This window comes from Hymenobacter rubripertinctus, assembly GCF_003583925.1.
Classification (GTDB): domain Bacteria; phylum Bacteroidota; class Bacteroidia; order Cytophagales; family Hymenobacteraceae; genus Hymenobacter; species Hymenobacter rubripertinctus.
In genome coordinates, this window is sequence record NZ_QYCN01000024.1 from 1 (window position 1) to 57,671 (window position 57,671).

Below are 57,671 nucleotides of genomic sequence, written 5' to 3' on the forward strand. Positions count from 1 at the left end.
CCCGCACGGGCCGGCGACCGGTACGCGTGAACTTTTCGAGGGCAGACTGATCAGCAGCCGGCAGGATAAAGGGAGTCAGGGGACGGGCCATATCATCTCAACTCCGACTCCCTTATTTTGTTGGCTAACTTACCTGACTAAGCACTAGTCTGTCGTTCTCATCCGGCCGGCAAGTCGGCCACTTCCATCATTGCGCCATGAAAACCCCTTACCCTGCCCTGCTCTCGTTGCTACTGCTCTTCCGCCTGAGTGCTGCCCGCCCCGCTGCCCCCGGCCCGCCAACCGCCGCAAGTGGCTAAGGCCAGCTCTAAGCGTGTCACGTACCAGATCAAGCCGGCGGCCGTGACGTGGACCGGGTACGCCGAAGTGGGGAGCTACGCGCCCAGCGGAACGGTGCAGCTGCGGCAGGGCCATTTTGCCTACGACGGCCGCAACCCGCGCGCCGGCCGCTTCGAGTTCGATATGCGCACCCTCACCCAGGAGCAGCCCCAACTGGCCGAGCATCTGCGCGGGGAGGACTTCTTCGACGTGGCCAAGTACCCCACGGCCGTGTTCGTGCTCCAGCAAGTGCGGGCCGGCCAGGCCCGCGGCCTGCTCACGCTGCACGGCGTTACGCGGCCCATCCGTTTTCCGCTTACGCTGGAGCCGGACGCGCAGGGGCAGGTGCACGCTACCGGTACCGCCACCATCGACCGCACGCAGTTCGGCATCAACTTCAACTCCAGCAGCTTCTTCCAGAACCTGGGCTCCTACGCCATCCGCAACGAGTTCCGCCTCGCCTTCGACCTGGTGGCGGTGAGCAAGTAAGGGCCTCGTCATCCATCAACAGGCAACACCAGCGGCCCGGGTGGCGTACTCCTGCTAACAACTTACTCCTCTCCTAACCCGCTGCCTCATGGACAACGCTGCCCGCATCGAAGAAACTATTCAGGGTATCTACGACACCTTTGATAACCCCCGCAAGCACCCCGTGGAGGCCGGTCTGGGCTATATTGATGGCTGGATTCAGGCCCTCGACGGCCTCGGCGGATCGGCCCTCACCGGCCTGCAAACCGAGCTGCGCAACCTGCGCGCCCACGTGGAGCGCGACGACCGGCCCGCCATGGCCGCCAGCCTCCAGCTGCTGGGCCAGGAAACCGCGCGCATCGCCCACGACCTGCACAGCTTCACCGACGGCACCGGCGACCAGCTCCGCCACCTCGGCCAGACGCTGGTAACGGCCGCCGGCAACCTCAAAATGTCGTAAACCAACCGGCCAGTCTGGACCTTTACGGTAAACCGCGCCGCTATTTCCTCCGGGAAGTAGCGGCGCGGTTGCTTCTATCAGAGTCGGTGAGTTGTTGGCCAGAGCGGGTGAAGCAGAACGTCAGTCTAAATAGAACGTCATTCCGAGCTTGCCGAGGAATCTCGCGTGCTGACATTGGGAAAGTAACTCAACGTCAGGATTACTGTGGCAACATCAGCACGCGAGATTCCTCGGCTCCGGCTTCGCCTTCGCTCGGAATGACGTTCTTCTACATCTCACTTCTCACTTCTCAGTATCCCGCCGCCGCATCGTCGCCGCGGGGGTCGGCGCCGCCTTCGAGCCGGCCGCCGGGCAGCACCCGGATAAGCTCGACCCGGCCCCAGGGCGCGCGGGGTTTGAGTTGGTAGCCGCGGGCACGGAGGGTGTCCTGAGCGGCGGGCAGCAGGGCCCCGGCTTCCACGTCGAGCTGGTCGGGGAGCCACTGGTGGTGCAGGCGGGGCGCGGCCACGGCCTGCTGGGCGTTCTGGCCATAATCGACCACGCCCAGAATAGCCTGGAGCACGCTGGTGATGATGGTGCTGCCGCCGGGCGTGCCCACCACCAGGGCCAGTTTTTTGTCCCGGGTCAGGATGGCGGGCGTCATAGAGGAGAGCATCCGCTTGCCGGGGGCAATGGCGTTGGCGGCCCCGCCCACCAGTCCGTAGGCGTTGGGCGTGCCGGGCTTGCTGCTGAAATCGTCCATCTCATTATTCAGGATGAACCCGGCCCCGGCTACCACCACCTTGCTGCCGTAGGCCCCGTTGAGGGTAGTGGTGCAGCTCACGGCGTTGCCCTGGGCATCCACGATGTTGTAGTGGGTCGTCTGGTCCGATTCGTAGGCGGGCAGGCCGGGGCCGGCCGCTACCTGGGCGCTGGGCGTGGCCCGGTGGGGCAGGGTGGAGGCCATGCGCCGCTGGTTATAGGTGGGTTCGAGCAGCTGAGCCACCGGCACAAGGCCAAAATCCGGGTCGCCGAGGTAGGTGGCGCGGTCGGCGTACACCCGGCGCTCGGCTTCGGTAATCCAGTGCGTGGCCTGGGGGGAGTGCCAGCCGGCGGCGCGCAGGTTGTAGGGCTCCAGCATCTGGAGCAGTTGCAGCAGGGCCACGCCCCCGGAGCTGGGCGGCGGAAACGTAAGCACGTCGTAGCCCCGGTAGCGGCCGTGCAGGGGCGTGCGCCACCGGGGCCGGTAGCCCGCCAGATCCGCCTGGGTAATCAGGCCCTGGCCGCGCTGCATTTCGGCCACAATGAGCCGGGCAGTGGGGCCGGTGTAGAAGCCGTTGCGGCCCTGGTCGCGGATATATTGTAAGGTGCGAGTAAGATATAAATGCTGGATTACGTCGCCCGCTTGCCAAGGGCGGAAGGTTGGCTGCGGGTCGGTATAGGTGCCTAAGTCGTAGCTACTGGCATCAGGCCTCAGATATGCAGTGCCTCGGGGATTGAGGCGAACAAAGGCCGCCCGGTTGGCATTCAGCCCGGCGGCTTCCTTTTCCGTCAGCTTTACTCCGCCTAACGCCAGTTGCACGGCCGGTTCCACTACGTCTTTCCAGGGCAGTTTACCCCGCTTCTGGTGCAGCTCCCACATGCCGGCCACGGTGCCCGGCACGCCGGCGGCCCGGTGGCCCAGGGTGCTCAGGTCGGGGATTACGTTGCCCTGCGCATCCAGGTACATATCCCGGGACGCGGCGGCGGGGGCGGTTTCGCGGAAGTCCAGGGCGCCTTCCTGGCCGTCGGCCCCGCGGTAGAGCAGGAAGCCCCCGCCCCCGATGTTGCCGGCCGCCGGCAGGGCCACGGCCAGGGCAAACTGCACGGCCACGGCCGCATCGTAGGCGTTGCCGCCCCGTTGCAGAATCTCCACCCCGATGCGCGTAGCCTCCGGGTGGGCCGACGTAACCAGCGCATGGTCGGCCACCACGGGCGTAGCCGCGGGCACCGGCGCGGCCAGGGCGGCAGCGGAGGCGGTTTCGGCCAGAGAAGAGGTAGTGGGCGGGGTAGTGGTGCAGGCCACCAGCGCCGCCAGCAACAGGGGGTACAAAAGGCGTTTCATGCCGGCAAGGTAGTGACTGGGTGGCTGGGTTGGTGGGAGTCCGGGGGGCGTTATAGGTTCTGTTATCCTGAGCGGCGCGAAGGACCTTATCCAGTTGGCGCTGATTGTTGGATGATGATGCTTGCTCTGGAGCACAAGGTCCTCCGCGCCGCTCAGGATAACAGAACCTGTAATGCTCCCCCCATTCCCCCATCAACCCAATTCCCCAGCCCCTCGCTCCCCCAATTGCGTAATCCGCGTAGTTTTGGGCTTCGCCTCCATACTCCACCACCCGCGCCATGACAACGACGACTGATTCCGCCGCAACCGCTACGCCCCAACTGGCCCTGGTTCGCCACGACCCCTGGCTGACGCCCTACGAGCCGGCCCTGCTGAAGCGGCAGGCACGACTGGCGCAGCGGCTGGCCGATATAACAGCCCACTATGGCTCGCTCAGCAAGTTCGCTACGGCCCACCAGCGTCTGGGCCTGCACTACGACGGCCGCCGCCGGGGCTACTGGTTCCGCGAGTGGGCCCCCGCCGCCCAGGCCGTGGCCCTCATCGGCGACTTCAACGGCTGGAACCGGCAGGCCACCCCGCTCACTCGCACCGACGACGGTGTGTGGGAGGTTTTTCTGCCCGATAAGGAGTACCAGGACCGGCTTACCCACCACTCCCTCTACAAGGTGCACGTGGTGTCGGCGCGCGGGGGCCAGGACCGCCTGCCGGCTATGCTGCGCCGGGCCGTGCAGGACGCCGAAACCAAGGACTTCGCCGGGCAGGTCTGGCGGCCGGAGCAGTCGTTTGTCTGGACCGATCAGAAGTTCCGGGTGGCCAACGCGGTGCGGGAGCCGTTCATTTACGAGGCCCACGTGGGCATGGCCCTGGAAGAAGGCAAGGTGGGCTCCTACCTCGAATTCGCCGACCAGATTCTGCCCCGCATTCAGGCCGAGGGCTACAACTGCCTCCAGCTGATGGCCGTGATGGAGCACCCGTACTACGGCTCGTTCGGCTACCACGTGGCCAACTTCTTTGCCGTATCCTCGCGCTTCGGCACGCCCGAGGAGCTCAAGTACCTTATCAACGAAGCCCACCGCCGGGGCCTGGCCGTGCTGCTCGACGTGGTGCATTCGCACGCCGTGAAGAACGAGGCCGAAGGCCTGGCGAACTTCGATGGCTCCGGCCACCAGTACTTCCACGAGGGCGCGCGCGGCAACCACCCGGGCTGGGATTCCAAGCTATTCGACTACGCCAAGCCCGAAGTGCAGCAGTTCCTGCTCAGCAACGTGCGCTACTGGCTGGAGGAATTCCACTTCGACGGCTTCCGCTTCGACGGCATCACCAGCATGCTCTACCATCACCACGGCGAGGGCGTGAGCTTCGGGGGCTACGACTCGTATTTCGGCCCCGAGGTGGACGAGGACGCCATTTTGTACCTGCAACTGGCTACCACGCTCACCCGCGAAATCAAGCGCAGCGCCCTGCTTATTGCCGAGGACATGAGCGGCATGCCCGGCCTGTGCCGGCCCACGGCGGAGGGCGGCATCGGCTTCGATTACCGCCTGGCCATGGGCATCCCCGACTACTGGATCAAGCTGCTCAAGCACACCCGCGACGAAAACTGGAGCCTGCCCGACCTCTGGCACGTGCTCACCAACCGCCGCGCCGGCGAGAAAACGGTGGCCTACGCCGAAAGCCACGACCAGGCCCTGGTAGGCGACAAAACCCTGGCCCACTGGCTCTTTGATCAGGCCATTTACGACCACATGCACAAGGACGACCCCGATGCCGTGGCGGCCCGGGGCATGGCCCTGCACAAACTCATCCGGCTGGCCACGCTCAGCCTGGGCGGCGAGGCCTACCTCAACTTCATCGGCAACGAGTTCGGCCACCCCGAGTGGGTCGATTTCCCCCGCGAAGGCAACGCCTGGAGCCACCACTTCGCCCGCCGCCAGTGGAACCTGGCCGACAACCCCGACCTCAAGTTCCAGTACCTCCAGCAGTTTGACACGGCTATGGTGACGATGGCCAAAAAAACGCGCCTGCTGGCCGCCGGCCCCGCCCACCAGCTCAAGCTCGACCCCGAGAACCAGGTCCTGATTTTTGAGCGCGGCACCCTGCTGTTCGTCTTCAGCTTCCACATCGAGCGCAGCGTGCCCGACTACCGCTTCTTCGTGCCCGCCGCCGGCCGCTACCGCATCCTCCTCAACTCCGACGACGCCCGGTTCGGCGGCTTTAACCGCGTAGACGACGATTACACGTACGAAACCTTCGCGGAAGATGGCGTGAACAAGCTCAGCCTCTACATCACCAGCCGCACCGCCCTGGTACTGGAACGGCAGTAACGGCACCTCACCCCCTGGCCCCCGGTTCGCTTGAGGCGCGAAGCCTGGGGGAGAGGGGGAGCCTGACGCCAGCTAATGAACAATACCAACCAGAAGAGCCCGCCGATTATCGGCGGGCTCTTCTGGTTAATGCCTGACTAAAGTTTTTGCCGATGAAATACCTCACCTGCTTGACGTCAGGCTCGCCCTCTGCCCGAGGCTTCGCGCCTCAAGCGAACCGGGGGCCGGGGGGAGGAGGTGCCGTTACTGCCGCGTTTTGCGGCCGGATTCGGCTTGCTCCAAGGCATCGGTGATGCGCTGGGCACGGGCTTCGGGCTTTTTGGCGCGGGCAATCCACTGGGCCAGCTGCTTGCGCTGGGTGAAGGGCAGGGCATCGAAGCGGGCGCGCAGGGCGGTGCGGTCCAGGGCGCGGGCCAAGTCGTCGGGCAGGTCGAGGCCGGTGGGGTCGGTATCGTGCTGCAGTACGATGTGCACCGTATCGGACCAGGTTTTGCCGATGGCGTTGCGCACTTCTTTGCGCACGCTGAACATATGCCGGAGCTGCTGGTCGCCGCCTTCCAGGGGCATCAGGTTCAGGCGGATGGGAAAGCCATCAATGGTGCCCTGGACGGGCAGTGCGCCCTTGGTGCCGTACTCGTCGGGCACGCTGAAGGGCACGACTACGAATACGCCATTGTCGCCCCCATCCATTTCCAGGGGGGCATCGAATTCGTGTTGGCGGGCAGAGGAGTCGGGGGAAATCATGCGGTTGGCGGGAAAAAGGGGGCCACGGCCTGGCGGCCCGGGATGCTGTGTTCGAGCTGGTGAAGAATGGTATTGATGGCTTCCGTATCGGTGGGGGAAATCATGCGCAGGCGCTCGGGCGGCAGTTGGTACCGCTCGTAGAGGCGGCGAGCCACCTTGTCGGAGGCGGCCAGCACGAGGTCGGCGCGGCGCAGGGCCAGGCGTTCCAGGGCCAGCCCCCAGCCCCGTTCGTCGGAGTTGGGGCGCTCCTCCACCAGCTCGTGCACATGCAGCACCAAAGGGCGGCCCGTTTGGTGGCGGATTTCCAGGGCCGCCAGCCACGTGGGCCAGTCCACGGCGTAAATCACGGCAAATTCTTCCAGTAAGGCGCGGCGGGTAGCAAAGCGCGCGTATTGAATCACCTGAAAGTTGAGGTCGGTGCTGGTGGGCAGGTCCACGCCCAAAGCGGCCAGGGCCTCGGTCAGGGTGGCCTGCACCCGGGCCGGTAAGGGCTCGTGGGCTTCCTTCAACTCATCAGCAGTCAGCTCATCAGCAGGCCGTTCGTCGGCAACCAAGTCGTCGGCGGGCTGGTCGAGGGCATTGGCTTCGGCCACGGCGGGCTCCGCACCGTCACGGGCAAATTCGTCGAGGTTGAGCAGCAGGTCGTGGTCAAGGAGCGTTGCCGGGTTTTCGGCGGTGTCGGCCAGCTTATTTCCAGTACCCGTTCCGGTCCGACTCGTGTCCGCCGGGGTGAGCGTAACGGCCGGCGTGGTACCCGGGGCCGCGCCGGGCGTGGCCCCCAGGTAAGGGGCGGCTGGCGAATTCCAAGCCCCACTGATGCCCCCGGCCGACCCGGTTCCGGCCGAGCCCACGTAGGGAGCCGCCGGGCGTTGCCAGGCACCGGGGCGCTGGTCGGGGCGGGGGCGGGGAGCCAGGGCTTCAGCCAGGCTCAGGTCGGCCAGTCCCGTAACGCGGGCCGTGGCCGGGATACTGAAGGGTGGCTGCGGCAGGTGGGGCAGCATCACCGACAGGGGAGCCAGGGGGGCCAGGTGGTGGACCAGGGGCCGGACGGAGGGCACCGCAAGCTCCCCGGCGCGGGGGGCTTCGTTCCAGCCAAGCAGCAGCACGCGGAAAGGAGCAGGGGTCATAAGCGGATAGCTGAACAGGCGGGAAGCGTTTCCAGGAATACGGCAAGGTAGAGAAAAAAGGTACCCGCAGTGTCGGAAAGGGCATCCGTCGAAAACCCGGTTGTGGGCGGCGGGCTCCGCCGCCTGCCGGTTTATCTGTGGGGCCAGCCGCTAACAGGCCGGCCGCGTTTACGTCCGAAACCGCTGCTCCCCGCTTTCTTTCTCCCGACTTTTTGCTTGCATGGCCTGCACGCGTAGTACAAGAAAGGCGGGGAAACCAGCGTGCTCTACAGCGACGGGGGCGAAGGATATGGCTACGAGCAGGGCCAGCGCACCGTGCGCCGCTTCCGCGTCACGGGCTCCGGAACCGGCCTGCTGCTCCAGCAGCAAACCGAGAGCGACTACCAGCCCAGTTGGCGCACCTCCCGCGTGGTGGTCCACGGCCTGCCCTCCCTGGCCACCACCTTCAGCACCGACGGCCAGCCGGCCCAGGGCTTGGAGGTCACCACCGAAACCGGCCTCACCGGCCCGGCGTGGTGGTAGGGGCCGGTTTCACGGAACTGGTAATTGGGTAGTTCTGGTTGCTGCATGACGACTGCGATTAAGCGATACCATCCTTTTTCTAAAATCCCTTTACTGCTTCGATACTCTTCGGCTTGTAGCTATGGGAGGTATTCTGTCGCCTTCTTAGTTGGCTTCTGCGCCTTGCTAGGAAAAGTATTTGATTACTCGATTAGATAATAGGTTTCTATCCGGTTGAATGCTTTATTTGTCGACTGTTTTAGCTCGTTCATCGTTTTTTTACATATTTTTATAACAGTATGAAACAGACAGTACGACTAAGTATTCTGGCAGCAGTATTGATGGGGGGGGTGAGCTGCAACAAAGAAGCCAGCATCTCCAATCCTGAGCCTGCGCAAAGAGCAGTATCAGAAGGCAAAGCCTGGCAGAATTTTCAGCAGAAGATAGCGGCGGGGGAGGCAAATGACCCTCTACGGCAGTACGTTAGCAAGGGCACCCGTTTAGTATTCGAAGGAAGTGGGCCTCGCCCAAGTCGGCCGAAGTACAACAGTTTTGAGCGGGAAGCTATTGTAGACCACGAGGGAACAGTTGTTAATCCCCAGCCTGGGTTTTTGATTCCTTGTGGTGGAGATAATGGGGAGCCCGATAATCCGGGTACCTGTGTGGGAGGTGGGGGTGCTCCGCCTGTTTTTGTGTCGAGCGAGAATCAGGGAGCATATAGCGCGATAGACAATCCTAATGGATATATCTATGATTTGAAGATCGTCAGCAATAGTTGAGTCAATCCGAATGACCCGCCGGACTACACACGGCTTCCTCTTGATTTAAACGATCAGGCGGGGGGGAGCTTTATATATCTGACGTTTGTCCGTGACCCTAAAAAGGTGCAGAACGGGATAGAATATCATAGAAATTATAGATACTCGAGTGGTCCTGTTACAAATATTGAAATTAAGACTGGTGGAAGTCGTGCTCCTGATCCTAGTATTGATTATTATCATATTTATGAATACAACAGGTACGGCTACTCTAACTTTGGTCCTCAAGATCTTAACAATGGTGCTTACGGTTCTTATATCTGGTCTTATCAGACAAAGCAGCCTGGTAGTCCAATAGAAATTGGATTACTATCTGGTGATAATGACAAAATTAAGCCACCTGTAGGATGGTATAAATATGCTGTCGATTTAAATCAGGGAGCCGGAGGAAAATTTATTTACTTATGTAAAAAGAGTAGATAAAATATTTATATGAAAATAATATTAATTGTTATCATGACCTTGGTGTCAATATGCAGCCGAGCACAAGATTCGGGTGATTCAAAGCTTTTGCATAAATATCATTTGACCGTAAGCAGAGGCTATAGCGTGTATGAAGTTTTTTATGATTCACGCTCTGGTATACAACCTTCTGTAATATCTTTCGGGCCTTGGCAGTTGGGTGTTGGTGTAAATGTTAGCAATAGATTATCTATGGAGACGGGGCTGCTATATAGTAAGCAGCATAGCGAGAGTATAGCACAGGGAACTGGTTTGAATGGCATGCCAATAGCCGAACGATTAAAGAGTAATTCTCAGGCAATTGGAATGCCGATAAAATTCAGGTATGCTATTAGAAGAAATGCTAAAAGTCGATTTCAGGCTGATGTTATAGGTAGCATCAGCTTTGTCAGACAACAAGCAGATTCCGAATTTACGAGAACTGAAGGAGTAGATGTACTAGATTACTATTACAAGCAGGGTGAATCATCCGATTTTTACGTGACAGCAGGTTTGAGCGGGCGATATTTGCTTTGGAAGCATCTGGAAATTGTAGGTGAACTGAGTTTCAATCACATCTTAAAAGATCTCCCCTCCGAAGTGCATACCAACGTCATTGGAAACCCTACTGGCCTGACGGAAAATCATAAAATTGGGTTACGCTACAATTTCAACTTTAAATTACCCAAACGATAAAAGGGAGTGGCGGGCACACCTACCGCGTTATCCTGCACGGCCTGCCCCTCTTGGCCTCCGCCTTCAGCACCGACGGCCAGCCAGCCCAGGGCCTGGAAGTCACCACCGAAACCGGCCTCACTGTCCCGCCGTCCTCATCGGGGCCGCCTTCACGGAACCGGTGATTGGGTAGGCTTTGTTGGTTTTCACTAAAGAAAGAGCGCTCATCCTACCAGAGAAGGCCGCTCTTTGTGTAACCTTCTGTTGAGGCCGGGGTCGACACCTTAAAAAACCAAAAACTACTCCTTCACCCGGTCGCGCAGGTACTGGTACACTTCGGGGTTGCTGAGCAGGGTACCGTGGTGGAGCTGGGGGTAGATGTGGGTGCTGATGAGTAGGTCCTGGGGCGCGGCGGGGTCCTGGAAAACGCGGCCGGCGGCGCTGCCCGCGCCCACGAGCCCGTCGCCGAAGTAGTCGTGCAGGGCGGAGGTGGCCGTTTTCAGCAGCGAGCCCACCAGCACATGGTAGCGCACGCCGGGCAGGGGCGGCACCACGGTGCGGGGCGGAAACAGGTCATCGGCGTGCTCGTTCTGCCAGTCGGCATCCACCAGCCGGGCGTGGCGCAGGTCCTTGATGCCGTTGCTGCGCTGGTCCATCAGGCCGCTGATGGCGCGGGTGGGCCAGAGGTTGATCTTGCGCAGCACGAGGCTGGTGAAGTGGCTGTTCTGCTCCAGAAACGAGCCGTCGTTCGGCACGCCCAGCAAAAACACGTCTTGCAGCCGCCCCAGCCAGGTAGGTTGGTGGTGGGTAGCCGGAGATTGGGGTTCGGTTGACGAGGGGTTCTGGCTATCTGGTGGACCAGATTCCTCACGCGCGCTGTCGTTCTTGGTTTCCTCTTCCTGCCCATAATACCCCGCCGAGCGGATGACCAGCCCGCCCATGCTGTGGCCCACCAGCACCAGCTCACCTACCACGTCGGGGAACGTAACGACCAACTCCGTGAGCAACTGGTGCAGCTGTCGGCCGTTTTCGGAAACGTGCAGGCCGGTGTTGTAGCGCACGTAGAGGCAGCACACGTCGGTATCCCGTTGCAGGAGCGGGCCGAAGCGCAGGTCTTCGGCCCCGTTGCCGGTTTGCCAGATGATTTCGTCGCCCATGAGCCCGTGCAGGAACACCACCGTTTTGCGCGGCCGGCCATCGGCCGCTGGCCCGAGGCGTAGGTCGGCTACCGCAACATCGGCCCCGTGGCGGCGGAAACTGAACGGGATGGCCCGCCGGTCGTGGCGGGCCGCCAGCTGGTCGCCGAAAGCGCCGTTGAGCACGGGCAGCGTGAAGTGCAGGTTGTCCTGGCCCACGCGGTAGAGCAGGCCGGCCCCATCGAAGGGAGCCCGCGCAACCCGGCCCACGACGCGCCCGAAGCGCTGCCAGCGGGAGGGTGGGGGCAAGTTGGCGGCCGACGAATCGGAAGTGGGGTCCTGGGGCTCGTTCACGGGTTAGGGGTGGGGAAACCGGCGGCAGCCGGCAATGAGCAGATGGGTAAAAGGTACGACTTCGACGGCGCGCAAAGAAATCTGCCGCCCCCGACAGCCGCCGCTAGCCGGCCGGTGGTGGGGACGGTGGGGCCGGTGCGGGCAGCACGGCCCCGAGGGCCGCGCCGGTAAGCAACCCGCCCACGTGGGCCGCATTATCGGTGGTGTGGGCCTGGAGCCCGCCCACCAGGCTGCCCACCATCAGGTAGAGCACGAACAGCAGCACGGTATAGCGCTCCGAGCGCGAAAACACGGCCGGCCGTCGTACCAGCGTGGCCAGTAACAGCCCGTAGAGCCCAAAAATGGCCCCCGATGCCCCCACCGAGTTCACGCCCTGGCTATGCCACCACAGGCTGGCTAAGCTGCCTCCCACTCCGCTCACCAGGTACACCCACAACAGCCGCCGCGAACCGGTCAGGCGTTCCGTGAGCAGCCCCAGAAACACCAGGGACGCCATATTCATAACCAAATGGGCCACGCCGCCGTGCAGAAACGTGCTGGTGAGCAGCCGCCAGGGCTGGCCGGGCAGGGTAAGGGGCGAAAAGTTGGACCCCCACCGGATGAGGTCGGCGGCGGCCGGCTGCCAGAGGTTGGCCCCGCCCAGCCCAAGCAGCAGAAACCCGAGTAAGTTCAGCCACAGCAGCGCCGGTATAGCCCGGTATCCGTTCCGAAACCCAAATATGCCCTTCACAGTCCGTCGCAGGCCACTGCCCGCCGAAGGCTCCGGAAGCGAAACCGGCGGACGAACCGGGCCGGCGGGCAGCTCCGACACCTCGGGTACCAAACCGCGTCGCTGCAATTCCCGCACGGCGGCCTGGCCCACGGGCGCGGGGTATTCCGCCGCGTAACGGGCCAGGTAGAGCAGTTCGGCGTCGGTTTTGCCGGCGAACAGGGCGACGGGGTCGGTGGGATGGTCGGAATCGGGGGAAGCAGCCATGAGCGGAGGGGGCGGAGCCGGAGCCGCCCAAGCGGCGCACCGAAACCAGCATGCGCGGCCGGCTTCACAAACCCTGCCAGCCCCCACCGGCTGACAGGATTACCGGTCCGGCTACAAATCCGACATGCGGCCCTGAATGGCCCGGCCCTTGCCATAGTGGCCCAGCACTTCCTGACTGATGCTGAGCGCCTCCTGCTGGTCGTGGCGCAGGCCGTCGTCCACCAGCGGATGCTGGGCTTCGGCGCGGGAGCGGAGCGTCTGGAGCATTGTGCGGCGCAACTCCAGGCCGCGCTGCATCAGGTCCAGGCGGCTTTCCATTTCAGCCGTCAGGTGCTGGTCGTAGGCTTTGGCCCGCATAAACCAGTTCACCCGCTCCAGCCCGATACCCGCCTGATCGGCAAAAACGTCGGTCGTGGAGTCACCCAATGCCTGGGCGATGAGGTGTTGGGCCGCGTTTTCGGCCAGCCAGTAGCGGCGGGCCATGCGGCCGTAGCGGCCGGCGGCGGTGGTATCGGCCCGGTCGGCGGCGGGCAGCAGGCGGTGCGTCTGGCCCATCTGGTTGGCGGCTTCCCGCTCGAAGGAAGGCAACAGGTGGGCCTTAACGGCTTCGAGCACGATAGGCTCTTGGTGGGCCGGCGCAGTGGGGGTGTTGGTGGGCGTGTCGCGCAGGCTCCACCAGCCCAGGCCGGCCAGGACTACCAGCCCGGCCGCCGCCGCTGGCCACCAGCGCCGCCCGCTCGCCGGCTCATCGGCTTGGTAAGCTACGTCGGCGGCGGCATCCGGGGCGGTAGCTGCAGTCGCAACCGAATTGGGCACGAGCGCACCGCGCCGCCGTAATTCGCGGCGGGCTTCGGCCACTACCGTCTGGTGGTATAGATCAGGGTGCTGGGTAAGGTATTGAAGCTGGGCGGTAGTTTTTTCCAGGAATGAATCGGGGCTGGCAGCAGGGCTCAACATAGCATAAGAAGACAGCGGATAGGGCGAAAAGGCCTCCAAATTGAGGAAAATGCCCGAATTTCCAATCGCCTTTTGCCAACGCCAACGCTGTAGGGCGCGTATAACCAAGTAGGAGTGGCGGCTGGCTCGGCCGATAATGACCGGATGGCCACCGTTCTATCACCCCTTTATTTTCCATTGCCGAAGCGCACTTTCGGGTGGCGCTATGGCCAACGGATCATCTTTTTTTCATCTTAACCAATCCTTTTTTATGGCAACTGATAAGAACACCCCTAACGAAAAACTTGAGAACGAACACAACCGCACCCAGCAGCAGGTGGCTAATAGTGGCAACAACGCGCCCCGCCCCGAAAATGTGGGTGGTGTAAGTGTTCAGCAGCAGGGGGGTAGGTCGCTCACCTCCTCGCCCGACAACGACGGCAACAACGGCGGCAACCGGGGTGGTTCGCACGATAGCGGCCCCCAAAATGCCCAAGGCAGTAGCAACCGCGGGGGCCAGCCCGGAGCCGATCAGAAGAATGACGGCGGTGGCGCCGACCAGGAGCAGGCCAACCAGACGAAGAACACCACGGCCTATAATACCGAGTACACTAACGCCCGCTCGGCCTCCAGTTCGGCTAATGACGGCGGCAAAATGGGCGACGCCGATAACCCGGCTTAACCCCTTCCGGCTCTACCCGCTTCCGTATTTTGGACAAAGGATGGGTAGGGCCGGCTTCTTCCCCTCAAATCTCTACCCCATGAAAAACGCTCCCGAAAAAGATAAGAACGCCGACGCGGCCGACCTCATTGCCGATGGCGCGGCCTCGGCCGCCCAGCAGACCGATTCGGCCGAGCAGTCCGGTAGCAACCCTGAAGCAGCAATTCCGGAAAGCACCCAGGAGCACATGGGCGACGGCTCAGGCATCCGGGGTGGCTACGGCGACAGCGACCAGACCAACGGCCTGGAAGGTGGCCCGACGAAGTCCGAATCATCCCGCTCCGACAAAAAGGCCGAATAGCTTTCGCTCTACCCCAAATAAACCGCCCGGCCAACAAGTGGCTGGGCAGTTTGTTATGAGCCTGTTTCAGTAACCATTTCCTCCGTCTTGCGTACGTCCTCGGGTCCGTTGCCGAGCCAATGGTTGAGCTTCCTCATTGATTATGGCCGCCGAACCCTCCACATTTTCCATCACAACTTCTGCCGCCGAATATCGCCGATATTTAGTTGGCAACGCAGAGGGAGAAATGCTCGATGTGGCCAAGCTGATTCCGGGCCTAGTGCTAGATCTACGCTTTGCTACCGCCCAAACGTTGCTGGGCCGCCCCCTTTATGCCCGGGCGCGGGCCCTGTTGCGCCGCCCCGTAGCCGAAGCTTTACAGCGCGTGCAGGCAACGCTCAGCGGCTGGGGTCTCGGGCTGTGCCTGTATGATGCTTACCATCCTTACAGCCTCACCACCGAGCTTATGTGCCCGCCCGAGAAGCTGGTGGATCCGCCTTGGAGCCATTTGCCCCATACGCGGGGTTGCGCCGTGGGCGTAGGCTTGGTCGAACTGGCCAGCCAACGCCCGCTGCCGCTACCCACCGATTTCCAAGAGTATCAGCCCGCTACCCACTCCGGCTATGGCCAGCTCCCCGCTCACGTGCTCTTTAACCGCAGCATGCTGCTGGCCGCTATGAAGCAGCAGGGCTTTGCCAATTATCCTGGCGAGTGGTGGCACTATGCCCATCAGCGCTGGGCCGATTTCGGCCCGCTGGATATTTCGTTTGAGGAGTTGGGATAAGGCGAAATGATGAGCTAACGAGATGGTGGGATTATTTCTCCACCCTTCGATTATAGCATTAGTGCAGTGAGAATAACTGGAGCGTCAACCCATCGTTTCACGTTGTTTCCCGTAAATTCGCGGCAATGCTAAAACTGATTGCCGCCCTCCGCTTTGCTTTTCTAGTGCTCATCACGCTTGTGCTGGCCTCCCCGGCTGGTTGGGCTCAGTCGGGCGAAATACCGCCCAAGCGGGAGCTGCGGGGCGTCTGGATTGCCACGGTGGAGAACATCGACTGGCCCAGCAGCCGCAACCTGAGTTCCGAGCAGCAGCGCCGCGAGTACCGCCGCATGCTCGACGACCACCAGCGTAGCGGCATCAACGCGGTATTCGTGCAGGTGCGGCCCGCTTCCGATGCCTTCTATAAGAGCGAACTGGAGCCCTGGAGCAAGTGGCTGACCGGCACCCAGGGCCAGGCCCCAGCGCCCTACTACGACCCGCTGCCGTTTCTCATTGAGGAGGCCCACAACCGGGGTATGGAGTTCCACGCCTGGTTCAACCCTTACCGGGCCACCATGGACACGCTCAGCCGCCGCCTCGCGGCCGGCCACCCCTACCGCCGCCACCCCGAGTGGTTTATCCGCTTTTCGGGCAAGCTGCTCTACAACCCCGGCCTGCCCGAAGTGCGCCAGTATATCAACCGCGTCATTCTGGACGTGGTGAGCCGTTACGACATCGACGGGGTGCATTTCGACGACTATTTTTACCCCTACCCGGAGGCTAGGCAGGTGATCCATGACGAGGATGCCTACGCCCGCTTCAACCCCGACGGCCTGAAGCTGGCCGACTGGCGGCGGCAGAACGTGAACCTGCTCATCCGCGACCTGCACGAATCCATCAGCCAGACCAAGCGCTGGGTGAAGTTCGGCATCTCGCCCTTCGGCGTGTGGCGCAACCAGAACACCGACCCTAATGGCTCCGATACCCGCGCCTTCGAGGGCTACGACGGCCTGTACGCCGATGCGCTGGAATGGACCCGCCAGGGCTGGGTCGATTACGTGCTGCCCCAGCTCTACTGGAGCACCGGCTTCAAGGTGGCCCGCTATCCGGTGTTGGTGGAGTGGTGGGCCCGCAACGCCAACAACCGCCACGTGTATATCGGGCAGGGGGCTTACCGGATGCTCGAAAACACCCGCGCCGACACCATCTGGCGCAACCCCCGCGAGCTGCCCCGGCAGGTGCGCCTGAACCGCACGTTCCCGGCCGAAATCCAGGGCAGCGTGTTCTTTAGCTCAAAATCGTTGATGGCCAACGCCCTGCACACCACCGATTCGCTGCGCCAGCACGAGTTTCGCTACCCGGCCCTGCCACCCGTAATGCCCTGGCTCGATGCCGTGCCGCCGCTACCACCCCTACAGCTCCTGCTCACGGCCACCCGGTCGGCCAACGTACTTACCTGGCAACCCGCCCCGCCCGCCCCCGACGGCGACCAAGCGGCTTACTACGCCCTCTACCGCTTCACGCCTGAGCAAACGCCCCGCCCCGACGACCCGCGCAACCTGCTGGCCCTGGTGCGCCCCCGCGCCGGCTACGGCCTGGCCTTCACCGATACCACCGCCCGCCCCGGCGAGGCCTACGCCTATTACCTCACCGCCCTCGACCGCCTGCACAACGAAAGCCGCCCGGTGTGGGTGCGCACCACCGGCCGCGCCGCCGAAATCATCGTGGCCCAGGCTCCACCCGAGCCGCAACCGGCACCAACTCCCGCACCTCCGGCCGCGCCGGTGCCGGCCGCTGCTGCCGAGCCAGCTCCGGTAGCGGTGGCCCGGCCCGCTACCCGTCCGGCTGCCACCCGCCCCGGCGCCGCCCAGGCCCCCACCAAGGTCAAGGTGAAAACCAAAACCAAAAAGCGCAGGGGCTTCTTCGAGCGGTTATTCGGGGGCAGATAGATAGGGCAGGGGCGTGTTGCGTGGGCAGCAGTGCAATTTTGATAAGTGCGGGTAAAGAAGCAACTTCCCCGGGTCCGGAAGCAAGTTCCGGGGTTGCTCCTAACCCATCCGCGCCATGCCCACTGCTGCCCCCCGCGTCCCCGTCCGCACCTTCCCCGACTCCGAACTGGCCTCCGCCCAGGTGGCTCGCGAGCTGGCCGACTTCATCCGGGAGCGGGCCGCCGCCGGCCAGACGGCCGTGGTGGGGCTGGCCACCGGCTCGTCGCCGACCCGCGTGTACGAGGAGCTCGTGCGCCTGCACCAGCAGGAGGGGCTCAGCTTTCAGAACGTGGTCAGCTTCAACCTCGACGAGTATTACCCCATGGCCCCCGACTCGTTGCAGAGCTACGTGCGCTTCATGCACGAGTACCTGTTCGACCACGTGGATATCCGCCCCGAAAACATCCACATTCCCGATGGCACGGTGCTGCCTGAACAGGTAGCTGACTACTGTCGCGACTACGAGGCGCAGATTGTGGCTGCCGGGGGCATCGACTGGCAGCTGCTGGGCATCGGGCGCACGGGCCACATCGGCTTCAACGAGCCCGGTTCGGGATCCGGCTCGCGCACCCGCCTCATCACCCTCGACCACATCACGCGCACCGACGCAGCCTCCGATTTTTACGGCGAGGAAAACGTGCCCCGCCGGGCCCTCACGATGGGCGTAGGTACCATTCTGGAAGCCCGCCACGTGGTGCTGCTGGCCTGGGGCGAGGGCAAGGCCGCGGTGGTGAAACGCCTGGTGGAAGGCGAGCCCACCGACACCGTGCCGGCTACCTACCTGCAGCACCACCCGGCCGTGCAAGTGGTGCTCGATGAGGCCGCCGCCGCCGAGCTCAGCCCCCGCAAAACGCCCTGGCTGGCCGGTGAAACCTGCGACTGGCAGCAGCCGGCCCTCGTGCGCAAAGCCGTAACCTGGCTGGCCCGGCTGGTAGAAAAGCCCATCCTCAAGCTGCTCGACGAAGACTACAACGAAAACGGCCTCTCGGAGCTGCTGGCCGAATCGGAAGGGCAGGCCTACGCCATTAATATCCGGGTTTTCAACGAGCTCCAGCACACTATTACCGGCTGGCCCGGCGGCAAGCCCGACGCCGACGATACCCTGCGCCCCGAGCGGGCCGCGCCCTTCCCCAAGCGGGTGCTCATCTTCTCGCCCCACCCCGACGACGACGTGATTTCGATGGGCGGCACGCTGCTGCGCCTCGTCGATCAGGGCCACGAGGTGCACGTGGCCTACCAAACCTCGGGCAACATTGCCGTGTTCGATGAGGAAGTCGTGCGCTTTGCCGAGTTCGTGGCCGATTACGACGAGCTGTTTCGGTTTGATGACCAGCCCGCTGAGAACCTGTACCAGCGGGTGGCCGACTTCCTCAAAACCAAGGAGCCCGGCCAGGTCGATTCGGCCGAAGTCCAGCAGATCAAGGGCCTCATCCGGCGCGGGGAAGCCAAGAGCGCGTTGCGCCACGCCGGCCTCGACCCCGATACCCGCGCCCATTTCCAGGAGCTGCCTTTCTACGAAACCGGCCGGGTGCGCAAAAAGCCCTTGGGCGAGGAGGACATCCGCCTGACCGTGGAGCTGCTGGAAAAGCTGCGGCCCCACCAGATTTTCGCGGCCGGCGACCTGTCCGACCCCCACGGTACCCACCGCGTGTGCCTGGCCGCCATCATGCAGGCCGTGCAGCGGCTGCACGCGCAAGAAACCGACTGGCTCACCGATTGCCGGGTGTGGCTTTACCGCGGGGCCTGGCAGGAGTGGGACGTGGACCAGATTGAAATGGCCGTACCGCTAAGCCCCCAGGAACTCACGCGCAAGCGCCGGGCCATCTTCAAGCACCAGAGCCAGAAAGACCGCCCCCTGTTTCCGGGCGCCGACCAGCGCGAGTTCTGGCAGCGCGCCGAGGCCCGCAACCGCACCACCGCCCGCCTCTACGACCAGCTCGGCCTGCCCGAGTACGAGGGCATCGAGGCGTTTGTGCAGTGGGATTTTCAAGGCGCATCTGAGGCGTAAGCCCGCCGGTTAAGTGCTGCCCTGATGGGGGCAGGGAACGGTTGGGGGGAGGTGGCGCCGAAAAATCAGGTAAAACTATATATTACAGAAGGTTTACCGCCGGTTTGCCGGGCGGAAGACCTGCGTTCTTTTCCGCTCCAAATCCTACTCCTATGCTCCACCACTACTTTACGCCCGGGCGGCTGTTGCTGCTGGGCGGGCTGGCCGTGCTGCCGCTGGCGGCGGCCCGCGCCCAAACCAGCCAGCCCTACACGTTGCAGGGCCGCATAACCGATGAGCGGGGCCAGGGCCTGCCGGGCGTGACGGTGCTGCTGGCCGGCACCACCCTGGGCACCGCCACCGACGCCGAGGGCAACTACCAGCTCACCCTCAATCAGGCCCCCGGCCCGTACCGGCTCACGCTCTCAGCCATCGGCTTCAAAACTGAAACCCGGGCCATCACGCTCGGCACCAGCACCGCAGTAGTCACCAACGTCACGCTCAACTCGGCCAGCCAGGCCCTCGACAACGTGGTAGTTATCGGCTCGACGGTGAGCGTGAACCGCCGCGAGCTGGGCAACGCTATTACGGTAGTGGACGGGGCGCAGCTGCAAAAAACGGGCACCGGGCAGCTGCTCAACGCCTTGCAGGGCAAGGTGGCCGGAGCCCAGATAACCCAGAACTCGGGCGACCCCTCCGGCTCCATGTCCATCAAGTTGCGCGGCATTACCTCGCTTTCGGGCTCCTCCGACCCGCTGTACGTGATTGACGGCGTCATCGTGAGCAACCAGAGCACCAACGTGTCGCAGCGGGTCCTGAGCAACGACATCGGGGTGGCCAACCCCGGCCAGAACCGCCTGGCCGACATCAACCCCAACGACATCGAGAGCCTGAACGTGCTGAACGGGGCCGCCGCCGCCGCCATCTACGGCTCGCGGGCTTCCAATGGCGTCGTTATCATTACCACCAAGCGCGGCAAGTCGGGCGCCCCGCGGGTGTCGGCCTACACCAGCTTCCAGCTGAACGAGCTGCGCAAATCGGTGCCCGTGAATACCTACGGTAAGCAGTTCGGCTTCCAGGGGCTGCGGCTGTACACGATTGGGGGCATTTCGCCGGCCCAGATAGCGGCCAACCCCGGCACGACCACCACCCCGGTAACCCGCGCCAACGCCACCACCCAACTGGCCAGCAACCTCGTGGATGTGCCGCGCTACGACTATTTCAAGGAGATATTCCGCACCGCCTCCGGCACCGACAACGGGGTGTCGATTTCGGGCGGCTCCGAGCGCACCCAGTACTTCGTGTCGGCGGGCTACCTGAAAAACCAGGGCATCATCAAGGACACCGACTTCACGCGCTACAACCTGCGCGCCCGCGTCGATCAGCGCCTGACCAGCTGGGCCAAGGTGTCGGCCGGGGTGAGCTACATCAACAGCTCAGCCAGCGAGAAGGCCAACGGCAACGTGTTCTACAGCCCCATCAACGCCATCAACATCACCAACAACATCTACGACATCACCCGGCGCGACAGCAACGGCAACCTGCTGGCCGTCGAGCCCACCCGCGTCAACCCGCTCTCGACGATCGAGGACATGAAGTTCACGCAGGCCACCAACCGCACCATCAGTGACCTGCAAGTGAACCTGACGCCGTTCAAGGGCTTCAGCTTCGACTACATTCTGGGCGTTGATGCCTACTCGCAGGTCGGGCAGGGCTACATCCGGCCCTATCCGTACCAGGCCACGGCGGGCCTGCCGGCGGCCCGCTACCCCGATGGGTTTGCCTCCGACGCCAACAACACCGAAATCAACCTCAACTCCGACGTCAACCTGGGCTACGAGTACAATTTCTCGGAGGATTTCAAGCTCAACCTGCGGGCCGGCTACAACTACCAGTACCTGCGCAACTCGCTGGCCACCCAGCAGGGCCAGTTCCTGACTCCCTTCATCACCACCGTGCGGGGGGCCTCCTCGGCCAGCGTGCAGGCCGATTACTCGCTGGCCCAGTCGGACTTAAACGGGTTCTACGGCCAGGCCACCGTGGGCTACCGCAACCTGGCCTTCCTGACCGGGGCATTGCGCCGCGACGGCTCGTCGCGCTTTTCCAGCTCCGAAACCAACCAGTACTACCCTAAAGTCAGCGGCTCGCTGGTGCTCTCCGATTTGGGGGCGTGGCAGAACGCGGCCTTCGCCCAAACCTTTAACACGCTCAAGCTGCGGGCCAGCTACGGCGACGCGGGCAACCTGAACGGCATCGGCCCCTACGACCGCCTCTACCAGTTCAATGCCGTGCCCTTCCCGCGCAATGCCCTGGTGCCGGGGGCGCAGCTGGCCAACAACCGCGTCCGCCCCGAGCGCCTCAACGAGCTGGAGGGTGGGGTGGACCTGGGCTTTTTCGGCGACCGGCTGGGTCTGAGCGTGACGGTATACCGCCAGAAGATTACCGACCTGGTGGTGGCCCGCAACCTGGCCCCCACCACCGGCGGCTCGTCCATCATCGACAACGTGGGCACCATGGAAAACAAGGGCCTGGAGGTGCTGCTCAACGGTACGGCCATCCGCACCACCGATTTCTCGTGGGACATGACGGCCGTGTTCAGCCGCAACCGCAACAAAGTGCTGAGCCTGCCCGGCTCGAACGGCAACGTGCAGGCAATAGCCATTTCCAACTCGGCCGGCGCGCCGGTGTACCTGCTCCAGGGGCAGCCGGCGGGCGTGTTCTACGGCTCGACCTACGCCCGCAACCCCGACGGCTCGCTGCTGCTCACTTCCCAGGGCTTCCCGCAGGATGAGCGCACCAGCGGCCAGGCCCCGGGCTCGGTGAGCTACGTGCCCTCGCGCGGGGCCGACGGCCAGCCCAGCTACGCGCCCGGTACCACCGTGGCCCAGGCCATCATCGGCAACCCCAACCCCGACTGGACCGGCTCGTTCTCCACCAACTTTACCTACAAAAAGCTGGGCCTGCGGGTGCTGCTTGATGCGGTGCAGGGCGTGGACGTGTTCAATGCCGACAAGCGCACCCGTCAGGGTGTGGGCCTGGGCGATTTGGCTGAGAAAGAGCTGCGCGGCGAACTGCCCCGGGGCTACATTTTCGCCATCTACAACACCCAGCAGTTCCGCGTCGATGATGGCTCGTACGTGAAGCTGCGCGAAGTGGCCCTGAGCTACGGGCTGCCTACGTTCAGCAAGTACATCAGCGCCCTCGACCTCTCGCTGATCGGGCGCAACCTCTATTCCTGGGACAACTACAACGGCTTCGACCCCGAAACCAGCGCCGGCGGCTCGTCGGATTTGCTGCGGGCCATTGACTTCGGCAACGTGCCCATCCCGCGCTCCTACCAAATCCGCCTGGCGGCCACCTTCTAGCCTTCTTTCGTCATGAAAAAGATACTGCTGTTTTTCGTCGCCGGCACGCTTGTGCTGGGCGGCTGCAACAAGGAATATTTCAATCCCAGCACCGTGAGCCAGGACCAGGCCGTGAGTTCGGCCGAGGGCCTGACACTGCTCTGCAACGGCTTGCAGGCCCGCTACAGCACGGGCGGGCTGGTGAGCGTGCTCTACAACAAAGTGGCCCTGAGCGGCCTGAGCACCCGCGAAATGATGATTCTCAATCAGGGCAACGTGGATGAGAACAACATTGCCACGGGCGGGGCCAGCGTGGTGAACGACAACGCCGTGGTGCGCAACTTCTGGACCACGGCCCAGCTGGTGCGGGCCAACGCCGATTTGGTGCTGGCCAACGTGAACAACGCCAACGACCCCGGCACCCGCAGCGGCCTGGTGGCCTACGCCAGTATTTTCCGGGCCCTGACGCTGGGCGACATGGCCCAGTTCTTTGAGCAGACGTCGCTTTCGACGGGCGAAAACGCCCCGTTCGTGCCCCGCCAGGAGGCGTTGCGCAGCGCCGTGGCCCAGCTCGAAACGGCCGCCGCCCAGCTGGCGGCCACGCCGGTATCGGGGGAGTTCACGAGCCGCATCGTGCCCGGCATCGACCTGGCCAACACCTTGCAAGCCCTGATTGCTCGCTACAGCCTCGTGCTCGGCGACTACGACAAGGCCCTGGCCGCCGCCGGCCGTGTGAACCTGAGCAGCCGCTCGGTGTTCAACTTCAACGTTAATGCCCGCAACCCGCTCTTCGACGTGGTGTTCGGCAACCGCAACATCTTCGAGCCTACCAATGTGAATTTGGGCCTGACCGGGCCATTGGCTCCCAGCCCCGACGATAAGCGCATTCCGTTTCTGGTGCGGGCCGCGCCGCTGCCCACCCAGAACCGCGGGTTGGGTTTCTACACCGCCAACGACGCACCAATTCCGGTGTACGTGCCGGGCGAAATGCTGCTGATCCGGGCCGAGGCCTACGCCCGCAAAAGCGACCTGGCCAACGCCGTGACTGAGCTCAACAAGGTGCTCACCAAGCAGCCGGCCCAAGACGCGTTCGGCCTCGGGGCCGGCCTGCCCGCTTATTCGGGTCCGCTCACGGCCGATGCCGTGCTGCTCGAAATCCTGCGCAACCGTTCCATTGAACTGGCTTTCCAGGGTTTCCGGCTCGGCGACAGCCGCCGCTTTGGGCGGCCGGGGCCGGGGCAGCCGGGGGCCGAGCGCAACCGCAATTTCTACCCCTACCCGCGCATCGAGCGCGAAAACAACGGCAACACGCCCCCTGACCCAGCCAATTAATGGGGAGCGGTTAGCTCAAGGGACGGCCCTTCAGCTAACCGCTTCAGCCTACTAATATGACCACCGTCACCACCCAGACCGCCCTTGAAACCACCGGCGCACTGCCGCTGGCCGAAGCCTCCCAGCCGGGCCGCCTCCTCTCACTCGACGTGTTCCGGGGCCTCACGGTGGCGGCCATGATTCTGGTGAACAACCCCGGCGACTGGGGCCACATTTACGCGCCCCTGGAGCACGCCGAGTGGCACGGCTGCACGCCCACCGACCTGATTTTCCCGTTTTTCCTGTTCATCGTGGGCGTGAGCATCACGTATGCGCTGGGCTCGGCGAAACGGGCGACGGCCCGGCACGCGGCCCTGCTGGGACGGGTGGCGCGGCGGGCGGCGGTGCTGTTCGGGTTGGGCCTGTTGATGGCCTTGCAGCCGAAGTTCGACTTTGCCCACGTGCGCATTATGGGCGTGCTGCCGCGGATTGCGCTGGTGTTTCTGGTCTGCGGAACGGTGTTCGTGAAAACGGGCTGGCGCACGCAGCTGGGGCTATTGGCGACGCTGCTCATCGGCTACAACGTGCTGCTGCAACTGGTGCCCGTACCCGGTTTCGGCCTGCCCAACCTGGAGCCCGCCACCAACCTCGGGGCCTGGCTGGATAGAACGGTGCTGGGCGAAAACCACCTCTGGGTGCAAAGCAAAACCTGGGACCCGGAGGGTCTGCTCAGCACCCTGCCCGCCATCGGGACCGGATTGCTGGGGCTGCTGGCAGGCCAGTGGCTGCGCCGCCCGCAGCCCGAAACGGCCAGCCGGGTGGTGTGGCTGCTGCTGGCCAGCGGCGCGGCCAGCATGCTCGGGCTCGTCTGGAACCTGTGGCTGCCCATCAATAAAAGCCTTTGGACGAGCTCCTACGTGCTCTATACCGGCGGGCTGGCCGGCGCGGCGCTGGCGGCCCTGTACTGGCTCTGCGACGTGCAGGGCTGGCGCGGCTGGCTCACCCGCTTCGGCCGCGTGTACGGCGTGAATGCCATCACCGTGTTCTTTCTCTCGGGCGTTATCGCGCGCTGGCTGAACATGCTGCAAGTGCCCACTGAATCGGGTGAAGTCCCGGCCAAAACCTGGCTTTACGAGCGGTTTTTTACACCTTTTTTTAGTCCCGTCAACGCCTCGCTGGCCGGGGCGCTGGCCTGCGTGCTCATCTGGTACGCGGTGCTCTGGCTCATGCACCGGCGCAACATCATCGTCAAAGTCTGACCACGGATTGGCGCGGGTTTTAACGGATTTAGCTTTGCTGTTCTTCGGTTCACGGATTTTGCAGACGGGGTGAGGGGCTCCACGCGGGTGGGAGTGGGGTGCGAAACGGCAATATTTCGTACCTCTGTGGCATGAAAAGAACCTTCCTGCTGCTGGCGGCCACTACGGTGCTGGCTTTGCCGGCCGCCCTGGCCCAGACGACCCCGCCGCCGGCCACTGCTGCCACTGCTGCCACTGCTGCGCCGCTTTCGGCCAGCCACCGCAAAGCCGCCGAAAGCCTGCTGGCCGCCACCAACTCCGAGCAGAACCTAACCCTGACCATCGACCGGATGCTGGCGGGCCAGATCGAGCAAAACCCCGGCATGAAGGCCGTGGAGCCCGAAATGCGCGCCTACCTCACCAAGTACATGAGCTGGGCTTCGCTTAAGGATGAAATGGTGCAACTCTACGCCGGTGCTTTCACCGAGAAGGAGCTCAAAGAACTGACCAAATTCTACCTGACGCCCATCGGCCGCAAAACCACTGAGAAGCTACCCCAGCTGACTGCGGCCGGCATGGAGCTGGGCCAGCGCCGGATGCAGGAACACCTGCCCGAGCTTCAGCAGGCTATTGCCGAAAAAATGAACAAGCAGCCGCCCGGCGCGGCTGAGTAGGCGCTTCGCTGACGCGGCGACTACGCCCCCGGCAAAGTCCTGCGCGCAACAAGGGGCCGGGTAAGCCGCATGCCCCTGATGACGTGCCAAGCTCGTAGCTTGGCCTGGGGCGTATCCTGACTATGTTTGATTGCGTGCCAGTCAGCTGCGGCCGGCTCCGGCCCGGGTAGTATAATCCACCGGGTTTCTCTTTCATCCAATCCTTTATCCGCTGCCCCCGATGACCCAAAACGTAACGCAGGCGGCCTTGGGAACCACCGGGGCCAGACCGCTGGCAGAAGCCTCGGGGCGGCTGATGTCGCTGGATGTGTTTCGGGGCATGGCCGTGCTGCTGATGCTGCTGGTGAATTTCCCCGGCGACTGGCACTACTACTACGCGCCCATTTCGCACGCCGGGTGGCACGGCTTTCACCTGGCCGACCTCGTGTTCCCGGCTTTTCTCTACATCGTGGGCGTGTCGTTGGTATATGCGCTGGCCTCGGTGCGGGCTCAGCCCGGGCACCACACCCGCGCCCTGGTCCGGGTGGGCCGCCGCGCCCTGGTAATGGTGCTGCTGGGCATCCTGATTATGTTGCTGCCGTATTTTTATTTCACGTCGGTGCGCATTCCGGGGGTGTTGCAGCGCATTGGGGTGGTGTTTCTGCTGGGCAGTGTGCTCTACCTCAAAACCAGCTGGCGCACCCAGGCCCTGCTGCTGGTGCTGCTGCTGGCCGGCTACGCGGCCCTGCTGCAACTGGTGCCCGTGCCCGGCATCGGCCCCGCCAACTTGGAGCCGGCCACCAACCTCGGGGCCTGGCTGGATAGAACGGTGCTGGGCAATGGCCACCTCCACGACGACCAGCTGGGCTGGGACCCCGAAAGTCTGCTGGGAACCCTGCCCGCGCTGGGCACCACCCTGCTTGGGATGCTGAGCGCCCAGTGGCTGCGAGGCCCCCGGCCCGCCGCCTGCCGAGTGCGGTGGCTGCTGTGGGCCGGGGTGGCCGCGCTCGGGCTCGGGCTGCTCTGGCACCCGTGGTTTCCCATCAACAAAAGCCTCTGGACCAGCTCCTTCGTGCTGTATTCCGGGGGGTGGTGCATTCTGCTGCTGGCCACGCTCTACTGGGTCTGCGACGTGCGGGGGCGGCGCGGGGCCTGGACTACGCTGTTTCTGGTGTATGGCGTGAATGCGTTCAGCGTGTTTTTCCTTTCCGAAGCCGTGGAGCGAGTGCTCACGCGTCTGCACCGCAAAACCCCCACCGGGGAGAAGCTTTACCTGCGCGACTGGCTTTACCAGACGCATTTTGTCCCGCATTTTGTCAACCCCTACCACGCTTCCCTGGTCTGGGACCTGGTATACCTGCTGTTCTGGACGCTGCTGTTGTACCTGCTCTACCGCAAGCGCATCATCATCAAAGTGTGAATCGGTGACTGAGTGGCCTGTCATTCCGACGGAGGAGGAATCTGGGTAAAGTCGCCAGAATGAGGTTGTGCAACGGCTTGCCCCAGATTCCTCCTGCGTCGGAATGACAGGCCACTCAGTCACCGAGTCACCACTGATATCCCGCAAACGTCTGGCGGATTTTGGTTTTGAGCAGTTTGCCGGTGGCCGTGTGGGGCAGCTCGTCCACGAATTCGACGGCTTCGGGCGTCCACCACTTGGCTATTTTGCCTTCGTAGAAAGCCAGTAACTCTTCGGCGCTGACCGTGTGACCGGCCTGGCGCACCACCACCAGCAGGGGCCGCTCACTCCATTTGGGATGGGGCAGCCCGATGACGGCGGCTTCGGCCACGGCCGGATGGCCCACGGCCAGGTTTTCCAGCGCGATGCTCGAAATCCACTCTCCGCCCGATTTAATCACGTCCTTGCTGCGGTCGGTTATCTGCATGAAGCCGGCCGCATCAATGGTGGCCACGTCGCCGGTGCGGAACCAGCCGTCGGTGGTCAGCTCGCCCATGGGGCCGGCCCCGAAATAGTCGGCTACCACCCAGGGGCCGCGCACGAGCAGGTCGCCGAAGGCCACGCCGTCGTGGGGCAGCGAGTGGCCCTCGTCGTCCACAATCTTCATATCGACCCCAAAAATAACCCGGCCCTGCTTGGTGCGCAGGGCAAACTGCTCCTCGTCGCTCAAGCTCAGTTGCTGGGGCTTGAGCACGCTCACCGTGCCCAGGGGCGATGTTTCGGTCATGCCCCAGGCGTGGCGGATGGTAACGCCTAACTCGTCGGCGAAGGCCCGGAACAAGGCCGGCGGGCAGGCCGCGCCGCCCACCACCGTTTGGTGCAGGGTGCTGAAACGCAGGTTTTTTTCGCGCATGAACGTGAGCAGCCCCAGCCAGATGGTGGGCACGCCGGCCGAGAACGTGACGCCTTCAGTTTCGAACAGCTCGTAGAGGCTGGCTGCATCCAGGCCCGGGCCGGGCAGCACCAGCTTGCAGCCCAGCATGGGGGCCAGGTACGGAATGCCCCAGGCATTGACGTGGAACATGGGCACCACGGGCAGAATCACATCCTGGGCCGAGCAGTTGAAGCAGTCGGGCAAGGCGGCAGCGAAACTGTGCAGCAGCGTGGAGCGATGGGAGTAGAGCACGCCCTTGGGCTCGGCGGTGGTGCCGGAGGTGTAGCAGAGCGAAGAGGCCGTGTTCTCATCGAACACCGGCCACTGGTACTGGTCGGTTTCAGCGGCCAGCAAGTCCTCGTAGCAGCGCAAATCGGGCAGGGCGGGACTTTCGGACAGGTGCGCCCGGTCGCTCATCAGCACCCAGGCTTCCACGCCGGGGCAGTGGGCCGCCAGCTTTTCTACCAGGGGCAGGAAGGTCAGGTCGAAGAACACCACCCGGTCCTGGGCGTGGCCGATGATGTAGGCAATCTGCTCGGGAAACAGGCGCGGGTTAATGGTGTGGCACACCGCCCCCGAGCCCGACACGGCGTAGTAGAGCTCCAGGTGGCGGTGGGTGTTCCAGGCCAGCGTGCCCACCCGGTCGCCGCTGCCAATACCGAGGCGGGCCAGGGCGTTGGCCAGTTGCCGGCTGCGGCGGCCCAGCTCGGCGTAGGTAGAGCGGTGAATGAGGCCTTCGGGCAGGCGGCTCACGATTTCGGTATCGGCGTGCCACTTCTCGGCGTGTTCCAGCAGCCCCGCGATGCGCAGGGGCTCATGCATCATCAATCCTAGCATAGTATCGTTCGGGTTTATTTCACGCAGTGTCTCGGGGTGGATGACGCAGGGTACCGCAGTGCTGTTCTTATAGGCCGTTGACTAAGCGGTGCATGCGCTCTTTGAAGTGGGCTATATTGAAGTTGATGAGTTGGCCGAGTTTGAGGCCCGAGAGCTTAAGGTACGTTAGTAGTTGCTTGAAATGAACTTCCTGCAGGGTTTCCACCGATTTAATTTCCACAATAACTTTACCCTGCACCACCATGCCCAGCCGGAATCCGGCTTCCATCTGCACGCCGGCATACACCATCGGTAACGCCAGCTGCGTCTGTACCGTCAGTCCTGCCTGCCGCAACCCGTGCGCCAGGGCCACCTCCTGTACCGACTTCAGCAACCCCGGTCCCAAAGCCGAATGTACCTTGAAAGCCGCCTTTCTCACCTCAAACGAAATATCATTCTCCGGCATCCAAATAGCTGATTTACGTGCTGTCGGCTGCGCTATTTTCTACTTCACGCAGTAGATTGGGGTGGCTGTTTATTGCGAAACACTGCGTGACGTGAGGCGGATGAGACTTGTGCCCAAATCCTAAAGTAGCTGTAAGAACGACACTGCGCTACCCTGCCCCATCCACCCCGAGACACTGCGTGAAATACCTGAAGAACTATTCCTCCACCGACGTTTCCACCTCCAGCTGCCGCCGCTGCCGGATACTTTCCAGGGCCACCTGTAATACGTCGGTGCGCACGTTCATCGAGGAAATCTTATTGTTGCGGCGGGTCGGGTTCACGCGGTTGGTGAGCACGATGCAGATAAGCTCTTCCCTGGGCTCGACCCAGAACAGGGTGCCGGTGAAACCGGTGTGACCGTAGCTGGCCGGCGAGGCGCTTTTGGCCGAGTTCAGGGCCGGGTTGGCGGCGGGCCGGTCGAAGCCCAGGGCGCGGCGGTTATCGGGGCAGAACTGGCAGCGGGTGTACTCGGCCAGGGTTTCGGCTTTGATAAGCTGCTGCCCGCCGTACTGCCCTTCCCAGGCGTAGAGTTGTACGAGCTTGGCCAGATCGTTGGCCGAGCCAAACAGGCCCGCGTGGCCCGACACGCCCCCGAGCAGGGCCGCGCCCTCATCGTGGACCGTGCCGTGGAGCTGGCCGTGGCGGAACAGCGAGTCGTATTCGGTAGGCGCGATGCGGCTGAGCGGGAAGCGGCGGGTGGGATTGTAGCCGAGCGTGGTAGCGCCCAGGGGCCGGTACAGCTGCTGGGTCATGAACTGATCCAGTGGCCGGCCGGTGGCCGCCTGCACGAAGCGCGGATAGAGAATAAACGAGAGGTCAGAGTACACGTAGCCGGGCTTCTCGTTGAGCGGCGACTCGGCAATGGCTTTGAAAATGAGGTCGGGGAAATCCTGGCGGGCCCACAGGCCGGTAGCGGCCCGTAGCGGGAACCGGGCCGACGAATCGGGCCGGAAGTAGCGGCGGCTGAGCTCGGCGGGCTGGGTGGCCGATACCGCGCTGGCGGGCGGGCTCTTGCCGAAAACCGATTGGAAGAAGCCCTGGGGCTTGGTGTAGTTCTTCCAGAACGGAATCCAGGCCTTGAGGCGGGCCTGGTGGGTGAGCACGTCGCGCAGCTTCAGGTCCTGCTTGTTGGTGCCGCGTAGTGCCGGCAGCAGCTGACCCAGCGTCATATCGGGGGAGAATTTACCCTGGTCCTGGAGCGTCATCAGGGCGGGCAGGGCGGCGGTTACTTTGGTCAGCGAAGCCAGGTCGTAGAGGTCGTCGGGGCGCACCGGGCGGGCCGCCGGGCCGTAGGTCTGGCGGCCATAGCTCTTGCGCAGCACCACCGTGCCTTTGCGGGCAATCAGCACCTGGCCACCCGGGAAGGCCCCGGCGGCCAGGGCCGCGTTCATCACCGAATCGACCCGGCTTTCGAGGTTGTTGTTCATGCCCACGGCCTCGGGGAAGCTGTAGCGCAGCCGAATGCCGCCCTTGGTGGGCAGCCCCGCTCCGTAGCCGTAGCGCCCCGACGCGGCCACCGGCAGGTGCCCGCTGGCCGAAACGCCCCCGAAAATTACCTCGGCGGCCACTTCCTGGGCGTTCTGGCTTTCCTGGTAGGCCAGCACCACGGCCTCGGCCCGGCTCAAATCACGCAGCCGGTCCAGGGCGTAGGCCGTCCCAAATACCGTTACCACCAGCTTCTGGCCCTTGCCGCCCAGCTCGCGCAGCAGCACGTTCATTTCGGGGGTTACGCCGAAGCTGGTGGCGGGCTGGCGGCCCAGGTTGTTCACGCCCACCAGCACCATATTATAGGGCCGGAGCGTCTCGCGCATCCGCGTCAGCTCGTCGAGCGAAGGCGTAGCGGGCAGCCAGAAGTGGCGGGCGGGCGCATAGTCGGCCACCATGCGCTGGAAATAGGTGGTGTCGGTGGTGCCGAGCGTGAGCGTGGCCAGCCGCAGCGTGTCGAGGCGCAGCAACGGCAGCAGGTTCTGCTGGTTGCGCAGCACCGTGAGGCTCTGCTCCGTGAGCTGGCGGCTCAGGAACTGGGCGTGGGGCGTGTTCAGGTCGGCCGTAATGTTCTTCAGCTCGATGGGCCGGTAGCGGTTCAGGCCCGACCACTGCTTCAGGGCCAGCACCTTGCGGCAGCGGCGGTCAATTTCGGCCTGCGAAATGCGGCCCTCGTTGATGGCTTCCCGGATCAGGCGCAAAGCCAGCGGAATGTTCTTGCTGAACTCCAGCACGTCGTTGCCGGCCAGCACGGCCCGCAAGTCGGCCTCGCCGGGCGGATACTTGCTGATGACGCCCTTCATGTTCATGGCATCGGTGAAGATGATACCCTCGAAACCCAGCTTCTGGCGCAGCAGCCCCTCAATAATGGGTTTGGAAAGCGTGGAGGGCACGCCCGTGGTATCGAGGGCCGGAATGTTGAGGTGGGCCACCATCATGCCGCCCAGCCCGCGCCGGATCAGGCTTTTAAACGGGAACAGCTCCAGCGTATCGAGCCGCTGCCGGTCGATGCGCAGCAGGGGCAGGGCCAGGTGGGAGTCTACGTCGGTGTCGCCGTGGCCGGGGAAGTGCTTGGCCACGGCCAGCACGCCCGCGTCCTGCATGCCACGCATGTACTGGTAGCTTTTTTCGGTGACGTTCTCGCGGTTTTCGCCCCAGCTGCGGAAGCCGATGACCGGGTTCTGGGCGTTGTTGTTCACGTCGGCCACCGGGGCAAAGTTGACGTGCATACCCAGCCGCTTGAACTGGGCGGCCACCTCCTGGCCCATCTGGTAGATAAGTGCATTGTCCTTGAGTCCGCCCAAACTCATCTGGAACGGAAAGCGCGCTACGCTATCCAGGCGCATGCCCACGCCCCATTCGCCGTCCATGGCCACCAGCAGCGGCACCTTGCTCTGGCTCTGGTAGCGGTTGAGCAGGCGGCTCTGGCGCACCGGCCCGCCTTGGAAAAAGATTAGTCCCCCAATCCCGTACTGCTGAATCAGGGCCGAAACCGAGTCCTCATCGAGGCGGCGGCGGTTGGAGTAGGCGGCCACCATGAACAGTTGGGCCACCCGTTGGTCGGGCGTGAGCGAGGCCATCACCGAATCAACCCACCGCGAGCTGGCCAGCTGCCCGGCAAACGGTACCGGCTGGTTGCCCCGGCTGGCCGAGGCGGGGGCAGGGGCTGGCCGGACTGCCAGGGGCCGGATCCGGGCGGGCGCGGGCTTGTGGGTTCCGGCCTCTGGGCGGGTGGGCGGGGGAGTACGACGGCTGGCGGCGCGGCGCTGGGCGGCGGCATCGGGGCCGCTGAGCAGCAGCGCCAGCAGCCAGAGAAACGGAAGAAAACGGGAGGATGGCAAGGTGGGCGGGGCAAGGCGTGAGGCAGCTAATGTAGCGGAATACTGCCAGCGACCGAATGGCCGGCCGTGCCCGGGGCGCTCATTCCGCCCGCCAACGGATGGTGGCAACCCACCTGCGGCGGCGACTGAAAAAGCAAGTCCGCACGGGCACGCCACCGGGCTAGCGGAAACGTTTGCGTATATATGCTGCTGACAAGTAATGAGTTAAATTAGCTATAGCCTTATCTTGGCCGGGAGCTGGAACCAGCCGCCACATCGGGCAGACCAGCAAGCGGTAGAATGGGGATGCTGTTCCCGCTGCTCAGTACCTATACCAACCGTTCTGCGGGTGCTTCGGACCAGGTAGTTGATCCTTCCAGGGGGTGAAAACGCTGGCAAAGGCACGGGCGGATGCGCGACTCTCCGCTGTGGTAGCTTCCCGGCGCTGTCCCCGCCTTTGCCTCCTGTCCCGCGCCTGCTTCCGCGCTTTTGTCATCAACACCGTCCCTTTACTGTATCGGTTCCTCAGAATAGTATCCTGCTCCGCGCCGCTTTCCTCTGTCTTGTCACCGTCCATTTCCTTCCCACAACCATGAAACAAACGCACATTCCCCAACATCCCGCCCGCCCGCTCCGGTACGCCGGTTTGCTCGTGGCAACTGGCCTGCTAACCGGCCTGCTCGGCCCCAGCGCCGCTGCCCAGACGCCCGTGCAACAGTACGGCCAGCTGAAAGTGAGCGGCGGCAGCATCCTCGACAAAAACAACCAGCCCATGAGCCTGGCCGGCAACAGCCTGTTCTGGAGCAACGACGGCTGGGGCGGCGAAAAGTACTACACCGCCAACACCGTGAGTTGGCTCAAAAACAGTTGGAACGCCAAGCTCGTGCGCGTGGCGATGGGCGTGGAAGACAGCGGGGGCTACATCAGCAACCCCGCTGGCAACCGCCGGAGGGTTAAAACCGTGGTGGATGCCGCCCTGGCCCAGGGCCTGTACGTCATAATCGACTGGCACTCCCACCATGCCGAAAACTACCAGTCCCAGGCCATCAGCTTCTTCCAGGACATGGCCCGCACCTACGGTAACACGCCCAACGTAATGTACGAGGTGTACAACGAGCCTTTGCAGGTGTCGTGGAGTAGTACTATTAAACCCTACGCCGAGGCCGTGGCCGGGGCCATCCGGGCCATCGACCCCGACAACCTGATTATTGTGGGTACGCCCACCTGGTCGCAGGATGTGGACGTGGCTGCCAGCAACCCCATCACGCGCTACCCCAACATCGCCTATACCCTGCACTTCTATGCCGCCACCCACAAGCAGAGCCTGCGCGACAAGGCCCAGACGGCCCTAAACCGGGGTGTGGCCCTGTTCGTGACGGAGTACGGTACTACTGAGGCCTCGGGCAACGGCTACGTGGATGCCGCTTCGACCCAGGAGTGGATGACTTTCTTGAGGCAGAACAACATCAGCCATGCCAACTGGGCCCTCAACGACAAGGCCGAATCGGCTTCGGCCCTCAAGCCGGGCACCAGCTCCACGGCCGCCTGGTCGGATAACTTCCTGACTACTTCCGGCTCCCTGGTGAAAAGCTACATCCAGAGCTGGAACGGTACCGTCACGAGCGGTGGCGGGGGCACGCCGCCGCCAACTACGGGCAGCACTACGAAAGTAGAGGCCGAAAGCTACCACGCCATGAGTGGCGTGCAGACGCAAGCCACCACCGATACCGGCGGGGGGCTGAACGTGGGCTGGCTCGACCCCGGCGACTGGCTGGCCTATACTGTGGATATTCCGGCGGCCGGCACCTACCTCATACAGTACCGGGTAGCCAGCCTCAACGGGGGCGGCCGCATCAGCCTGGAGCAGAACGCCGGTGTCACGCTCCGCGGGACTATCAACGTGCCTAAAACCGGCGGCTGGCAGGTCTGGACCACTATTTCGCACACCGTTACGCTGCCCGCCGGCCGCCAGGATATTGCCATCGGCGTACCCGCCGGGGGCTACAATATCAACTGGTGGAGCTTCAGCAAGGTATCTGCCGCTGCCCGCACGGTCCTGCCCACTACGGTTGCGGTAGCAGGAGACGCGGCGCTTGCAGTGTACCCGAATCCGGCGCAAAACCAACTGACGGTAACCGTGCCCGCCACTGCGGGCGAGGTGCACCTCACGGTATTCGATGGGTTGGGCCGCGCCGTCATCCGGCGGGCCGTGGCCGGCCAGGCGGCAGATCAGCAGGTAGAGCTGGCGACCGAGGCACTGGTGGCCGGCTCCTACCTGGTGCGTCTGGCCGGCCCCGGCCTCGTGCAGACGCAGCGCTTCGTGAAGCAATAAGCAGCTGAGCCGGGCGGATACCCCGTTCCGTAAGGAAAGTACCTCTTCTCGCCTGCCGTTTGGCAAAAGAGAAGGGGGGTATAGCACCAAAAGGCTGTGGCAGCTACTGAAGCAGTATGGTTTCCTCATAGAAAACCCGGCCCTCGTCGCCGCGCAGCGAAGCGTCCACCGTCAGCTGGCCCTGCTGCTCCCGGAACCGGAACAGGGCATAGTGCTTCTGATTCACGAGGGGGCTGATGCGCAGCTGGTTGGGCTCCCCGGTATTCTGGGTGGCGGGGTGGGTGAGGCCGCTCGACGTCACCTCCACCACCGGCCCGGCCAGCCCCGGCACCACCAGCCGCGACACTTCCCCGATGTGCCGGTCGCCGCTGATGAGCAGGATGCCTTTGGGGTGGGTTTCGGTGAGCAGGCTGAGAAAGCGCTGGCGGGCGGCCGGGAAGTTGGCCCACTTCTCGAACCGGTGCTCGGTGGGCAGAAACTGGATGCCCGAGCCGATAATGTGAGCGTCGGCGTCGGAGTTTTGCAGCTGCCCGCGCAGCCACTGCCACTGGGGCTCGCCCAACACGTCTCCGGTGGGGTTGGGCTGGTACACCTGCCGGGCGTCGCGGTAGAGCGGGTCCTGAAAATACCGGTCATCGAGCAGGATAACCTTCACCTTTTTGGTTCCTACCCGGTACTCGTAGGCATCGTAAATACCCTCCTGGCGGCGGCGCGGGCTGTCGGCGGGCTCCTCCAGAAAGTCGAGGGCCAGCTGCTGGTTCTGCGCTTTGAAGGGGTAGTTCCGGTCGCCATCGTTGCGGCCGTAGTCGTGGTCGTCCCAAGTCCCGATCACACGGGTGCCCTGCTCGCGCAGGTGGCGGTAGCCGGGCTGGTTGAACTCGGCCGCGTACTTGGCCCGCAGCACGGCCGGGTCGTCGGAATCGCCGTAGATATTGTCGCCCAACCAGATCCACACGTCGGGCTGGTCGCGGGCAATGTCATCCCAGAGGGGCTGGGGCAGGTCGTGGCGGTTGCACGACCCGAAGGCCAGGCGCAGCTCGCCAGCGGTGCGGGCCGGTCTGGTAGCCGTTTCGGAGGACTGGGCAGGTTGGCCGGAGGGCGAGCAGGCCGCCAGCAGAGCGACCAGTAACACGCAGAGGGAAGTTGCTTTCATGCCCTAAATAGGCTACTGCCAGCTTACGATCAGGGTATCTTTTTTGGTCTTCCCCGGTTACATCCGCATGTCCCACACTCCCAAGCCCCACCCACCCCACATTACCCCTGCCGACGTTCGCCTGCTCAAGGGCATTGGTATAGGCCTGGGCTGCGCCTTCCTGGCCGGGCTCGGGCTACTGGCCGTGGTGGTGTGGTTGAGTTAGCACGCGTTATTCCTGGGCTGCGCTCGGAATAACGGTCAATTTTCATCCGGTCCGCGCCCCCTTCTCATGCCATTACTTCTTTTTCACCATCGAGCCGAAGGCGCCTTTCTTCTCGAAGGCAGCCACTACCTCATCCTCGGCGGGCGTACGCTTGATTACCGGGTTATTGGCCCAGAACTCGGGGTCGTAAGGCAGGGCCCGGATGGCTTGCAGGTCGCGGTCGGAGAGGCTGGCGGCGGCGTAGGGCAGGCGCTGGGGCGTGCTGCTTTGGTCGTAGAAGTACGTAAACGACGACACCTTGATGGCCAGTGGTTTCTTGCCGGGCTCCGCCAAGTCGGTGGTCAAGTCCATCTTCATCAGCTCTAGTGGGGCCACGCCGGCCGGGCCGCCGGGCTTAAACGACATTTCGATGGCCAGCCGGGCATTTGTGAACTTCTGCTTGGGATTGTTGGTGCTCCCCGTAAAGCTGGGCTGCACCACGCGGTAGCGCACAATCTGGTTGGTTTCAATATCAATCCAGACGCTACCCTCGGACCGGTAGCTGAGTTCGGGGCGGGTTTCGAAGGTGATTTCCGCCACCCCGCCCGTCGAATCCTCGCCCACAATGCCCTTGAGCTCCAGCAGGTAGTTCTTCTCCACGTTGGGGCTCATCAGGGATAGGGAGGTGGTGCTGTCCTGGCGCGGGTCGAAGAGGCCATACTTGCGGGTGTACACCGAAAAGTTATTCAGGTTGATGGGGGCCTGCACGGCCGCGTAGCGGCCTTGAGCCAGGGTGGTGCCCAGAATGCGCGCCGGGTTCGACTTCACGTTCCACACCACTTCCTGCAACTCGGTGGGCTGGTCGTCGATGCGCGTAATCTGGCGGTAGAAGGCCCGGCCGTAGTAGGTGCGGCGGTAGTTGCGCTGGAGGTTGCGGAAGGCCCGGTCCACCATCTGGTAGGGGAAGCTGGCCACCTTCACCTCGGGCAGCACCACCGTGGCCGAGGCCAGCGCAATGGCGAGCGGGGCGGTGGTTGTCACGCGCACGGTATCTTTCACGTGGCCCAGCTCCGAAATCTGGAGCGTCACGGGCAGCTTTTTCACCACGAGGCTGAACTCGCCTTCCAGGTTGGTGGTAGTGCCGTTGGAAGTACCGGGCACGGCCACGCTGGCGAAAGGCAGCACCTCCTGGGTATCCTTGTCGCGCACCACGCCGCGCAACTGCACCTGGGCCTGGCTGAAGTGGGCCACGGCCAGTAGCAAGAGCAGCAGCGTGAAAAAACGGGCCGGGAGAGCCGGCCGGGAAATCAAACGGAAAACGGACATAAGTCGGGCAGCAGAAAAAGGAGCTGGGATGAATGAGCTAACGTAATGCGGGGCCGTTCTAAAACCGTGCCCTTCCGCACAAAAGTACACCCGAAATGCAACAGACCATCCCCAATCCGGGTAAGTAGTGATACCTTGGCCGCCAGGCCCCGGCCGTTGCCGGGGCTCACCGTCCTTCCACTTTCCTTTCCTTCCTACAATCATGCTGAAGCGCGATTTCCTGAAAAATAGCCTGCTCACGGTGGTGGGGGCGTTGGTGAGCCCTGCCGTACTGGCTGCCGCCCACGAAGAAAAACTGCTCCGCGACGCCCGGGCCACCCCCATGGCCGATGGCCCGTTCACGCTCCCCGACCTGCCCTACCCCTTCACTGCCCTGGAGCCGCACATCGACGCGCGCACCATGGAAATCCACCACGATGCCCACCACAAGGGCTACGTGAGCAAGCTCAACGCCGCCGTAATGGGCACGCCCGCCGAGAAAATGAGCCTGGCCCAGCTGCTGGCCTCCATGCACAAGCAGCCCGAAGCCATTCGCAACAACGCGGGCGGGCACTGGAACCACTCGTTTTTCTGGCAGATTATGGCCCCCAAAGGCGGCGGCCAGCCCACCGGCAACCTCGCCACGGCCATCACCAAGGACTTTGGCTCTTTCGATAAGTTCAGCGAGGAGTTTACCAAAGCCGCCGGCACCCGCTTCGGCTCCGGCTGGGCCTGGCTGATCGTGGACAAAAAAACCGGCAAGCTGATGGTGACCTCCACTCCTAACCAGGACAACCCCCTGATGGACCTGCCCGGTATGCAGCGCGGCATCCCCGTTCTCGGCCTCGACGTGTGGGAGCATGCTTACTACCTCAAGCACCAGAACAAGCGCCCCGACTACATCAAGGAATTCTGGAACGTAGTCAACTGGTCGGAAGCCGGCAGCCGCTACGACGAAGCCCGCAAAGGGTAGTTTTTTGGCTGACGGCTGACGGCTGACGGCCAAAAAGGTCCGTCATTCTGAGCAAAGCGAAGGATCCTGTTGGGTGAGAACAAGTCGTTTTCACGTAACAGGATCCTTCGCTTTGCTCAGAATGACGGACCTAATCCCTAATCCCTCACATGTCCCCCACCACATTGAGGGCGCTCAGCAAGTGCTTGTCGATTCTGGCGAATAAGGCTTGCAGGGCGGCCGGGCCATTTTCTTCCACCGTAACCTGCTTGCTGAAGCCCTCGGCAGTGGTAATGACGAGTACGGTGGAAGGCATATCCGATGCATCGCTGGGGTAAGTATCCGGCAGCTGACGAAACCCGATCTGCTCGGCTTCCCGCAACAACTTCTGCACGGTGGCCGGGTTCAGCGTTAACTGGCGCTTGCCTTCCACCGGCGCGTAGCGAAACCCTTCGTACTCCACCCGCCCATCGGTATAGATGCGGGCCGTGTAGCTGGGGCACTTGCCCAGGCAGGGCGTGCGGCTGAAGAGCAGCGCTTGCCGGGCCAACTGGCCTGCCGGAGCCGGATTGTCGGGCACGTCTGAGGTTTCTACGGGTGCGGGCAGCCGAACTGGGGGCGTTTCCGGAGCAGGTTGCGGCATTGGTGCTGGTGCAGGAGCGGGAAGCAGTACCGGCCCCTGCGGATTTTCCGGAGCCGGCTCCGGCAATGGTTGCGGTACAGGCGTCGGCAGCGGCTGCGGAGTCGGATCAGGCACTGGAGCGGGAGCAGGGATGGGCGTTGGAGCAGGAGTAGGCATCGGCGCCGGAACCGGAGGCTGTTTGGTTGGCCCTGGAGTAGGTGCCGGAGCCGGAACTCGGGTCGGCGAAGGCGTGTGCCGGGTAGGGGGTACCGGCGCCGGAATCGGGGGCTGCCTAGTAGGGCCTGGGGTGGGCGCCGGGGTGGGCGCCGGGGTGGGCGCCGGGGCGGGCGCAGAGGGCTGTCGGCCCGGTCCGGGAGCCGGGATGGGCGGTTGCTTAGTGGGGCCGGGGACTGGGGCTGGTGTGTGGCGGCCCGGCCCGGGTGTGGCAGGCGGCGGGGACTGTGGGTACTGCGGAGCCGGCGCGGCGGGCGGATACTGGCCCGGATAATAGGTAACCGGACCAGCGGCCGGCTGCCAGCGGCCCCGCTGTGGGCGGCGCGGCGGTTCGGTCCGAGCCACACCTGAATCGGTAGGCACGTAGTAGTTTACCGTGCAGGCGGGTAGCGCGCCCAGGCCCAGCAAAAGCAGGATCGACGGAAGTAGAGGAGCACGCATAACGAGTAACAAAAAGAGTGGAAGAAAGAAACAGGCCGGCTATATAGCGCATAGCCTGCTTGCCAAACTTGGTGCCAGATCCAACAAAAAGCCCCGCTGCCGGAGGGGCAGCGGGGCAAAAAGTTCCCGGACAGGGATAAAAATTATGAGCGGCGCGTTTTGCGGGGTTTCTTCGGCGACACGTCGTCGGCCCCAGTGCCGGGCTCGGCGTCAGCGGCGTCCGAATCCTGGCGGGCTATGCGGCCGCCTGCTTTGGTCTGGGCTTCGCGCTCCTGGGCCGCTTTCATGGCGTCGGCCAGGCGGGCCGAGAAGCCGCTGGGCTTCTTGTCCTTGTTCTTCACCTTGTTGGCCTCAAGCTTGGCCCGCACCTTGTCATCGTCCACGAAACGGCGCGTGATAGCCTGCTGGGCCATCGTCACCAGGTTCGATACCAGGTAGTACCAGGTCAGGCCGGCGGCGAAGCTGTTGAGCACGAAGAAGAACACCAGCGGCATCAGGTAACTGTAGAACTTCATCGGACCCTGCATGGCCGAGGGGTTATTCTGGTTGCTCTGGTAGGTCATGGCCAGCGTCGAGAGCGTCATGAGCACGGTGAACATACTGATGTGGGAGCCCAGAAACGGCAGCTCGAAGGGCAGCTTGAGAAACTCGTCGTAGGTGCTCAGGTCCTTGGCCCACAGAAAAGGTTCCTGGCGCAGCTCAATGGCGTTGGGGAAGAACTGGAACATAGCAAACAGAATCGGCAGCGTGAGCAAGGTGGGTACGCAACCGCTGAGCGGGTTCACGCCCATGCTCGAATTGAGCTTCATCGTTTCCTGCTGCTGCTTGGTCTGGTCGTCGGGGTACTTGGCCTTGATGGCATCAATTTCGGGCTTAAGCACCTTCATCTTGGCCTGGCTCTCATACGTTTTGTAGGTCAGGGGCCAGGTCACGAGCTTGATGAGCACGACCAGCAGCACGATAATCAGGCCGTAGGAGGCGATGTACTGCTGCAAAAAGTGGAACACCGGCAGCACCACGAAGCGGTTTACCCAGCGGAACAGGCCCCAGCCCAGGGACACGTTGCGGTCGAATTCGGGCGCCACTGTTTTGAGCAAATCCAACGAGTTCGGTCCAAAGAAAAAGCGGTAGTTGGCCTTGCCCTGCTGCACATCCGTCACCGGAATCTTGAGCGTGCTGCTCAGCGTCTTGAGGTAGGTCGAGTCGTTGAGGTCAACCGTCGAGTTGAGTTGGCCCGAGCTGAACGCGTTATCGGCAATGATGCCGGCAATGAAAAAGTTGTGCTTGTGGGCGGCCCACTTCAGCGGCTCTTCCACCTTAATTTCCTCCGGGTTCTCGCTGGCCTCGAATAGGACCGTGTGGTCGCCCGATACGAGGTAGCGGTTAATGGCGGTGTGGTTGCGGTTCTGCTTGCGGTCCTGCTCAGTCTGGCGCACGTTATCCACGAACGTGAACGTGAGCGCTTCCTGGGCCAGCGTCTGGTTCAGGCCATTAAAGCGCAGCTGGTAGCCCACCTCATATGACTCGGGCGCCAGCGTGTAGGTCTGCTCAATCTGCCCGCCGGCCACCTCGGCCACAAAGCGCAGGCCGGTGCTGCCCTGGGGCTCAGCCCGGAAGTAGAGGTCGGAAAGCTTTATCTGCCGGCCATCGGCGGTGCGGAAGCGCAGATCCATTTTGGCGCTCTGAGCATCAAAAACATCGAGCGGCTGACCGTCGAACGTTTTGTACTTGTGCAGGCGCGCGGCCTGGGGCTGGCCACCCTTCGAGGAGAAGGTGACGGTAAGCAGCTTATTGCTGAGCTCGGTGGTCTGGGCCGTGCCCTGGGCGGCGGCGGCAAACGAACCAAGCTGCTTTGCCAGCTGCACCGAATCGGGTGCTACCGGAGCCGTGGCAGACGTGCGGGCCGAGTCGCCGCCCGCAGTGACCGATTTGGTGGTTTTGGCCAGCTCGACGGCGGCGGGCTCGGGTTTAGGCGCGAACTGAAGATAAATCAGAAGCAAGGCCGCCATCAAAAACAGGCCGATTGCTGAATTTCTGTCCATTTAGTAAGTAGAGTGTGCCCGCACCACAACGGCCCGGACGGGAAATACAAAACGGGCCGCCGGCCGAAACCCGGCTACCCAACCGCAAAGGTCGGGTTTGTGAGCCGAATATTTTTTGGATGGGCGCATTTTTGGTGGGAAGGGGCCGGGAAGAGCCAAATGCACCGGGAAAAGAACGGTCATCCTGAGCTTGCGAAGGATCTTATTCCATTGAAACAGCATCGTGCCAACGACTCGTTTCGACTTGATAAGATCCTTCGCAAGCTCAGGATGACCGTTCTTTTCCTAATCCTCAACCCTTCCGGTACTGAATAGCGGCGCGCACGAAGCGCACAAACAGTGGGTGGGGATTCTGGACGGTGCTTTTCAGTTCGGGGTGGAACTGGCCGGCCACGAACCAGGGGTGGTTGGGTAGCTCCACCACTTCCACGAGGCCGGTTTCGGGGTTGCGGCCCGAGGCCACCATACCAGCCGCCTCGTAACGCTCCAGGTAATCGTTGTTGAACTCGTAGCGGTGGCGGTGCCGCTCACTGATCTGGTTGCGGCCGTAGGCTTTGGCCGCCTTCGAGCCCCGGCGCAGCTCACAGTCGTAGGCTCCCAGGCGCATAGTGCCGCCCTTTTGGGTGATGTCCTTCTGGTCTTCCATCATGGCAATGACGGGCTCACTCGTATTCGGGTCCATTTCGGTGGAGGAAGCCTGCGCCAGGCCCAACACGTTGCGGCCGAACTCGACCACCGCCACCTGCATGCCGAGGCAGATACCGAAGAAGGGGATCTTGTTTTCGCGCACGTACTGCACGGCGGCAATTTTGCCCTCAAAGCCCCGCTCGCCAAAGCCCGGTGCTACCAGCACGCCGTGCACGCCGTGCAGCTGCTGGGCCACATTCTCGGCCGTCAGGTTGTCGCTCTGAATGCTGCGCACCGTGACCTTGCACTCGTTCTGGGCCCCGGCATGAATGAACGACTCGATGATGGACTTGTAAGCGTCGGGCAGCTCCACGTACTTGCCCACCAGCGCAATCGTCACCTCCTCGGTCGGGTTTTTCAGGCGGCCCAGAAAGTCTTTCCAGGCCTCCAGATCGGGCTGGGCCGCGCCGCCCTTGAGGTTGAGCTTCTTAATGACGCGCTCATCGAGGTGCTCCTTGAGCATGAGCAGCGGCACCGAGTAAATGCTGTCGGCGTCGAGGCTCTCGATAACGGAGTTGATGTGGACGTTGCAGAAGAGCGCGATTTTGCGGCGCATCTCGGGCGGAATCGAATACTCGGAGCGGCAGACCAGGATATCGGGTTGGAGGCCGGCGCTGCGCAAGTCGCGCACCGAGTGCTGGGTAGGCTTGGTTTTGAGCTCCCCGGCCGCTTTCAAATAAGGCAGCAGCGTGAGGTGGATAACCAGCGTGCTGCTCTCGGGCAAATCCCAGCGCAGCTGCCGCACCGACTCCACGAAGGGCAGGCTCTCGATGTCGCCAATGGAGCCCCCGATTTCGGTAATCACCACATCGAACTGCCCCGTCTGGCCCAGCAGCAGCATGCGCCGCTTGATTTCGTCGGTGATGTGGGGCACGACCTGCACCGTTTTGCCCAGGTAGGCGCCTTCGCGCTCCTTGGTAATCACGTGGTCGTAGATGCGGCCGGTGGTCACGTTGTTGGCCTGCGAGGTCGGCACGTTCAGGAACCGCTCGTAGTGGCCCAGGTCGAGGTCGGTTTCGGCCCCGTCGTCGGTCACGTAACATTCGCCGTGCTCGTAGGGGTTGAGCGTACCCGGGTCGATGTTGATGTAGGGGTCGAACTTCTGGATGGTGACCCGGAAGCCGCGCGCTTGCAGCAATTTGGCCAGGGAGGCCGAAATGATGCCTTTGCCCAGTGAGGAAGTAACGCCGCCCGTTACAAAAATGTACTTGGCCGTTGCAGCCGCGGAAGTGGAATTTCGGTCTGGCATAACGGGAAACAAAGTTAGGCGTTATCTCCGGGCCGCTACGATTGCAAAGGATTTTTTTCGGTGTATGAGATGGGAAGAGAATCAGCCAGATAGGCAAGAAAAAGCCTCTCATGCTGATCAGTGCGCAGGATGAGAGGCCGTTTAGGAGGTTGCCGGTTAGCGGCCCAGCGAAACCCCGATTACCTCCTCCAGCGGACCAGCAGTCAGCAATTGCTGGCGCAGTGTATCGGTGGCGGCCGCCAGCTGGGGCCGGATCTGGTCGAGGGCCAGGCGCAGGCCCTGGATATCGGCCAGGCGGGCGGCTTTGCCCTGGCCGTAGCCGTGATACATGGCCACCCGCACCTTGCTGCGGCCCTCGCCCACGTAAGTGCCGATAACTTCGCCCCGGGCATCAATAATCTGCATTTCGGCTTTCACGCGGGTGCGGTACCACTCCAGGGGCACGGCCAGCAGGCTGGGCGTCATCAGCGTGAGCATCTGCAAGGCCTGGAAAAAATGCCCGGTCCGTTGTTGCTGGACCTGCGTGACCATCAGCTTGGCATAGCCGTAGCGCACGGAATCAACGCGGGGCTCGGCCAGGTGGTAGGAGAGTTCCTGCCGATAGGCTTTTACCGCGTCGTCAGGATAACCATCTTCCGAAGAAACCGTCAGCGGGCCGGCTTCCAGTACGGGCTCCAGGTTGGGCAGCCGCCCCAGCGCCACCGAGCTATTGGAGCGGATGGTCCGAAAAACAGCCTTCTCCGTCGATTTACAGGCCCCCAACGAAAGAGTGGCCGCTAAAAACAGGAGGGCAAAGGAGTAGGTTTTCGGCATACGGGAAGTGGTCAGAGAGCTGGTAAACAGGCAGAAACCGGGGCAATTCACCATCCTTCAAAAATACGAGGTGACGGACAGAAAAGTGTTGTAGAAAGGAGGGAATAAGTGTAATATAAAGGCATTTATTGGATTGTATATAGAGCAATTACAACAGCTATTGCGCTAACAGCTGCCACGAAAAAAGATTCCCGCGCCACTCAACTGAGTAGCGCGGGAACGGTAAACGGGAGGAAAAAGGCGGTAGGCTAGTGCACCGGCTGGGCCAGGGCGCTGTCAGTTTCAGCCAGGTCGATGACGGGGTCGGGGGCCACGTAGTTGTCGATGAACTCGCCTTCCCAGCGGGCCACCACGGCCGAGGCCAGGCAGTTGCCGGCCACGTTCACGGCCGTGCGGGCCATGTCCATCAGCGCATCAATACCCAGAATGATGAATACGGGCCAGGCCGGCAGGTTAAATGAGGCCACCGTAGCCAGCAGAATCACGAGCGAGGCGCGGGGCACCCCGGCCACGCCCTTGCTGGTGAGCATGAGCGTGAACACCATCACGAGTTGCTGGCCGAACGTCAGATCCACGCCTGCTGCCTGGGCCACGAACACAGCCGCCAGCGAGAGGTAAAGCGTGGTGCCATCCAGGTTGAAGGAGTAGCCCGTGGGCATCACGAAGGCCACGATGCGCCGTGGCACGCCCACGCTTTCCATGGCCTCCATGGCCCGGGGCAGGGCCGCTTCTGAGGAGGTAGTGGCGAAGGCAATACTCACCGGCTCGGCAATGGCCAAAACGATGCGCTTAATGGGCAGGCGGGCAATGAGAGCCACCGGCAGCAGCACCAGCAATACGAAGACAATGAGGGCCGCATAGAGCGTGAGCAGCAGCTGAAACGCGTTGAGCAGCGGCCCGAAGCCCATTTTGCCCACCGTGTAGGCAATGGCTCCGCCCACCCCGATGGGGGCAAAGTACATCACCACGTTGGTGAACTTGAACATCACTTCCGAGAGGCTTTCGGTTACGCTCAGCAGGGGCTGACGGTGCTTCTGGTGCACCATAGCCAGGCCGATAGCGAAGATGATGGCGAACACTACCACTTGCAGCACCTCGCCATTGGCCACCGATTTGGCAATGTTTTCGGGGAAGATGTGCAGGATAATGTCGCTCGTGCTCTGCTCCACGGTCTGGAGTTGCTCCATATCGGCGGCAATGCCGCTGCGGTTGATGCCCATGCCGGCCTTGGATAAGTTGATGGCCGCCAGTCCGATGAAGAGGGCAAAGGTGGTCACGACTTCAAAATACACCAGGGCCTTGATGCCCATGCGGCCCACCTGCTTGAGGTCGGCGTGGCCGGCAATGCCCACCACCAGGGTGGCAAAAACCAGCGGCGCGATGATGGTTTTCACCAGGCGCAGGAAAATGTCGCTGAGCACCTTCAGGTTCACGGCCAGGGCCGGGTAATCGTTACCTATTTCGGCCCCCACGAACATGCTCACCACAATCCAGAAAGTGAGGGAGCGGCGCTGGACGGCCATCCAGGCCAGGGCCGCCAGGAACAGCCAGCGCAATGTAAGCGCCACCGTCGGGTCGAGCAGGGGCGGGGTCCGGGCGGCCAGTACCGTAGTTGCGGCGGCCAGCACGAACAACAAAAGGACCAGTAGGGAGAGTCGCGAAAACTTCATGCGCGGCAGAACAAAAGGCGAGAGAAAAGGAGTGGGGTCGGGACAAATATAGCCTGCTTGGGGCGGAGAAACGCGGCCGAACTGCTAGCTTCGGCCACCCTGCGCTCCTAACTCCCACTTTTGTATCCGTACTGCCCCATGCTTACCTGGACGCTTAAGCCCCTGTTGCTGCCGTTGCGCTTCACCTGGAAAATCGCGCGCAATGCCTCGGCCAGCAAAACCAACCTGCTGGTGGAAGTAGCCGGCGGGGGCTACCGGGGCCGGGGCGAGGCGGCTCCCAATATCCGTTACCAGGAAACCCCGGAAGGTCTGCAAAGTGAGTTTGCCGCGCTGTTGGCGGCCGGGCTGGGCTCCTGTGAAACCCTAGAGGAGCTGGCGGAATTTCTAACCCTCCATCAGCCCGCCCACGCCTTGCGGTTTGCGCTGGAATCGGCCTTCGTGCACCGGGAGGCGGTGCGGGCCGGCCAGAGCGTGGCGGGTTGGCTGGGCGTAACTCCGCCTGCCGGGCCGGTGCCCACGGCCGCTTCGTTGCCCATCATGGAGCCCGGGGAAGTGGCCGGATTCGTGCGCCAACAGGGCCTCGACCGGTTTCCGCTGCTCAAAATTAAAGTCAACCGCGAAGGCGCGCTGGACTTGCTGGGCGAGGTAACCCGCCTGCTCCCCGGCCGGCCGCTCATCATCGACGGTAACGAAGCCTGGCCCGACGCTGACAGCCTGCGCCAAAGCTGGGAAGCCATTGCGCGCCTGCCGGGCCTGCGGGTGCGCCTGCTGGAGCAACCCCTGCCCGCCACCCGCACCACCGATTACCGCGCCCTCAAAGGCCAACTGGGCTGCCCTGTTTTCGCCGACGAATCGGTAACCGACGAGGCCGATTTTGCCGACATTGCCCGGCAGTTCGACGGCGTGAACATGAAGCTGATGAAGGCCGGCGGCTACTTCAACGGTCTTCGTATTCTGCGTGAAACCCGCGCCCACGGCCTGCAAACCATGCTCGGCTGCATGGTCGAAACCTCCCTCGGCATCTGGTCGGCTCTGCAAATAAGCGCCCTGGCCGACGTCTGCGACCTCGACGGCTTCCTCATCGTCCGCGACGAGCCCTTCGGACTGGTGCAGGAAGCGGGTGGTTTGCTGACGGCGAGTGAGGCGCAAAAAGCCCGGTCATCCTGAGCAAAGCGAAGGATGACCGGGCTTTTGGGGAACTGGATATGCGTTACTTCAGCTTCGCATCAATGGCCTGAAGCTGGCGGTCCAGCGCGGAGGTATCCACTTTCGGCTGGCCGCTGGTGCCGAGCAAGCTGATTTTCTGATTCAGGAGCTGGATCTTTTCCGCCATCAGGCTGATTTTTGAGTTCATCTCCGTCAGCCGAATTTCCATGGCGGCGGGCGTGGCCGGGGCCGGACGTGGGTCTACGTAGCTGTTGAACTGCGCTGCGGCCGGCACCGTATTGTCGCCGCGGGCCTGGGCCGCGCTGGCGGGCGTGGCAAACACAATGTCGCCGTTGGGCCGCACGTAGTCGCCTTCCTTAAGGGTGGTCATTTTACCGCCGGGCAACTCCACAATGCCGCTTTTGGAGTTGATTTTGGTGCCGTTGGAAAGCAGGATGTTTTTGGTGAGCGGGGTGAGGTTTTTGCCCTTCAGCAGCATTACTTCGCCATTCCGGAGCACGAACCGGTCGGAAGGGGACGTTTCTACGGGGCCGGCCACATTGCCCGACGACTGCGCCAGCAGGGCCGGGGCAGCACCCAGACTCAGCAGCAGAAAAAGGATGGTTGTCTTCATGGTAAGGAGAAGTTGGGGGAGGTAATGCCCTGCTTACGGCAGATGGCGCGCCGCGTTCGGAAGAGCAGTCGGATGGGCAACTCCCACGCCGTGAGCAGACTTATTCTAGCTTTACAAAATAGAGCGGAACTGTGTTGCGACATTAAATGTATGTACATATATTTGCAGCGCGTTCCGGTTAACTAGGTAGCCCATGAGAATTGAAGACGAAATCAAGCAACCGGTTTTCAAGGATGATTTCCAGAAGGCCTACATCAACCTGATTTTCACCGCCGGCTGGCTTGAGCAGCAGCAGAGGGCCTTTTTCAAGGACTATGACCTCACGCTTCCGCAGTTCAACGTGCTGCGCATCTTGCGGGGCCAGCACCCCAAACCGGCGACCGTAAATCTGCTCATCGAGCGGATGCTCGACAAAACCAGCAACGCCTCGCGTATCGTCGACAAGCTCGAAGCCAAGCAATTGGTAACCCGTACCGTGTGCCCTAGCAACCGCCGCGCCGTAGACATTCGCATCACCGAAACCGGGCTCCAGCTACTGCTCCGCCTGGATGCCCTGCTGGCAACCCAGCAAATCGGCCTGCAACACCTGACGCCCGAGGAAGCTGCCCAACTCAGCAACCTGCTCGACAAAATCCGCGACTGACGGCTTACTCAGTCATTGTTTCTGCTTTTCACCCTTGTTTTTTTGTCATGAAAAAGTTCTTCCTGCCCGCCTTGCTGGCCGCCGCCCTGCTGGCTGCTGCCCCCGCCTCGGCCCAGAAAAAAGTAACGCCCGGCTCATCGAAGGCCGCCACCACCAGCTATGCGCTTCAGCCCCAGCTCAGCACCCTGGGTTGGCTGGGTAAAAAAGTAACCGGCGAGCACAACGGCACCATGCAGTTCCGGGAGGGCGACGTGCTCGTGCGCGGCAGCCAGATCGTGGGCGGCACTTTTGCGGTGGATATGAACTCGCTGAAAGTGGAGGACCTCAAGGAGCAGGAGTACAACGCCAAACTGGTGGGCCACCTGCGGTCGGAGGACTTCTTCAGCATTGATAAAAACCCCACCTCGACGTTCAAAATTACGAGCGTAACGCCGCTCAAAGGCGACGCCAAAGGCAATAACGCCACCATCAACGGCGACCTGACCATCAAGGGCATCACCCAGAAAATCAGCTTTCCGGCTAAGGCAGGCGTGAAGGGCGGCGTGGCCTCGGCCACTGGCGTAGCCACCATCGACCGCACCAAGTTCGACATCAAGTACGGCTCCAAGTCGTTCTTCGAGAGCATCGGCGACAAAGCCATCATGGACGACTTCACGCTCAGCTTCAACGTGATTGCCAAGAAGTAGCCTGGGTGCTTTAGCCCCGCCCAAAACCCAAAGAGCCCCCGCAACAACCGTTGCGGGGGCTCTTTGGGTTTTGGGCGGGGCTTGCTTTGGGCGGCTCTGGCAAAGGGGTGCATCGTTGCGCTGGCCCGCAGCGTCTTATTCCGGCAACTCCAGCTCCCGGGGCAGCTCGAACTTGAGGGTGCGGCTTTTGGCCCGGGCGTGGAGTTGGGTCAGGAAGTCATCGAGGTCGGCCTTGTATTCCAGCCGCAAGTCCTCGTGCAGATTCTTGAGCACCAGCTGCGCCGTGCGGGCCGCCAGCCGGGCCGTGGCGGTATAAAAGCCCGCGTACACGCTCTCGAACTGCCCGGTATAGTTCTCAAAAATGTGCCGCAGCGCGTACAGGTTCAGGTCGATTTCCAGGCGCTTGTCTTTGGTGATGCGGCGGGCGCGGGCCACTTCCTTGGTGGATTTGCTCAGGGCTTTGGTGAGGCTGCGGTTGAGCAGCCGGCCCGTAGCCCCCACGGCAAACAGTTCGTGAATCTGGTCGGAGGCCTGCTCAAACACCGTTTCGGAAGTCACGTCGGGCAGTAGCTCGTAGCAGAGCGTGTCGTAGAGCTCGGCGTCGCGGCGGGCGGCCCGCAGCAGCAGGGTTTCCTTGTCCTTGTCGGAAAGCTTCTTGAGGGCGCGTTTAAATTCAGCGGACGGGACGGGCATGGGAGCGGAATGGTTGGATAGCTGAACGGGTGGATGGTTGGCCGGTTGGATGGTTGAACAGCAACTCCTCCATCCAGCTACAGCTTATCGTCAAAATAGTCAGTGATTTTCTGGTAGAGATGGACGCGGTCTTTGCCGCCCACGTTGTGGGGGTGGCCGGGGTAGACGAAGTAGTCGAGCTGGATGCCTTTATCGACGGCGGTTTTGAGGTAGTTGAGGCTGTGCTGCCACACTACTACGTCATCAATGGTGCCGTGGATGAGCAGGAGCTTGCCCCGAAGCTGGTCGACGTAGTTGAGCAGGTTGGCCATTTTATAGCCCTCGGGGTTTTCCTGGGGCGAGTCCATGTAGCGCTCCGTGTACATGATTTCATACATCCGCCAGTCGATAACCGGGCCGCCGCCCACGCCCACCTTGAACGTGCCGGGGCTGCGGGTCATGAGCGTGGTCGTCAGGAAGCCGCCGAAGCTCCAGCCGTGCACGCCCAGGCGGTTCTGATCTACGTAGGGCAGGCTTTTGAGGTAGTCCACGCCCTTCAGCTGGTCCTGCATTTCCACCGTGCCGAGCTGGCGGAACGTGGCCCGCTCGAACGCCGAACCCCGGTTGCCCGACCCTCGCGAATCGATGGTGAACAGCACGTAGCCTTTCTGGGCCATGAGCTGCATCCAGAGGTTGGAGCCGCTCAGCCAGGAATCCGTGACGAGCTGCACGTGGGGGCCGCCGTAGAGGTAGACCACCGTGGGGTATTTCTTGCTGGGGTCGAAGCCCGGCGGGGTGATGAGGCGGCCGTAGAGGTCGGTGGTGCCGTCGGCGGCCTTAATGGTCACCAGTTTGGTGTCGCCGAGCGGGTAGCCGGCCAGCGGGTTGGGGGCCGTGAGCAGTGTTTGGCGTACCGCGCTTTTGACCACGTCCGTCACCTGAATCAGGCGGGGCGTGGTGGCGTTGCTGAACACGTCGAGCAGCTGGCGGCCCGAGGGGCTGAGCGTGGCCGTGTGGGTGCCAGCCGTGGGCGTGAGGTCGCGCACGTTACCGCCGTTGAGCTTCACGGCGTAGATGCGCCGCTGCAAGGGGCTGGCCGCCGTGCTCTGGAAAACCACTTCCCGGTCGTTGTTGGCAAAGCCCAGCACGTCGGTTACCTGCCAGGCGCCTTTCGTGAGCTGGCGCAGCAGCCGGCCGCTGGTGTTGTAGAGGTAGATATGCTCGTACCCGTCGCGCTGACTGCGCCAGAGGAACTGGTCGGGGTGGCCGGGTACGAACCGGGCCGCGTGCAAGGGCTCCACAAAATCCGTGGACGACTTCTCCTCGAACAGCGTCTTAATGAAGGCGCCGCTCACGGCGTCGTACTCGTTGAAGCGCAGGTGGTTCTGGCCCCGGTTGAGCACGGCCAGGTAGATGCGCTTTTCGTCGGGGCTCCAGCTCAGGTTGGTCAGGTACTGCTCCCGGGGCTCGCCAGTTTGCAGAAACACAGTTTTGCGGCTGTTCAGGTCGTACACGCCCACCGTTACCTGGTGGCTGGTGTCGCCGGCCATCGGGTACTTGAAGGTTTTCTCCCGGGCCGGCGTTTCGGTCAGGTCCACCAGCGGGTAGTCGGTTACCATCGTCTGGTCCATGCGGTAGAAGGCCAGCCGGTTGCCCGTGGGGCTCCAGAACGTGCCCTTCGTGATGCCGAACTCCGAGCGGTGGGCCGCCTGCCCGTTCACAATGCCTGGGTTGGTTTCGGTGGTCACGGCCTCATTCTCGCGCCCCGCCAGGGAAACATACAGGTTCTGGGCTTTGGTGTAGGCCACGCGGGTATGCGTCGGGTCCATTTCCACGTTCTCGGCGGCCGGGTCGTAGCTAAACGCTACGCTGGCCTGCCTGGTGGCGGTGTTCACGCGGTACACCTTGCTCAGGCGCGTCACCAGTGCCGTCTGCACATCGGCCCAGGTGAGGGTGGGAAAGCCGGTGGCTTTCACGGTGGGCGAGCCGGCGGCCTGCAAGGCCTGGTTTAGCTCGCCGAGGGTGAATACGGCCGCAAGCGGGCCGCCCGTGGTGCCGCGCACCACTTCGTCCTGGCCGCCGGTAGTGCGCAGGTAGCTGTATTCGTCTTTGGAGCCCGGAATCCAGGTGAGCTGGCGCAGGTTTTCGGGCTGGAGGCTGCGGTTGAGGAAGGCGTCGGCCATTGTGAGCTGCCGGGGCTGCTGGGCCAGGGCAGGCCGGGAAGCCAGCAGCAGGAGCAGGGCCAGCCAGGGCAGGCGGCAGCGGTGCGTAAGGTGGGGCATATGGTAAGAAGAAACAGGAAAGTCGAAAGGCGGAAATTACGGCGGATTTCGACAACAAACCCGGCTCGCACTGGTCCTGAGAGCCCGTAGCGCATTCTTTTCGGGAGCCGGAAACGATTCAGGGGAAGTGGCTGTTATCCTGTGCTGCTTAGGCGCTGCAAATCCGCTTTCTGCCCGTTTTTTCGTAATTTTGCCCCCATGAACAGCAACCCGCAAATCGACTACGACGAGGACGTTCTGCTCCTGGAGGAAACCACGGACCTGCGCGACTTAATCGTGTACAACGACGACCACAATACGTTCGACCACGTCATCAAAACCCTGGTTGACGTATGCGGCCACCAGCCCGAGCAGGCCGAGCAGTGCACCCTCCTGATTCACTACAAAGGCCAGTGCACCGTTAAGCACGGCAGTTACGACGAGCTAGCCGGCATGTGCACTGCCATCCACGACCGCGGCATCTCGGCCGACGTTTTATAATCTAAGCTGTTAGCTGACAGCCGTTAGCTGATAGCTTTTCCGGTGTGAAAGGTCAAGCTAACAGCTGGCAGCTCTCAGCTAATAGCTAACGAAATGGAATTTCCTTCCAAGTTGATTGAAAACGCCGTTGGCGAATTGTCGAAGCTGCCGGGGGTAGGCAAGAAGACCGCGCTGCGGCTGGCGCTGCACCTGCTCAAGGCTGAAACCGATACCACCGCCTCGCTGGCGGAGGCGCTGGCCAAGATGCGCTTCGAAATCCGCTACTGCGACACCTGCCACAATATTTCCGATACGCCGGAGTGCGCCATCTGTGCCAACCACCTGCGCGACCAGAGCACGGTCTGCGTCGTGTCGGATATCCGCGACGTAATTGCCATCGAGAATACGGCCCAGTACCAGGGCATGTACCATGTGCTGGGGGGCGTGATTTCGCCCATCGAGGGCATCGGTCCCAGTGACCTGACCATTGACTCGCTGGTGGAGCGCGTAACGCGGGAGTCGTCCGAAATCCGGGAAGTCATCCTCGCCATCAGTCCCACGATGGAGGGTGACACCACTGCTTTCTACCTCTCGCGCAAGCTCCGCGACCTGCCCGAGCTGCATGTGAGCACCATTGCCCGGGGCATCCCGATGGGTGGCGAGCTGGAATATGCCGACGAAATTACCCTGGGCCGCAGCATCGTAGACCGTTTGCGCCAGGCGCGGTAAGACACCTTACCCCCGGCTCTTCCCCTCCGGGAGAGGGGTGCCAGACGCGGGAACAGTTAGAACTCACCTCTCTCCCGGAGGGGAGGGGGGTGGGGTAGCGGGAAAACTGACGAAGCTCCGTAACTTTCGCGGCCTTACCTGCTCCGCCTCGTGCCGCCCGAAGTCGTCCTCTCCGTCGTTATCGTCAATTACAACGTCTGCTACTTTTTGGAGCAGGCGCTGCTGTCGGTGCGGCGGGCAGTGGAGAAGATGGGCCGGCCGGTGGAGGTGTTCGTGGTCGATAACAACTCCGTGGACGGCTCGGTGGCGATGGTGCGGGCGCGGTTTCCGGAGGTGCTGCTCATTGCCAACGAGGACAACCCCGGCTTCTCGAAGGCTAACAACCAGGCTTTGCGCGTGGCCCGGGGCCGGTACGTGCTGCTGCTCAACCCCGATACGGTGGTGGAGGAAGACACCTTCCGGCTCTGCTGCGAGTTTATGGACGAGCACCCTCGCGGCGGCGGCCTGGGCGTGAAAATGCTCGACGGTCAGGGCCGGTTCCTGCCCGAAAGCAAGCGCGGGTTGCCCACGCCCTGGGTGGCCTTCTACAAGATATTCGGGCTGGCCCGGCTGTTTCCGAAGTCGCGCCGGTTCGGACGCTACCACCTGGGCTTCCTCAGCCCCGACGAAACCCACGAAATTGAGGTGCTCAGCGGGGCTTTCATGCTCATGCGCCAGGCCGCGCTGGCCGAAGTGGGCCTGCTTGATGAGGACTACTTCATGTACGGCGAGGACATCGACCTCTCGTACCGGCTCACCCAGGGCGGCTGGCAGAACTACTATTTCCCCGGCACCCGCATCATTCATTACAAGGGCGAAAGCACCAAGCGCACGAGCGTGAACTACGTGTTCGTGTTCTACCGGGCCATGGTGATTTTCGCCCGCAAGCACTTCGCCCCGGAGCGGGCGGGCATGTTCTCGTTGCTGATTAACGGGGCCATCTGGCTGCGGGCGGGGGCGGCGGTGGCCCAGCGGGTGCTGGTGCGGGCGGCTCCGGTGCTGCTCGACGCCGGCCTGATGTACGCCGGCCTGTACTTCCTCAAAAACTACTGGGAGCTCAACCACAAGTATGTGCCCACGGCCTACCCGCCCCAGTTTATGCTGGTGGCCGTGCCCGTCTACATTGTCGTGTGGCTGACTGCGGCCTTCTTCAGCGGGGCCTACGATGCGCCGGTGCGCGCCGGCCGCATCGTGCGCGGCATCTTTTTCGGCACCCTGCTGATTTCGGCCTTCAGCAATTTCCTTGATGCCTGGCGCTTCTCCAAGGCCCTCATTGTACTGGGTGGAGTGTGGGCCGTGGCGGCGCTGGTACTGCGCCGGGTGGCGGGCAATTTCCTGCGCCACCGCCGTTTCAGCCTCGCCGACCGCCCCCAGAAGAACGTGGGCATTGTGGGTTCCTGGGAGGAAAGCCGCCGGGTGCGTCACCTGCTGGAGCAGGCCGCCGTGCCGGCCCGCGTCATCGGCTACGTGGCCCCCGGCCCGGCACTAGCCGGGGCCACCGACGACCTGCTGGGCGAAGTGCGCCAGCTCGACGATATTATCCGCATCTATGGCCTGAGTGAGCTGGTGTTCTGCGGCCGCGACCTGCCCGCCAGCCAGATCATCGGCCTCATGGTGGGGCTACCCCAGCACCCGCCGGTGGCTTTCAAAATTCTGCCCCAGGACAGCGAGTACATCATCGGCAGTTCCGGCAAAGATGAGCCCGGCGACTACTATGCCCTCGACATTACGCTCAACCTGTTCCGGCCCGCCCAGGTGCGCAATAAGCGCCTGCTCGATATACTCACCAGCAGTCTGCTGCTGCTGCTGGCCCCCGTGCTGGTGTGGGCGCAGCGCTACAAACTGGGCTACCTGCGCAACTGCCTGCGGGTATTGAGCGGTTCCCGCACCTGGGTAGGTCTGCGCTACGCCACCGCCCCGAGCCGGGCGGCTCAGGCCGTGCTCTCGCCCACCGATGCCGTGCGGGCCGCCGCGCCGCTGGCCGAGGCCACCCGCCGCCGCCTGGAGCTGCTCTACGCCAAAGACTACGAACCCGCCACCGACTTGCGCGTGCTGGGGCAGTGCTTCCGGCGCCTGGGCCGCGAAGACTAGGGCCGGGGGGCTGTCTGTCGTCGGCGTTCTTGCAAAAGCTGATCTTGCAAAAGAAAATGTAAGAACACCAGCGGTTGGGGAGCGAAGACGCCCGACCAGGTGCGGGATAAGCCGTCGTAAAACCTGGCGTTATGGGTATGGCTATACGGAGTACGCTCCGTACATTCCGCGTACTTTTGGACCCCATCTTCCCCTCAACCATTTTGCCTTATGTCCACTGCTGAAGCTACTACCCGCGTGCCCCTGATATTATCTGACCGCATCAACGCCATGCAGGAGTCGCAGACCATTGCCATGGCCAAAAAGGCCCGGGCAATGGCTGCCGAAGGAGTGGATGTAATTAGCCTGAGCTTCGGGGAGCCCGATTTCCAGACGCCCCAGTACATCAAGGACGCCGCCAAGCAGGCCCTGGACGAGGGCTACACTTTCTACACGCCCGTGCCCGGCTACCTGGAGCTGCGCCAGGCCATCTGCGACAAATTTCGCCGCGACAACCAGCTCGACTACCAGCCCGCCAACATCGTGGTGAGCACCGGGGCCAAGCAGGCGCTTGCCAACGTGGTGCTGAGTTTGGTGAACCCCGGCGACGAAGTGGTGGTATTTTCGCCCTACTGGGTGAGCTACGAGGAGATGGTGCGCCTGGCTGAGGGCGTAGCCGTGCCGCTGGTGGGCACGCTGGAAAACGAGTTTAAGGTGACGGCCGCGCAGCTGGAGGCGGCCATTACGCCCCGCACCCGGCTCATCATGTACTCCTCGCCCTGCAACCCCACCGGGGCCGTGTTCAGCCGCCAGGAGCTGGCCGCCATTGCCGAGGTGGTAGGCCGCCACCCCCATGTGCACGTACTGGCCGACGAGATTTACGAGTACATCAACTTCGTGGGCGAGCACGTGAGCCTGGCCCAGTTTGAGGAGGTGAAGGAGCGCGTGATTACCGTGAACGGCTTCTCGAAGGGCTATGCCATGACGGGCTGGCGGGTGGGCTACCTGGCCGCCCGCCCCGAAATTGCGGCCGCCTGCGAGAAAATCCAGAGCCAGATTACGTCCGGCACCTGCTCCATTGCCCAGCGCGCTGCCCTGGCCGCCTTGCAGGGCGGGCGCGGCTCGGCCGACGAAATGGTGGCCGCCTACCGCCGTCGCCGTGATATGGTGCTGGACCTGGTGCAGGACATTCCCGGTTTCCGTACCAACGTGCCCAGCGGGGCTTTCTACATCTTCCCCGACGTGAGCGGCTACTTCGGCCGCGCCACGCCCGCCGGCCCCGTCATCCAAACCGCCGCCGACCTGGCCCTGTACCTGCTCCACGACGCCCACGTGGCCGCCGTGGACGGCTCCGCCTTCGGGGCGCCCAACTGCATCCGCTTCAGCACCGCCGCCGCCGATGAGAAGCTGCGCGAGGCGTTTATCCGGATTAAGGATTCCTTAGCGAAGCTAGGGTAGGAGTGATGGGTAAACGGTAAAAAACGAGAAGTGAAGAAAGGAACGTCATTTTTCATCTGGCGTCCGCGAAGGCGCAGCCGAAGAATGACGTTCTCACTCTTTATGCTGCCTGCTTCTCACTTCTCAATCCTAAACTACCTTTGCGGCTTCGTACCTGAAACCGTTGCAATGCCCGCTACCGTCCCGCCCGCCACGCTGCCCGAACTTTTTGCCGCTTTCAATGGCCTCACTGTGCTCATTGTGGGCGACGTGATGCTGGACGCTTACGTGTGGGGCAAAGCGGCCCGCCTCTCGCCCGAGGCCCCCGTGCCGGTCGTGAACGTGAGCCGCACCGAGCAGCGCCTGGGTGGGGCCGCCAACGTGGCCCTCAACGTGCAGGCCCTGGGCGCCACCCCGCTGCTGTGCGCCGTAATCGGCCAGGATCAGGGCGGCGACCAACTGCTGGGGCTACTTGAAACCAGCGGCCTTTCCGCCGACGGCATTGTACGCTCCGGGGCCCGACCCACCACCGTGAAGCAGCGCGTGCTGGCCCACGGCCAGCAGTTGCTGCGCATCGACTCGG

At 62.9% G+C, this 57,671-nt stretch carries 46 protein-coding genes and 1 pseudogene (1 of these 47 running past the window's edge); 28 read left to right on the plus strand and 19 right to left on the minus strand.

The genetic code is table 11. From position 1 onward, the window contains the following. Nucleotides 1-291 precede the first annotated feature (291 nt). Together D0T11_RS14835 and D0T11_RS14840 are read left to right on the plus strand one after the other, a co-directional pair. Entirely contained in the window at nt 292-807 is a 516-nt protein-coding gene (locus D0T11_RS14835) for a YceI family protein (RefSeq protein ID WP_182888427.1), read from the plus strand. A gap of 88 nt (nt 808-895) precedes the next feature. Beyond that, the gene (locus D0T11_RS14840; RefSeq protein ID WP_119656585.1) at nt 896-1,246 is read left to right on the plus strand and encodes a hypothetical protein; all 351 of its coding nucleotides are present in this window, start codon (nt 896-898) and stop codon (nt 1,244-1,246) included. Between the two features lie 289 nt (nt 1,247-1,535). On the opposite strand, the gene ggt is transcribed toward D0T11_RS14840, so the two are convergent. Then, a complete protein-coding gene (ggt, locus tag D0T11_RS14845; protein WP_119656586.1) occupies nt 1,536-3,329 on the minus strand; it encodes a gamma-glutamyltransferase in 1,794 nt (597 codons plus the stop codon). Between the two features lie 278 nt (nt 3,330-3,607). Here ggt and D0T11_RS14850 point away from each other — a divergent pair, with 278 nt between their 5' ends. Then, on the plus strand, nt 3,608-5,653 hold the full coding sequence (locus tag D0T11_RS14850; protein ID WP_119656587.1) for an alpha amylase C-terminal domain-containing protein: 2,046 nt from the start codon (nt 3,608-3,610) through the stop codon (nt 5,651-5,653). A gap of 243 nt (nt 5,654-5,896) precedes the next feature. On the opposite strand, the gene D0T11_RS14855 is transcribed toward D0T11_RS14850, so the two are convergent. Beyond that, entirely contained in the window at nt 5,897-6,397 is a 501-nt protein-coding gene (locus D0T11_RS14855) for a YdeI/OmpD-associated family protein (protein WP_119656588.1), read from the minus strand. After that, nucleotides 6,394-7,524, minus strand: coding sequence for a glycosyltransferase family 4 protein (locus tag D0T11_RS14860; RefSeq protein WP_119656589.1), 1,131 nt, complete (start codon nt 7,522-7,524; stop codon nt 6,394-6,396). Before D0T11_RS14860 ends, D0T11_RS14855 begins: the two co-directional genes overlap by 4 nt. Before the next feature lie 258 nt (nt 7,525-7,782). Between D0T11_RS14860 and D0T11_RS14865 the strand changes: the two are divergent. The 4 genes and pseudogenes from D0T11_RS14865 to D0T11_RS14875 all read left to right on the plus strand — a co-directional run. Beyond that, nucleotides 7,783-8,046 (plus strand): annotated as a pseudogene (locus tag D0T11_RS14865) (DUF5110 domain-containing protein); the annotation flags it as partial. A 278-nt stretch (nt 8,047-8,324) separates the two neighbouring features. Then, nucleotides 8,325-8,804: a hypothetical protein gene (locus D0T11_RS22160; RefSeq protein ID WP_147374673.1), complete on the plus strand. Its 480-nt coding sequence runs from the start codon at nt 8,325-8,327 to the stop codon at nt 8,802-8,804. Nucleotides 8,805-8,909: 105 nt separating this feature from the next. Further along, nucleotides 8,910-9,266 (plus strand): hypothetical protein, encoded by a 357-nt coding sequence (locus tag D0T11_RS22165; RefSeq protein ID WP_147374674.1) that lies wholly within the window; start codon nt 8,910-8,912, stop codon nt 9,264-9,266. Between the two features lie 9 nt (nt 9,267-9,275). Then, nucleotides 9,276-9,980 (plus strand): outer membrane beta-barrel protein, encoded by a 705-nt coding sequence (locus tag D0T11_RS14875; RefSeq protein WP_119656592.1) that lies wholly within the window; start codon nt 9,276-9,278, stop codon nt 9,978-9,980. 278 nt (nt 9,981-10,258) lie between these two features. On the opposite strand, the gene D0T11_RS14880 is transcribed toward D0T11_RS14875, so the two are convergent. The 3 genes from D0T11_RS14880 to D0T11_RS14890 all read right to left on the minus strand — a co-directional run bounded on the left by D0T11_RS14880 (nt 10,259) and on the right by D0T11_RS14890 (nt 13,382). Continuing rightward, nucleotides 10,259-11,449, minus strand: coding sequence for an esterase/lipase family protein (locus D0T11_RS14880; RefSeq protein WP_119656593.1), 1,191 nt, complete (start codon nt 11,447-11,449; stop codon nt 10,259-10,261). A gap of 103 nt (nt 11,450-11,552) precedes the next feature. Next, complete coding sequence (locus D0T11_RS14885; RefSeq protein WP_119656594.1) at nt 11,553-12,425, minus strand: rhomboid family intramembrane serine protease; 873 nt, start codon at nt 12,423-12,425, stop codon at nt 11,553-11,555. 111 nt (nt 12,426-12,536) lie between these two features. Then, entirely contained in the window at nt 12,537-13,382 is an 846-nt protein-coding gene (locus D0T11_RS14890; RefSeq protein ID WP_119656595.1) for a hypothetical protein, read from the minus strand. Nucleotides 13,383-13,632: 250 nt separating this feature from the next. On the opposite strand from D0T11_RS14890, the gene D0T11_RS14895 reads away from it, so the two are divergent. The 10 genes from D0T11_RS14895 (at nt 13,633) to D0T11_RS14940 (ending at nt 27,066) form a co-directional block, all read left to right on the plus strand. Beyond that, nucleotides 13,633-14,043, plus strand: coding sequence for a hypothetical protein (locus D0T11_RS14895; RefSeq protein ID WP_119656596.1), 411 nt, complete (start codon nt 13,633-13,635; stop codon nt 14,041-14,043). 79 nt (nt 14,044-14,122) lie between these two features. Next, nucleotides 14,123-14,383 carry a hypothetical protein gene (locus D0T11_RS14900; protein ID WP_119656597.1) on the plus strand — a complete coding sequence of 87 codons (261 nt, stop codon included), beginning with the start codon at nt 14,123-14,125 and terminating at the stop codon, nt 14,381-14,383. Nucleotides 14,384-14,609: 226 nt separating this feature from the next. Next, complete coding sequence (locus tag D0T11_RS14905; RefSeq protein WP_262681984.1) at nt 14,610-15,146, plus strand: M15 family metallopeptidase; 537 nt, start codon at nt 14,610-14,612, stop codon at nt 15,144-15,146. Nucleotides 15,147-15,271: 125 nt separating this feature from the next. Beyond that, entirely contained in the window at nt 15,272-17,074 is a 1,803-nt protein-coding gene (locus D0T11_RS14910) for a glycoside hydrolase family 10 protein (protein WP_119656599.1), read from the plus strand. A gap of 115 nt (nt 17,075-17,189) precedes the next feature. Then, the gene (gene nagB / locus D0T11_RS14915; protein ID WP_119656600.1) at nt 17,190-19,121 is read left to right on the plus strand and encodes a glucosamine-6-phosphate deaminase; all 1,932 of its coding nucleotides are present in this window, start codon (nt 17,190-17,192) and stop codon (nt 19,119-19,121) included. Nucleotides 19,122-19,273: 152 nt separating this feature from the next. Then, nucleotides 19,274-22,465, plus strand: a complete 3,192-nt coding sequence (locus D0T11_RS14920) for a SusC/RagA family TonB-linked outer membrane protein (protein ID WP_119656601.1) — start codon at nt 19,274-19,276, stop codon at nt 22,463-22,465. A 12-nt stretch (nt 22,466-22,477) separates the two neighbouring features. Next, nucleotides 22,478-23,776, plus strand: coding sequence for a RagB/SusD family nutrient uptake outer membrane protein (locus D0T11_RS14925; RefSeq protein WP_119656602.1), 1,299 nt, complete (start codon nt 22,478-22,480; stop codon nt 23,774-23,776). A gap of 56 nt (nt 23,777-23,832) precedes the next feature. After that, nucleotides 23,833-25,014 carry an acyltransferase family protein gene (locus tag D0T11_RS14930; protein WP_119656603.1) on the plus strand — a complete coding sequence of 394 codons (1,182 nt, stop codon included), beginning with the start codon at nt 23,833-23,835 and terminating at the stop codon, nt 25,012-25,014. Between the two features lie 131 nt (nt 25,015-25,145). Next, complete coding sequence (locus D0T11_RS14935) at nt 25,146-25,667, plus strand: DUF2059 domain-containing protein (protein ID WP_119656604.1); 522 nt, start codon at nt 25,146-25,148, stop codon at nt 25,665-25,667. A 220-nt stretch (nt 25,668-25,887) separates the two neighbouring features. Next, entirely contained in the window at nt 25,888-27,066 is a 1,179-nt protein-coding gene (locus D0T11_RS14940; protein WP_119656605.1) for an acyltransferase family protein, read from the plus strand. A gap of 127 nt (nt 27,067-27,193) precedes the next feature. On the opposite strand, the gene D0T11_RS14945 is transcribed toward D0T11_RS14940, so the two are convergent. From D0T11_RS14945 to D0T11_RS14955, 3 genes are all read right to left on the minus strand, one after another. Beyond that, a complete protein-coding gene (locus D0T11_RS14945; RefSeq protein ID WP_182888429.1) occupies nt 27,194-28,816 on the minus strand; it encodes a 3-(methylthio)propionyl-CoA ligase in 1,623 nt (540 codons plus the stop codon). A 67-nt stretch (nt 28,817-28,883) separates the two neighbouring features. After that, on the minus strand, nt 28,884-29,261 hold the full coding sequence (locus tag D0T11_RS14950) for a GxxExxY protein (RefSeq protein ID WP_119656607.1): 378 nt from the start codon (nt 29,259-29,261) through the stop codon (nt 28,884-28,886). Between the two features lie 196 nt (nt 29,262-29,457). Continuing rightward, nucleotides 29,458-32,628, minus strand: coding sequence for a glycoside hydrolase family 3 N-terminal domain-containing protein (locus D0T11_RS14955; RefSeq protein ID WP_119656608.1), 3,171 nt, complete (start codon nt 32,626-32,628; stop codon nt 29,458-29,460). A 571-nt stretch (nt 32,629-33,199) separates the two neighbouring features. Between D0T11_RS14955 and D0T11_RS14965 the strand changes: the two genes are divergently transcribed. After that, nucleotides 33,200-34,939: a cellulase family glycosylhydrolase gene (locus D0T11_RS14965; RefSeq protein WP_119656610.1), complete on the plus strand. Its 1,740-nt coding sequence runs from the start codon at nt 33,200-33,202 to the stop codon at nt 34,937-34,939. Between the two features lie 103 nt (nt 34,940-35,042). Here the strand turns inward: D0T11_RS14965 and D0T11_RS14970 are convergent, their stop codons facing one another. Further along, nucleotides 35,043-36,092 carry an alkaline phosphatase D family protein gene (locus tag D0T11_RS14970; RefSeq protein WP_119656611.1) on the minus strand — a complete coding sequence of 350 codons (1,050 nt, stop codon included), beginning with the start codon at nt 36,090-36,092 and terminating at the stop codon, nt 35,043-35,045. 67 nt (nt 36,093-36,159) lie between these two features. Between D0T11_RS14970 and D0T11_RS22605 the strand changes: the two genes are divergently transcribed. Beyond that, nucleotides 36,160-36,297, plus strand: a complete 138-nt coding sequence (locus tag D0T11_RS22605) for a hypothetical protein (protein WP_182888430.1) — start codon at nt 36,160-36,162, stop codon at nt 36,295-36,297. Nucleotides 36,298-36,369: 72 nt separating this feature from the next. Here the strand turns inward: D0T11_RS22605 and D0T11_RS14975 are convergent, their stop codons facing one another. After that, nucleotides 36,370-37,602: a carboxypeptidase-like regulatory domain-containing protein gene (locus D0T11_RS14975; RefSeq protein WP_182888431.1), complete on the minus strand. Its 1,233-nt coding sequence runs from the start codon at nt 37,600-37,602 to the stop codon at nt 36,370-36,372. 202 nt (nt 37,603-37,804) lie between these two features. Between D0T11_RS14975 and D0T11_RS14980 the strand changes: the two genes are divergently transcribed. Continuing rightward, a complete protein-coding gene (locus tag D0T11_RS14980) occupies nt 37,805-38,554 on the plus strand; it encodes a superoxide dismutase (protein WP_119656613.1) in 750 nt (249 codons plus the stop codon). Nucleotides 38,555-38,699: 145 nt separating this feature from the next. On the opposite strand, the gene D0T11_RS14985 is transcribed toward D0T11_RS14980, so the two are convergent. From D0T11_RS14985 to D0T11_RS15010, 5 genes are all read right to left on the minus strand, one after another. Further along, the gene (locus D0T11_RS14985) at nt 38,700-39,176 is read right to left on the minus strand and encodes a DUF6438 domain-containing protein (RefSeq protein WP_182888432.1); all 477 of its coding nucleotides are present in this window, start codon (nt 39,174-39,176) and stop codon (nt 38,700-38,702) included. Nucleotides 39,177-39,973: 797 nt separating this feature from the next. Beyond that, entirely contained in the window at nt 39,974-41,872 is a 1,899-nt protein-coding gene (gene yidC, locus D0T11_RS14995; protein ID WP_119656616.1) for a membrane protein insertase YidC, read from the minus strand. A 292-nt stretch (nt 41,873-42,164) separates the two neighbouring features. After that, a complete protein-coding gene (locus D0T11_RS15000) occupies nt 42,165-43,808 on the minus strand; it encodes a CTP synthase (RefSeq protein ID WP_119656617.1) in 1,644 nt (547 codons plus the stop codon). Between the two features lie 156 nt (nt 43,809-43,964). Next, nucleotides 43,965-44,621, minus strand: coding sequence for a hypothetical protein (locus tag D0T11_RS15005; protein WP_147374676.1), 657 nt, complete (start codon nt 44,619-44,621; stop codon nt 43,965-43,967). A 248-nt stretch (nt 44,622-44,869) separates the two neighbouring features. After that, a complete protein-coding gene (locus tag D0T11_RS15010; RefSeq protein ID WP_119656619.1) occupies nt 44,870-46,291 on the minus strand; it encodes a dicarboxylate/amino acid:cation symporter in 1,422 nt (473 codons plus the stop codon). 138 nt (nt 46,292-46,429) lie between these two features. Here D0T11_RS15010 and D0T11_RS15015 point away from each other — a divergent pair, with 138 nt between their 5' ends. Then, entirely contained in the window at nt 46,430-47,458 is a 1,029-nt protein-coding gene (locus D0T11_RS15015; protein WP_119656620.1) for an enolase C-terminal domain-like protein, read from the plus strand. 43 nt (nt 47,459-47,501) lie between these two features. Here D0T11_RS15015 and D0T11_RS15020 read toward each other — a convergent pair whose 3' ends face one another. Continuing rightward, on the minus strand, nt 47,502-48,071 hold the full coding sequence (locus tag D0T11_RS15020) for a DUF6799 domain-containing protein (protein ID WP_119656621.1): 570 nt from the start codon (nt 48,069-48,071) through the stop codon (nt 47,502-47,504). 193 nt (nt 48,072-48,264) lie between these two features. Here D0T11_RS15020 and D0T11_RS15025 point away from each other — a divergent pair, with 193 nt between their 5' ends. Further along, nucleotides 48,265-48,714 carry a MarR family winged helix-turn-helix transcriptional regulator gene (locus tag D0T11_RS15025; RefSeq protein ID WP_119656622.1) on the plus strand — a complete coding sequence of 150 codons (450 nt, stop codon included), beginning with the start codon at nt 48,265-48,267 and terminating at the stop codon, nt 48,712-48,714. Nucleotides 48,715-48,761: 47 nt separating this feature from the next. Then, on the plus strand, nt 48,762-49,400 hold the full coding sequence (locus tag D0T11_RS15030) for a YceI family protein (protein ID WP_119656623.1): 639 nt from the start codon (nt 48,762-48,764) through the stop codon (nt 49,398-49,400). A gap of 135 nt (nt 49,401-49,535) precedes the next feature. Here the strand turns inward: D0T11_RS15030 and D0T11_RS15035 are convergent, their stop codons facing one another. Next, nucleotides 49,536-50,093 carry a hypothetical protein gene (locus D0T11_RS15035; protein ID WP_119656624.1) on the minus strand — a complete coding sequence of 186 codons (558 nt, stop codon included), beginning with the start codon at nt 50,091-50,093 and terminating at the stop codon, nt 49,536-49,538. Nucleotides 50,094-50,170: 77 nt separating this feature from the next. After that, nucleotides 50,171-52,354, minus strand: a complete 2,184-nt coding sequence (locus tag D0T11_RS15040; protein ID WP_119656625.1) for a S9 family peptidase — start codon at nt 52,352-52,354, stop codon at nt 50,171-50,173. Between the two features lie 198 nt (nt 52,355-52,552). On the opposite strand from D0T11_RS15040, the gene D0T11_RS15045 reads away from it, so the two are divergent. The 5 genes from D0T11_RS15045 to D0T11_RS15065 all read left to right on the plus strand — a co-directional run. Then, nucleotides 52,553-52,834 carry an ATP-dependent Clp protease adaptor ClpS gene (locus tag D0T11_RS15045; RefSeq protein ID WP_119656626.1) on the plus strand — a complete coding sequence of 94 codons (282 nt, stop codon included), beginning with the start codon at nt 52,553-52,555 and terminating at the stop codon, nt 52,832-52,834. A 93-nt stretch (nt 52,835-52,927) separates the two neighbouring features. After that, nucleotides 52,928-53,542: a recombination mediator RecR gene (recR, locus tag D0T11_RS15050; RefSeq protein WP_119656627.1), complete on the plus strand. Its 615-nt coding sequence runs from the start codon at nt 52,928-52,930 to the stop codon at nt 53,540-53,542. A gap of 150 nt (nt 53,543-53,692) precedes the next feature. Next, a complete protein-coding gene (locus D0T11_RS15055; protein ID WP_119656628.1) occupies nt 53,693-55,672 on the plus strand; it encodes a glycosyltransferase family 2 protein in 1,980 nt (659 codons plus the stop codon). A 210-nt stretch (nt 55,673-55,882) separates the two neighbouring features. Continuing rightward, nucleotides 55,883-57,109 (plus strand): pyridoxal phosphate-dependent aminotransferase, encoded by a 1,227-nt coding sequence (locus tag D0T11_RS15060; protein ID WP_119656629.1) that lies wholly within the window; start codon nt 55,883-55,885, stop codon nt 57,107-57,109. Nucleotides 57,110-57,277: 168 nt separating this feature from the next. Then, on the plus strand, nt 57,278-57,671 hold the start of the coding sequence (locus D0T11_RS15065; RefSeq protein ID WP_119656630.1) for a bifunctional heptose 7-phosphate kinase/heptose 1-phosphate adenyltransferase. It continues 629 nt past the right edge of the window; 394 of the gene's 1,023 nt are visible here — the first part of the coding sequence; it begins with the start codon at nt 57,278-57,280; its stop codon lies beyond the right edge, outside the window.

What these genes read in the sequence shown, in the direction of transcription:
- D0T11_RS15020 (WP_119656621.1), bottom strand. Translation starts at nt 48,071, where the DNA reads ATGAAGACAACCATCCTTTTTCTGCTGCTGAGTCTGGGTGCTGCCCCG.
- D0T11_RS14840 (WP_119656585.1), top strand. Translation starts at nt 896, where the DNA reads ATGGACAACGCTGCCCGCATCGAAGAAACTATTCAGGGTATCTACGAC.
- D0T11_RS15000 (WP_119656617.1), bottom strand. Translation starts at nt 43,808, where the DNA reads ATGCCAGACCGAAATTCCACTTCCGCGGCTGCAACGGCCAAGTACATT.
- D0T11_RS14875 (WP_119656592.1), top strand. Translation starts at nt 9,276, where the DNA reads ATGAAAATAATATTAATTGTTATCATGACCTTGGTGTCAATATGCAGC.
- D0T11_RS14860 (WP_119656589.1), bottom strand. Translation starts at nt 7,524, where the DNA reads ATGACCCCTGCTCCTTTCCGCGTGCTGCTGCTTGGCTGGAACGAAGCC.
- D0T11_RS14950 (WP_119656607.1), bottom strand. Translation starts at nt 29,261, where the DNA reads ATGCCGGAGAATGATATTTCGTTTGAGGTGAGAAAGGCGGCTTTCAAG.
- D0T11_RS15040 (WP_119656625.1), bottom strand. Translation starts at nt 52,354, where the DNA reads ATGCCCCACCTTACGCACCGCTGCCGCCTGCCCTGGCTGGCCCTGCTC.
- D0T11_RS22160 (WP_147374673.1), top strand. Translation starts at nt 8,325, where the DNA reads ATGAAACAGACAGTACGACTAAGTATTCTGGCAGCAGTATTGATGGGG.
- D0T11_RS14855 (WP_119656588.1), bottom strand. Translation starts at nt 6,397, where the DNA reads ATGATTTCCCCCGACTCCTCTGCCCGCCAACACGAATTCGATGCCCCC.
- D0T11_RS14935 (WP_119656604.1), top strand. Translation starts at nt 25,146, where the DNA reads ATGAAAAGAACCTTCCTGCTGCTGGCGGCCACTACGGTGCTGGCTTTG.
- yidC (WP_119656616.1), bottom strand. Translation starts at nt 41,872, where the DNA reads ATGGACAGAAATTCAGCAATCGGCCTGTTTTTGATGGCGGCCTTGCTT.
- D0T11_RS14985 (WP_182888432.1), bottom strand. Translation starts at nt 39,176, where the DNA reads ATGCCGCAACCTGCTCCGGAAACGCCCCCAGTTCGGCTGCCCGCACCC.
- D0T11_RS15015 (WP_119656620.1), top strand. Translation starts at nt 46,430, where the DNA reads ATGCTTACCTGGACGCTTAAGCCCCTGTTGCTGCCGTTGCGCTTCACC.
- D0T11_RS14920 (WP_119656601.1), top strand. Translation starts at nt 19,274, where the DNA reads ATGCTCCACCACTACTTTACGCCCGGGCGGCTGTTGCTGCTGGGCGGG.
- D0T11_RS15010 (WP_119656619.1), bottom strand. Translation starts at nt 46,291, where the DNA reads ATGAAGTTTTCGCGACTCTCCCTACTGGTCCTTTTGTTGTTCGTGCTG.
- D0T11_RS15045 (WP_119656626.1), top strand. Translation starts at nt 52,553, where the DNA reads ATGAACAGCAACCCGCAAATCGACTACGACGAGGACGTTCTGCTCCTG.
- D0T11_RS14965 (WP_119656610.1), top strand. Translation starts at nt 33,200, where the DNA reads ATGAAACAAACGCACATTCCCCAACATCCCGCCCGCCCGCTCCGGTAC.
- D0T11_RS14900 (WP_119656597.1), top strand. Translation starts at nt 14,123, where the DNA reads ATGAAAAACGCTCCCGAAAAAGATAAGAACGCCGACGCGGCCGACCTC.
- D0T11_RS14895 (WP_119656596.1), top strand. Translation starts at nt 13,633, where the DNA reads ATGGCAACTGATAAGAACACCCCTAACGAAAAACTTGAGAACGAACAC.
- D0T11_RS14975 (WP_182888431.1), bottom strand. Translation starts at nt 37,602, where the DNA reads ATGTCCGTTTTCCGTTTGATTTCCCGGCCGGCTCTCCCGGCCCGTTTT.
- D0T11_RS15005 (WP_147374676.1), bottom strand. Translation starts at nt 44,621, where the DNA reads ATGCCGAAAACCTACTCCTTTGCCCTCCTGTTTTTAGCGGCCACTCTT.
- D0T11_RS14925 (WP_119656602.1), top strand. Translation starts at nt 22,478, where the DNA reads ATGAAAAAGATACTGCTGTTTTTCGTCGCCGGCACGCTTGTGCTGGGC.
- D0T11_RS22605 (WP_182888430.1), top strand. Translation starts at nt 36,160, where the DNA reads ATGTCCCACACTCCCAAGCCCCACCCACCCCACATTACCCCTGCCGAC.
- D0T11_RS14885 (WP_119656594.1), bottom strand. Translation starts at nt 12,425, where the DNA reads ATGGCTGCTTCCCCCGATTCCGACCATCCCACCGACCCCGTCGCCCTG.
- recR (WP_119656627.1), top strand. Translation starts at nt 52,928, where the DNA reads ATGGAATTTCCTTCCAAGTTGATTGAAAACGCCGTTGGCGAATTGTCG.
- D0T11_RS14930 (WP_119656603.1), top strand. Translation starts at nt 23,833, where the DNA reads ATGACCACCGTCACCACCCAGACCGCCCTTGAAACCACCGGCGCACTG.
- D0T11_RS14890 (WP_119656595.1), bottom strand. Translation starts at nt 13,382, where the DNA reads ATGTTGAGCCCTGCTGCCAGCCCCGATTCATTCCTGGAAAAAACTACC.
- D0T11_RS15060 (WP_119656629.1), top strand. Translation starts at nt 55,883, where the DNA reads ATGTCCACTGCTGAAGCTACTACCCGCGTGCCCCTGATATTATCTGAC.
- D0T11_RS14945 (WP_182888429.1), bottom strand. Translation starts at nt 28,816, where the DNA reads ATGCTAGGATTGATGATGCATGAGCCCCTGCGCATCGCGGGGCTGCTG.
- D0T11_RS14850 (WP_119656587.1), top strand. Translation starts at nt 3,608, where the DNA reads ATGACAACGACGACTGATTCCGCCGCAACCGCTACGCCCCAACTGGCC.
- D0T11_RS15025 (WP_119656622.1), top strand. Translation starts at nt 48,265, where the DNA reads ATGAGAATTGAAGACGAAATCAAGCAACCGGTTTTCAAGGATGATTTC.
- D0T11_RS14940 (WP_119656605.1), top strand. Translation starts at nt 25,888, where the DNA reads ATGACCCAAAACGTAACGCAGGCGGCCTTGGGAACCACCGGGGCCAGA.
- ggt (WP_119656586.1), bottom strand. Translation starts at nt 3,329, where the DNA reads ATGAAACGCCTTTTGTACCCCCTGTTGCTGGCGGCGCTGGTGGCCTGC.
- D0T11_RS14910 (WP_119656599.1), top strand. Translation starts at nt 15,272, where the DNA reads ATGCTAAAACTGATTGCCGCCCTCCGCTTTGCTTTTCTAGTGCTCATC.
- D0T11_RS14980 (WP_119656613.1), top strand. Translation starts at nt 37,805, where the DNA reads ATGCTGAAGCGCGATTTCCTGAAAAATAGCCTGCTCACGGTGGTGGGG.
- D0T11_RS14905 (WP_262681984.1), top strand. Translation starts at nt 14,610, where the DNA reads ATGCTCGATGTGGCCAAGCTGATTCCGGGCCTAGTGCTAGATCTACGC.
- D0T11_RS15030 (WP_119656623.1), top strand. Translation starts at nt 48,762, where the DNA reads ATGAAAAAGTTCTTCCTGCCCGCCTTGCTGGCCGCCGCCCTGCTGGCT.
- D0T11_RS14970 (WP_119656611.1), bottom strand. Translation starts at nt 36,092, where the DNA reads ATGAAAGCAACTTCCCTCTGCGTGTTACTGGTCGCTCTGCTGGCGGCC.
- D0T11_RS15035 (WP_119656624.1), bottom strand. Translation starts at nt 50,093, where the DNA reads ATGCCCGTCCCGTCCGCTGAATTTAAACGCGCCCTCAAGAAGCTTTCC.
- nagB (WP_119656600.1), top strand. Translation starts at nt 17,190, where the DNA reads ATGCCCACTGCTGCCCCCCGCGTCCCCGTCCGCACCTTCCCCGACTCC.